The sequence below is a fragment of the Tepidibacter formicigenes DSM 15518 genome, assembly GCF_900142235.1.
Classification (GTDB): Bacteria; Bacillota; Clostridia; order Peptostreptococcales; family Peptostreptococcaceae; genus Tepidibacter; species Tepidibacter formicigenes.
In genome coordinates this window covers 1-57,671 of record NZ_FRAE01000013.1, presented here as the reverse complement: position 1 = coordinate 57,671, position 57,671 = coordinate 1, and the positions used below count along the sequence as shown (strand labels likewise).

Annotated in this window: 53 protein-coding genes and 1 riboswitch (1 of these 54 running past the window's edge); of the genes, 18 read left to right on the top strand and 35 right to left on the bottom strand. The window is 27.0% G+C overall.

Annotated features, from left to right (window positions below; genetic code table 11):
• Window positions 1-36 carry the 5' end (the start) of a YetF domain-containing protein gene (locus BUA77_RS04055; protein ID WP_072887552.1) on the bottom strand. 642 nt of this gene lie to the left of the window's left edge, so 36 of the gene's 678 nt are visible here — the first part of the coding sequence; its start codon is at window positions 34-36; its stop codon lies off the left edge, out of view.
• Window positions 37-163: 127 nt separating this feature from the next.
• On the opposite strand from BUA77_RS04055, the gene BUA77_RS13725 reads away from it, so the two are divergent.
• The 6 genes from BUA77_RS13725 to hfq all read left to right on the top strand — a co-directional run bounded on the left by BUA77_RS13725 (window position 164) and on the right by hfq (window position 7,764).
• Window positions 164-340 (top strand): hypothetical protein, encoded by a 177-nt coding sequence (locus BUA77_RS13725; RefSeq protein ID WP_159428943.1) that lies wholly within the window; start codon window positions 164-166, stop codon window positions 338-340.
• A 117-nt stretch (window positions 341-457) separates the two neighbouring features.
• Entirely contained in the window at window positions 458-1,891 is a 1,434-nt protein-coding gene (miaB, locus tag BUA77_RS04050) for a tRNA (N6-isopentenyl adenosine(37)-C2)-methylthiotransferase MiaB (protein WP_072887549.1), read from the top strand.
• Between the two features lie 47 nt (window positions 1,892-1,938).
• Window positions 1,939-4,605 (top strand): DNA mismatch repair protein MutS, encoded by a 2,667-nt coding sequence (gene mutS, locus BUA77_RS04045; RefSeq protein ID WP_084605483.1) that lies wholly within the window; start codon window positions 1,939-1,941, stop codon window positions 4,603-4,605.
• Window positions 4,602-6,494: a DNA mismatch repair endonuclease MutL gene (mutL, locus tag BUA77_RS04040; RefSeq protein WP_084605481.1), complete on the top strand. Its 1,893-nt coding sequence runs from the start codon at window positions 4,602-4,604 to the stop codon at window positions 6,492-6,494. The genes mutS and mutL overlap by 4 nt, the downstream gene beginning before the upstream one ends.
• Before the next feature lie 13 nt (window positions 6,495-6,507).
• A complete protein-coding gene (miaA, locus tag BUA77_RS04035; RefSeq protein WP_072887545.1) occupies window positions 6,508-7,452 on the top strand; it encodes a tRNA (adenosine(37)-N6)-dimethylallyltransferase MiaA in 945 nt (314 codons plus the stop codon).
• Between the two features lie 63 nt (window positions 7,453-7,515).
• Complete coding sequence (hfq, locus tag BUA77_RS04030; RefSeq protein WP_072887543.1) at window positions 7,516-7,764, top strand: RNA chaperone Hfq; 249 nt, start codon at window positions 7,516-7,518, stop codon at window positions 7,762-7,764.
• Window positions 7,765-7,937: 173 nt separating this feature from the next.
• Here hfq and BUA77_RS04025 read toward each other — a convergent pair whose 3' ends face one another.
• Window positions 7,938-8,969, bottom strand: a complete 1,032-nt coding sequence (locus tag BUA77_RS04025; protein WP_278280553.1) for a tyrosine-type recombinase/integrase — start codon at window positions 8,967-8,969, stop codon at window positions 7,938-7,940.
• A gap of 156 nt (window positions 8,970-9,125) precedes the next feature.
• Between BUA77_RS04025 and BUA77_RS04020 the strand changes: the two genes are divergently transcribed.
• Complete coding sequence (locus BUA77_RS04020; RefSeq protein ID WP_072887541.1) at window positions 9,126-10,430, top strand: methionine gamma-lyase family protein; 1,305 nt, start codon at window positions 9,126-9,128, stop codon at window positions 10,428-10,430.
• Window positions 10,431-10,760: 330 nt separating this feature from the next.
• The gene (locus tag BUA77_RS04015; RefSeq protein WP_143151292.1) at window positions 10,761-12,686 is read left to right on the top strand and encodes a type I glutamate--ammonia ligase; all 1,926 of its coding nucleotides are present in this window, start codon (window positions 10,761-10,763) and stop codon (window positions 12,684-12,686) included.
• A gap of 32 nt (window positions 12,687-12,718) precedes the next feature.
• Here BUA77_RS04015 and lexA read toward each other — a convergent pair whose 3' ends face one another.
• The gene (gene lexA, locus BUA77_RS04010) at window positions 12,719-13,342 is read right to left on the bottom strand and encodes a transcriptional repressor LexA (protein WP_072887539.1); all 624 of its coding nucleotides are present in this window, start codon (window positions 13,340-13,342) and stop codon (window positions 12,719-12,721) included.
• An 89-nt stretch (window positions 13,343-13,431) separates the two neighbouring features.
• The gene (locus tag BUA77_RS04005; RefSeq protein WP_072887537.1) at window positions 13,432-14,556 is read right to left on the bottom strand and encodes a tyrosine-type recombinase/integrase; all 1,125 of its coding nucleotides are present in this window, start codon (window positions 14,554-14,556) and stop codon (window positions 13,432-13,434) included.
• Window positions 14,557-14,817: 261 nt separating this feature from the next.
• Here BUA77_RS04005 and BUA77_RS04000 point away from each other — a divergent pair, with 261 nt between their 5' ends.
• Complete coding sequence (locus BUA77_RS04000) at window positions 14,818-15,027, top strand: hypothetical protein (protein ID WP_072887535.1); 210 nt, start codon at window positions 14,818-14,820, stop codon at window positions 15,025-15,027.
• 514 nt (window positions 15,028-15,541) lie between these two features.
• Here the strand turns inward: BUA77_RS04000 and thiE are convergent.
• From thiE to BUA77_RS03915, 17 genes are all read right to left on the bottom strand, one after another.
• Window positions 15,542-16,171, bottom strand: coding sequence for a thiamine phosphate synthase (gene thiE / locus BUA77_RS03995; RefSeq protein ID WP_072887533.1), 630 nt, complete (start codon window positions 16,169-16,171; stop codon window positions 15,542-15,544).
• Between the two features lie 21 nt (window positions 16,172-16,192).
• Window positions 16,193-16,984: a bifunctional hydroxymethylpyrimidine kinase/phosphomethylpyrimidine kinase gene (gene thiD, locus BUA77_RS03990; protein ID WP_072887531.1), complete on the bottom strand. Its 792-nt coding sequence runs from the start codon at window positions 16,982-16,984 to the stop codon at window positions 16,193-16,195.
• A gap of 96 nt (window positions 16,985-17,080) precedes the next feature.
• Window positions 17,081-17,181, bottom strand: a riboswitch (TPP riboswitch).
• Between the two features lie 59 nt (window positions 17,182-17,240).
• On the bottom strand, window positions 17,241-18,044 hold the full coding sequence (gene yidA, locus BUA77_RS03985; RefSeq protein WP_072887529.1) for a sugar-phosphatase: 804 nt from the start codon (window positions 18,042-18,044) through the stop codon (window positions 17,241-17,243).
• A gap of 146 nt (window positions 18,045-18,190) precedes the next feature.
• Window positions 18,191-19,102, bottom strand: a complete 912-nt coding sequence (locus tag BUA77_RS03980; RefSeq protein WP_072887528.1) for a S66 peptidase family protein — start codon at window positions 19,100-19,102, stop codon at window positions 18,191-18,193.
• 124 nt (window positions 19,103-19,226) lie between these two features.
• Complete coding sequence (deoD, locus tag BUA77_RS03975; RefSeq protein WP_072887526.1) at window positions 19,227-19,940, bottom strand: purine-nucleoside phosphorylase; 714 nt, start codon at window positions 19,938-19,940, stop codon at window positions 19,227-19,229.
• Window positions 19,941-20,437: 497 nt separating this feature from the next.
• On the bottom strand, window positions 20,438-21,886 hold the full coding sequence (locus BUA77_RS03970; protein ID WP_072887524.1) for an aminoacyl-histidine dipeptidase: 1,449 nt from the start codon (window positions 21,884-21,886) through the stop codon (window positions 20,438-20,440).
• A 14-nt stretch (window positions 21,887-21,900) separates the two neighbouring features.
• Entirely contained in the window at window positions 21,901-22,245 is a 345-nt protein-coding gene (locus tag BUA77_RS03965) for a hypothetical protein (protein ID WP_072887521.1), read from the bottom strand.
• A gap of 1 nt (window position 22,246) precedes the next feature.
• The gene (locus BUA77_RS03960) at window positions 22,247-22,606 is read right to left on the bottom strand and encodes a PqqD family protein (protein ID WP_072887519.1); all 360 of its coding nucleotides are present in this window, start codon (window positions 22,604-22,606) and stop codon (window positions 22,247-22,249) included.
• A gap of 67 nt (window positions 22,607-22,673) precedes the next feature.
• Window positions 22,674-24,602, bottom strand: coding sequence for an OPT family oligopeptide transporter (locus BUA77_RS03955; RefSeq protein WP_072887517.1), 1,929 nt, complete (start codon window positions 24,600-24,602; stop codon window positions 22,674-22,676).
• A 157-nt stretch (window positions 24,603-24,759) separates the two neighbouring features.
• Complete coding sequence (locus BUA77_RS03950; RefSeq protein WP_242939079.1) at window positions 24,760-25,407, bottom strand: response regulator; 648 nt, start codon at window positions 25,405-25,407, stop codon at window positions 24,760-24,762.
• Between the two features lie 41 nt (window positions 25,408-25,448).
• Window positions 25,449-26,828 (bottom strand): sensor histidine kinase, encoded by a 1,380-nt coding sequence (locus tag BUA77_RS03945; RefSeq protein ID WP_072887515.1) that lies wholly within the window; start codon window positions 26,826-26,828, stop codon window positions 25,449-25,451.
• Between the two features lie 14 nt (window positions 26,829-26,842).
• Entirely contained in the window at window positions 26,843-27,442 is a 600-nt protein-coding gene (locus BUA77_RS03940; RefSeq protein WP_072887513.1) for a DUF6305 family protein, read from the bottom strand.
• A gap of 14 nt (window positions 27,443-27,456) precedes the next feature.
• Entirely contained in the window at window positions 27,457-29,070 is a 1,614-nt protein-coding gene (locus tag BUA77_RS03935; protein ID WP_072887511.1) for an ABC transporter substrate-binding protein, read from the bottom strand.
• 267 nt (window positions 29,071-29,337) lie between these two features.
• Window positions 29,338-30,201 carry a DegV family protein gene (locus BUA77_RS03930; RefSeq protein WP_072887509.1) on the bottom strand — a complete coding sequence of 288 codons (864 nt, stop codon included), beginning with the start codon at window positions 30,199-30,201 and terminating at the stop codon, window positions 29,338-29,340.
• A gap of 273 nt (window positions 30,202-30,474) precedes the next feature.
• A complete protein-coding gene (locus tag BUA77_RS03925; protein WP_072887507.1) occupies window positions 30,475-31,188 on the bottom strand; it encodes a permease in 714 nt (237 codons plus the stop codon).
• On the bottom strand, window positions 31,185-31,664 hold the full coding sequence (locus BUA77_RS03920) for a permease (protein ID WP_072887505.1): 480 nt from the start codon (window positions 31,662-31,664) through the stop codon (window positions 31,185-31,187). Before BUA77_RS03920 ends, BUA77_RS03925 begins: the two co-directional genes overlap by 4 nt.
• A 187-nt stretch (window positions 31,665-31,851) precedes the next feature.
• Window positions 31,852-32,454 (bottom strand): DUF1836 domain-containing protein, encoded by a 603-nt coding sequence (locus BUA77_RS03915; RefSeq protein ID WP_072887503.1) that lies wholly within the window; start codon window positions 32,452-32,454, stop codon window positions 31,852-31,854.
• Window positions 32,455-32,739: 285 nt separating this feature from the next.
• Between BUA77_RS03915 and BUA77_RS03910 the strand changes: the two genes are divergently transcribed.
• The 4 genes from BUA77_RS03910 to BUA77_RS03895 are packed head-to-tail and all read left to right on the top strand — an operon-like array spanning window position 32,740 to window position 34,983.
• Window positions 32,740-33,060 (top strand): YbjQ family protein, encoded by a 321-nt coding sequence (locus BUA77_RS03910; RefSeq protein WP_072887501.1) that lies wholly within the window; start codon window positions 32,740-32,742, stop codon window positions 33,058-33,060.
• A 24-nt stretch (window positions 33,061-33,084) separates the two neighbouring features.
• Entirely contained in the window at window positions 33,085-33,744 is a 660-nt protein-coding gene (locus tag BUA77_RS03905) for a PspA/IM30 family protein (RefSeq protein WP_072887499.1), read from the top strand.
• A 12-nt stretch (window positions 33,745-33,756) separates the two neighbouring features.
• Window positions 33,757-34,419 carry a DUF1292 domain-containing protein gene (locus tag BUA77_RS03900; protein ID WP_072887497.1) on the top strand — a complete coding sequence of 221 codons (663 nt, stop codon included), beginning with the start codon at window positions 33,757-33,759 and terminating at the stop codon, window positions 34,417-34,419.
• Window positions 34,420-34,440: 21 nt separating this feature from the next.
• Window positions 34,441-34,983 (top strand): hypothetical protein, encoded by a 543-nt coding sequence (locus BUA77_RS03895; protein ID WP_072887495.1) that lies wholly within the window; start codon window positions 34,441-34,443, stop codon window positions 34,981-34,983.
• On the opposite strand, the gene BUA77_RS03890 is transcribed toward BUA77_RS03895, so the two are convergent.
• The 6 genes from BUA77_RS03890 to BUA77_RS03865 all read right to left on the bottom strand — a co-directional run bounded on the left by BUA77_RS03890 (window position 34,976) and on the right by BUA77_RS03865 (window position 41,512).
• A complete protein-coding gene (locus BUA77_RS03890) occupies window positions 34,976-36,688 on the bottom strand; it encodes an ABC transporter ATP-binding protein (protein ID WP_072887493.1) in 1,713 nt (570 codons plus the stop codon). The genes BUA77_RS03895 and BUA77_RS03890 overlap by 8 nt on opposite strands.
• A gap of 15 nt (window positions 36,689-36,703) precedes the next feature.
• Window positions 36,704-37,540 (bottom strand): ABC transporter permease, encoded by an 837-nt coding sequence (locus BUA77_RS03885; RefSeq protein WP_072887491.1) that lies wholly within the window; start codon window positions 37,538-37,540, stop codon window positions 36,704-36,706.
• Window position 37,541: 1 nt separating this feature from the next.
• On the bottom strand, window positions 37,542-38,519 hold the full coding sequence (locus BUA77_RS03880) for an ABC transporter permease (RefSeq protein WP_072887489.1): 978 nt from the start codon (window positions 38,517-38,519) through the stop codon (window positions 37,542-37,544).
• 7 nt (window positions 38,520-38,526) lie between these two features.
• Complete coding sequence (locus BUA77_RS03875; RefSeq protein WP_072887487.1) at window positions 38,527-40,107, bottom strand: ABC transporter substrate-binding protein; 1,581 nt, start codon at window positions 40,105-40,107, stop codon at window positions 38,527-38,529.
• Window positions 40,108-40,156: 49 nt separating this feature from the next.
• On the bottom strand, window positions 40,157-40,681 hold the full coding sequence (locus BUA77_RS03870; protein ID WP_072887485.1) for an FmdE family protein: 525 nt from the start codon (window positions 40,679-40,681) through the stop codon (window positions 40,157-40,159).
• Between the two features lie 177 nt (window positions 40,682-40,858).
• Window positions 40,859-41,512, bottom strand: coding sequence for an HD domain-containing protein (locus tag BUA77_RS03865; protein WP_072887483.1), 654 nt, complete (start codon window positions 41,510-41,512; stop codon window positions 40,859-40,861).
• A gap of 455 nt (window positions 41,513-41,967) precedes the next feature.
• Here BUA77_RS03865 and BUA77_RS03860 point away from each other — a divergent pair, with 455 nt between their 5' ends.
• The 3 genes from BUA77_RS03860 to BUA77_RS03850 all read left to right on the top strand — a co-directional run bounded on the left by BUA77_RS03860 (window position 41,968) and on the right by BUA77_RS03850 (window position 46,445).
• On the top strand, window positions 41,968-43,341 hold the full coding sequence (locus BUA77_RS03860) for a beta/alpha barrel domain-containing protein (RefSeq protein WP_072887481.1): 1,374 nt from the start codon (window positions 41,968-41,970) through the stop codon (window positions 43,339-43,341).
• A 17-nt stretch (window positions 43,342-43,358) separates the two neighbouring features.
• Window positions 43,359-45,284, top strand: a complete 1,926-nt coding sequence (locus BUA77_RS03855; RefSeq protein ID WP_072887479.1) for an aconitate hydratase — start codon at window positions 43,359-43,361, stop codon at window positions 45,282-45,284.
• A gap of 162 nt (window positions 45,285-45,446) precedes the next feature.
• On the top strand, window positions 45,447-46,445 hold the full coding sequence (locus BUA77_RS03850) for an isocitrate/isopropylmalate dehydrogenase family protein (protein ID WP_072887477.1): 999 nt from the start codon (window positions 45,447-45,449) through the stop codon (window positions 46,443-46,445).
• 217 nt (window positions 46,446-46,662) lie between these two features.
• Here BUA77_RS03850 and BUA77_RS03845 read toward each other — a convergent pair whose 3' ends face one another.
• The 6 genes from BUA77_RS03845 to yyaC all read right to left on the bottom strand — a co-directional run bounded on the left by BUA77_RS03845 (window position 46,663) and on the right by yyaC (window position 52,213).
• The gene (locus BUA77_RS03845) at window positions 46,663-47,796 is read right to left on the bottom strand and encodes a TolC family protein (RefSeq protein WP_072887475.1); all 1,134 of its coding nucleotides are present in this window, start codon (window positions 47,794-47,796) and stop codon (window positions 46,663-46,665) included.
• Window positions 47,797-47,812: 16 nt separating this feature from the next.
• Complete coding sequence (locus BUA77_RS03840) at window positions 47,813-49,012, bottom strand: ABC transporter permease (protein ID WP_084605477.1); 1,200 nt, start codon at window positions 49,010-49,012, stop codon at window positions 47,813-47,815.
• 23 nt (window positions 49,013-49,035) lie between these two features.
• On the bottom strand, window positions 49,036-49,722 hold the full coding sequence (locus BUA77_RS03835) for an ABC transporter ATP-binding protein (RefSeq protein ID WP_072887473.1): 687 nt from the start codon (window positions 49,720-49,722) through the stop codon (window positions 49,036-49,038).
• A gap of 17 nt (window positions 49,723-49,739) precedes the next feature.
• On the bottom strand, window positions 49,740-50,981 hold the full coding sequence (locus BUA77_RS03830; RefSeq protein ID WP_072887471.1) for an efflux RND transporter periplasmic adaptor subunit: 1,242 nt from the start codon (window positions 50,979-50,981) through the stop codon (window positions 49,740-49,742).
• Window positions 50,982-51,139: 158 nt separating this feature from the next.
• Entirely contained in the window at window positions 51,140-51,448 is a 309-nt protein-coding gene (locus BUA77_RS03825; RefSeq protein ID WP_072887468.1) for a hypothetical protein, read from the bottom strand.
• A gap of 150 nt (window positions 51,449-51,598) precedes the next feature.
• A complete protein-coding gene (gene yyaC / locus BUA77_RS03820; protein WP_072887466.1) occupies window positions 51,599-52,213 on the bottom strand; it encodes a spore protease YyaC in 615 nt (204 codons plus the stop codon).
• Window positions 52,214-52,357: 144 nt separating this feature from the next.
• Between yyaC and BUA77_RS03815 the strand changes: the two genes are divergently transcribed.
• A complete protein-coding gene (locus tag BUA77_RS03815) occupies window positions 52,358-53,281 on the top strand; it encodes a TIGR01212 family radical SAM protein (RefSeq protein ID WP_072887463.1) in 924 nt (307 codons plus the stop codon).
• A gap of 79 nt (window positions 53,282-53,360) precedes the next feature.
• Window positions 53,361-54,917 carry an ABC-F family ATP-binding cassette domain-containing protein gene (locus BUA77_RS03810; protein WP_072887461.1) on the top strand — a complete coding sequence of 519 codons (1,557 nt, stop codon included), beginning with the start codon at window positions 53,361-53,363 and terminating at the stop codon, window positions 54,915-54,917.
• A gap of 74 nt (window positions 54,918-54,991) precedes the next feature.
• Here the strand turns inward: BUA77_RS03810 and BUA77_RS03805 are convergent, their stop codons facing one another.
• Together BUA77_RS03805 and larE are read right to left on the bottom strand one after the other, a co-directional pair.
• On the bottom strand, window positions 54,992-56,134 hold the full coding sequence (locus tag BUA77_RS03805) for a THUMP domain-containing class I SAM-dependent RNA methyltransferase (protein WP_072887459.1): 1,143 nt from the start codon (window positions 56,132-56,134) through the stop codon (window positions 54,992-54,994).
• 82 nt (window positions 56,135-56,216) lie between these two features.
• Window positions 56,217-57,443 (bottom strand): ATP-dependent sacrificial sulfur transferase LarE, encoded by a 1,227-nt coding sequence (gene larE, locus BUA77_RS14355; RefSeq protein ID WP_084605473.1) that lies wholly within the window; start codon window positions 57,441-57,443, stop codon window positions 56,217-56,219.
• Between the last annotated feature and the right edge of the window lie 228 nt (window positions 57,444-57,671).

Genomic DNA, 57,671 nt, shown 5'->3' with positions numbered 1-57,671 from the left:
ATATAATATTAAAGTTCTTATTAATATAGTAATCATTTCGAATATCTCCTCGAAATATATATTTTGATAATTAAATTTTCTCCATATAATCTTTTTTTATTCTAAATTGCTATTTAAAAATAGTAGAATATATAAACTAAATATTTTTATTGAGGTGATATTAATGAGTAAAATTAATTTTACTTTACAAATTATAAATACGGCTTGTTCAATATGCTTATTATGGGGAGTATTATATATTTTATTTATGATATCTAATATATCTAAAAAAGTTGAGAAAATAGAAAAAAACATAAATAAAGCTAAAGAAAAAGAGAATATAAAATCAAAATTCAAGTAAGAAATGTAATTAAATTGAGAATAAATTTTAATATCTTCTTTTTTTAAAATAATTTTGGTATAATAAACTTTGAATCTAAAAAATAGATAGACAAAAGACGATTAAGGAGGAATTACGTTGGGTAAAAGAAAGCAAATACATGTTCCTATAGAGAAAATAAGAGAACAGGATAAATATATAGAAATGATAAAATGTCAAAATGATAGATATTTTGAAATGACTGGAAAGAGAAAAAAACATCTCACTGTAACCTATGGTTGTCAAATGAATGAGCATGACTCTGAAAAATTAGATGCTATGCTTTCGAAAATGGGTTATGAAAAAGCAAAGGATGCTGAAGAAGCAGACCTTATAATATATAATACTTGTGCAGTAAGAGAAAATGCTGAACTTAAAGTATATGGTAACTTAGGGCATCTAAAAACTATAAAACAAAAAAATCCAAATCTTATAATAGCGGTATGTGGTTGTATGATGCAACAACCTCATGTTGTAGAAGAAATAAAGAAAAAATACAATCATGTTAATTTAGTATTTGGAACACATAATTTATATAAATTTGGAGAACTTCTTTATGAATCTTTACAATCTGGTGAAATACTAATTGATGTTTGGGATGTAGATGGAGAAGTTGTAGAAGGACTAGAAAGTAATAGAAAGTATGAATTAAAAGCATTTGTTAATGTAGCGTATGGATGTAATAATTTTTGTACTTATTGTATAGTACCATATACAAGAGGAAGAGAAAGAAGTAGAAAACCAGAAGATATAATAAATGAAGTTAAAGATCTTGCTAAAAATGGCACTAAAGAAATAACTCTTCTTGGTCAAAATGTAAATTCTTATGGAAATACTTTTGATACAGATTATTCATTTTCAGACCTTTTAAGAGATTTAGATAAAATAGAAGGCATAGAAAGAATAAGATTTATGACTTCTCATCCTAAAGATTTATCTGATGATCTTATATATGCAATGAGAGATTGTAAAAAAGTATGTGAGTTTTTACATCTTCCTGTACAAGCTGGAAGTACTAAAGTTTTAAAAAAAATGAACAGAAAATATACTAAAGAAAGTTATCTTGATTTAGTAGAAAAAATAAAAAAAGAAATACCAGATATAGCTTTATCTACTGATATAATGATTGGTTTCCCAGGAGAAACTGAAGAAGACTTTTTAGATACATTAGATGTAGTTCAAAAAGTTAGATATGATTCTGCATTTACTTTTATATATTCTATAAGAAAAGGTACTCCTGCTGCTAAAATGGAAAATCAAATACCAGACGATATAAAACACGATAGATTTAATAGACTATTAGAGGTTGTAAATACTATAAGTAAAGAAAAGAATATGAGGTATAAAGATAAAGTAGTAGAAGTTTTAGTTGAAGGAGAAAGTAAAACAGATAGTACTAAACTTACAGGAAGAACAAGACAAAATAAACTAGTTAACTTTGAAGGAAGTAAGGATTTAATAGGAAAGCTTGTAGATGTAAAAATAACAGAAGTTAAAACTTTCTCCTTAAACGGAATAGTTGTTAATAAATAGCACTCAAATTTTGAGTGCTATTCTTCTAAAGATTGGGGGTTTTTAAAATGAAAAAATTAACACCAATGATGAAACAGTATTTCGAAATCAAAAAAAATTATGAAGATAGTATATTGTTTTTTAGGCTTGGTGATTTTTATGAAATGTTTTTTGAAGATGCAATTGTTGCATCAAGAGTTTTAGAAATTGCTTTAACTGGAAAAAATTGTGGTCTTGAAGAAAGAGCTCCAATGTGTGGAGTTCCATATCATTCTTCTAACTCCTATATTTCTAAGTTGATTGAAAATGGATATAAGGTTGCAATATGTGAACAAGTTGAAGATGCCTCAGCTTCAAAAGGGCTTGTAAAAAGAGACGTAGTAAGAATAATAAGTCCTGGAACTGTAATGGAAGAAAATTTACTTGATAATAAGAAAAATAATTATTTAATGTCGATTTATGTTGATAATAATAAAGTAGGTATTTCTTATGTAGATATAACAACAGGAGATTTTTATGCAACAAGTATAGAAGAAAACAATTTAGTGGAAGAAATAGCTAAAATTCAACCTAAAGAAATAATTTATAATGACAATAGTTTAAGTGAAAAGTTAGAAAAAATATCAATTTTAAATAATATATTTTTGAACAAAGAATCTAATTATTACTATTCTTTAGATGAAGATATATTATATAAATACTTTTCAAAAGAATATATTGAAAATTTAAGACTATCAGATATTTTAGAAGTTAAATATAGTTTAATAGGGCTTTTAAATTATATATTCAATACTCAAAAACAAATAACATCTAATTTAAATAATATAAGTATGTATAACTCCAAAGATTATATGTCTATTGATATGTTTACAAGAGTAAACTTAGAGCTTACTGAAACTTTGAGAAGTAAGCAAAAAAAAGGATCGCTTTTATATGTATTAGATAAAACTAATACTGCCATGGGGGGAAGGCTTCTTAGAAAATGGATTGAACAACCTTTAATAAATAAAGAAAAAATAGAAGAAAGACTTAATTTAATTGAAGAAATAAAAGATAATTTTACTCTTAGAGAAGATATATGTGAAGAACTAAAGAATATCTATGATATAGAAAGGCTTTGTGGAAAACTTGCATTTGAAAAAATAAATCCAAAAGAAATGGTTAGTTTAAAAGAATCTATAGAAAAAATACCTAATATAAAAAATATACTACTAAATTCTGACACAAAATATATAAAAAATTTAATAAATGGATTAGATGAATTAAAAGACATTTATTTACTAATAGATAATTCACTATTAGAAGAACCGTCTATTACATTAAAAGATGGAAATATAATTAAATCTAGTTTTGATGAAAGAATAAAAACTTTGAGAGAGTTATCTACAAATGGAACTTATTTAATAAAAAATATAGAAAATAGAGAAAAAGAAAGAACAGGTATTAAATCTTTAAAAATTGGATTTAATAAAGTCTTTGGATATTATATAGAAATAACAAAAGCAAATTTAAAACAATTTGAAATTCCAAATAATTATATAAGAAAACAAACATTAAGTAATGCGGAAAGATTTATAACTGATGAACTAAAAGAAATTGAAGAAAAAATATTAAATGCAGAAGAAAAAATTAAAGACTTAGAATATGAATTATTTGTAGATATTAGAAATAAAGTATATAAGAATATAGATAGAATTCAAAAAGTTGCAAAGACAATAGCTTATATAGATGTTTTAACTTCTCTTGCAAAAGTTGCATATGAAAATAATTATTGTAAGCCTAGTATAAATACATCTGGTGAACTTAATATAATTGATGGAAGACATCCTGTTGTTGAAAGTATAATAGGAGAAGAAAATTTTGTTCCAAATGATATTAAGCTTAATACAGGGGATTTTAAAATAGGAATAATAACAGGACCTAATATGGCAGGGAAATCTACTTATATGAGACAAGTTTCATTAATTAGTTTACTTGCACATATTGGATCCTTTGTTCCAGCTGAAAGTGCAGATATTCCTATAGTTGATAGAATATTTACAAGAGTTGGAGCTAGTGACGATTTATCACAAGGTCAAAGTACATTTATGGTTGAAATGACAGAAGTATCTCATATATTAAAAAATGCAACTAAAAATAGTTTAGTAATATTAGATGAAATAGGTAGAGGTACTAGTACTTTTGATGGATTAAGTCTTGCATGGGCTATTGTTGAATATATAAATGAAAAAATAGGCTGTAAAACTTTATTTGCAACTCACTATCATGAGCTTACTGAGCTTGAAGATAAATTTAAAGGAATTAAGAATTATTGTGTTGCTGTTGAAGAAAGAGGAGAAGATATTATATTTCTTAGAAAAATAATAAGAGGTGGAGCTGATCAAAGTTATGGAATACATGTAGCAAAACTTGCAGATTTACCTTTTGAAGTTATAAAGAGAGCAAATGAAATTCTAAAAGATTTAGAAAAAAATGACATAGTTAATAAAAACATTTGCTCTGAAGCTGCTATAACTTATCAATCTTCGAGCAATGAAAATAAAGAACTAAAACAAGAACTTGTAAAAGAAAAAAATGATTTAGATGAACAACTTTCTTTTTCGAATATTGAAAAAGAAAGTATATTAAAAGAAATTAAATTATTAAATATTATAAATATGACTCCTATTGAAGCTATGAATGCACTTTATAATATTCAAAATAAAGTAAAGTCAATTGGAGATGATGTACTTTGATTAAAAAAATAAATTTATTAGATGAATATACAATAAATAAAATTGCTGCAGGAGAGGTTGTTGAAAGACCTTCTTCTGTAGTAAAAGAACTTGTTGAAAATTCTATAGATGCAGGTTCTACTAAAATAACTATTGAGATACAAGATGGCGGAAAAAAATTCATGAGAATTACTGATAACGGCCATGGCATTCCTTCAGACCAAGTAGAAAAATCATTTTTAAGACATGCTACTAGCAAAATTTTAAAAATAGATGATCTATATTCATTAAATTCTTTAGGATTTAGAGGAGAAGCTTTAGCTAGTATTGCATCTGTATCTAAAATTGATTTAATAACTAGAACCGGTGATGAAAAAATAGGAACAAAACTTTCTTTGGAAGGAGGAAATATAATAAGTAAAGAACCTGTAGGAAGTGCAGTAGGTACTACTATTATAGTTAAAGACTTGTTCTTTAATACTCCTGCTAGAAAAAAGTTTCTTAAGTCTACAAACTCTGAAACAATAAGTATAACTGATGTAGTAAATAAACTTGCTATTGGAAATTATAATATCCAATTCAAATATATTAACAATAACAAAATTATGTTAACTACACCTGGAGATAATAATCTTCAAAATACTATAAGAAGTATATATGGAAAAGACATATATAATAATTTAATTCCTTTATCTATAAGGTCAAAAAATTTAAATCTTGATGGGTTTATAGGAAATAACAGTATATATAGAAATAATAAAACCCTTCAACATGTATATGTAAATGGAAGATATGTAAAAAGTAAATTAATATTAGGTGCTATATATGAAGCTTATAAAGGTATATTACCTATTAACAAACATGCTATATGTTTTTTAAGTTTAAAAATAGATCCTAAAAAAATAGATGTAAATATACACCCTACTAAACTTGAGATCAAATTTGAAGAGGATCAAAAACTATTTAACTATATTAAAGATGAAATTAATAAAGCTCTTTTAAGTTCTACTTTAATACCTAAATATGAAAGAACGTATTCAAGCTTAGAAAATAAAACTATAACAAGCAATATAATAAATGCAGATAATTTATTAAAAGATTTTAATATTGATGAAATAGGAAAAATTAATAATGAAAACTCTAAAATCACTGAAGAACAAATAAAAATAGATACTGTTAAAGAAAATGTTGAAACATATAAATCAACTGATTATATAAATAGATATGATACTAAAGGTATCTATAAAAAACGTATATTTGATAATGAAATCTCAAATAAAGATAGTGTTAGTAATATAAAAGAAAAAAATATAGAGGAAAAAGAAGTCAATAAAAAAATTCCTGATTTTAATATTATAGGAACATTATTTAATACGTATATAATTTGCCAAGAACGAGATTCTTTGTTTTTAATTGATCAACATGCAGCTCATGAAAGAATACTTTATGAAAAATACATGGAGAAATTTTATAATGAGACTATATCAAGTCAAATTCTTTTAGAGCCTATAATATTAGAATTATCAAATAAAGATATGTTAATTATAGAAGATAAATTATATATATTTAAAAAATTTGGTTTTGAAGTTGAATTGTTTGGTAATAATTCTATTGTAATAAGATCGGTTCCAAATATATTTGGAGTTCCTGAATCTGAAAAATTCATATTAGATATAATAGACAATATAGATGAATTATTTAGCAATTATGCTCTAAAAAAAGAAAGAATAGCATCTATAGCTTGTAAAAGTGCTATTAAGGCTCATAATAGTATAAAAGATATAGAAATTAATATACTTATAGCTGATTTAAAAAAATGTAATAATCCTTTTACTTGTCCTCATGGAAGACCTATAATTGTTGAAATGAAAAAATACGAAATAGAAAAAATGTTTAAAAGGATTATTTAGAAAGGGGAGAGATATGAGCAAAATACCTTTAATAATTATAGCGGGTCCTACTGCTGTTGGTAAAACTGACCTATCAATAGAAATAGCTAAAAGCCTTAATACTGATATAATTTCAGCAGATTCAATGCAAATATACAAATACATGGATATAGGAACTGCTAAAATTACAGAAGATGAAATGCAGGGTGTAAAACATTATTTGATTGATGAAGTTACTCCTGATACTGAATTTTCAGTAGCAGAGTTTCAAAGTAGAGCAAAGAAATATATAAATGAAATATATTCAAAAGGAAAAATCCCTTTAATAGCAGGGGGAACAGGTCTTTATATAAATTCTTTAATTTATGAAATGGATTTTACAGATTCTAAATCAAATTATGATTTAAGAGAGAAACTTCAAAAAGAAGCTGATGAATATGGAGTAAAACACCTTCATGAAAAGCTAAAAGAATTAGATTCTGATAGTGCATCAAGAATACATCCTAATAATGTGAAACGGGTTATACGAGCTCTTGAAGTTTGTTTAGACAGTAATGATAAAATAGGAGATTTTAAGAGAGATTTAAAATTAAATGAAAACTATCACCCAATATTTATTGTACTTAATAGAGATAGAAATATACTCTATGAAAGAATAAATAAAAGAGTAGACATTATGATAAGTTCAGGTCTTGTAGAAGAAGTAAAAAAACTTATGAATATGGGATACACGGAAGATATGACTTCTATGAAAGCTATTGGATATAAAGAAATAATAAAACATTTAAATGGAAAATATTCTTTAGATGAAGCTATATATATCATAAAAAGAGATAGTAGAAGATATGCAAAAAGACAGATAACTTGGTTTAAAAGATATGATATTGCTAAATGGTTTGATTTAGATGAATATAAAAACCTAAATGAAATAAAGTCATCAATTTTATCTTTTATAGAAGGAAATTTAAAAAGTTTATAGAATACTATATTTATAGAATATAGAACACTGAAATAAGACACAAAAGATATAGGAGGGGTACTTGTGAAAAACAATGCATTAAACCTACAAGATTTATTTTTAAATCAAGCAAGAAGAGAAAAAATAGGTATAACAATATTTTTGATGAATGGAGTTCAATTAAAAGGTCTGGTAAAAGGCTTTGATAGTTATATAATAATTCTTGAAAATGAAGGGAAGCAACAAATGATTTATAAACATGCTGTATCTACTATAATACCAAGTAAAAATATAAACTTAATTAATAACAACAACCAAGGTTCTAATAGATAATTAAGGAGTGCTATGCACTCCTTTTTATAATGAATAGGAAATTATAATCCTTTTGAATTGTGTATAAATATAAATTCCGTTATGAGTTTTAAGCAACGGAATTCGTTAGAATTCGTTGGCGTCATGAAATTTTAAAAAAGTCTACATTTAAAATCTTTAGAATAAAGACTTTTTTATATTACATTTTTTAAATCTAAATTATATTCTCTTAATGTATCTTTTAAATCTTCTATTTTTATATGTGTATATATTTGAGTTGTAGATATAGATGAATGACCTAAAAGTTCTTGAACCTTTCTTATGTCTGCACCATTTTTTATTAAGTGAGTAGCGAATGTATGTCTTAATTTATGAGGGGTTATATCTTTATTTATATTAATATTTTGAGAATATTTTTTCACAAGCATTTGAATTCCTCTAGTGGTTATTCTAAATTTTTTACTTGATATAAATAAAGCATTTGTTGATATATCTATTTTTGCTCTTTCATTATAATAATCATATAAATATTTTAAACTTCCTTCAAATAGTTCTTCTTTAAGTAATGGTATTTTTCTTTCTTTGTTTCCTTTTCCTATTATAGATAAAACTTCATGTTTTATAGCATAGTCTATATCTTCTAAATTAATACTAACAATTTCAGAGACTCTAAGTCCGCTATAAAGCATTAGAGAAAATATGCTCAAATCTCTAAGTTTATAAAACTTATTAGTTTTTTTGTTTTTTATATAATTAAAAAGTTCTTTTATCTCCTCTTTTTCTAGATAAACAGGAGTTATTTTTTTATTTTTAACTTTACTTTTAATTACTTCTTCTTTTCTTATTGGATTTTGTCTTTCTAAAATTATTCCCTGCTCTATTAAATATTTGAAGAATATATTAAGAACCATTTTTTTTCTCATAATAGATTTATGTGAATTCTTTTTTTCAGTTTCTAAATATGTATAAAAACGGGTAAGGTTTATAGGGCGAATATCGGCAAGATATTCAATGCCATTATAGTTTAACACTATATAATCAAAAAACGTCTTTAAATCGAAATAATAGGCTTCTATAGTGTTTATAGATTTTTGAGCAGAAATTAAGGCATCAATAAATACCTCAAGTCCTTCCTTAAACTCCATTGGATAGTTTTTAAAGTTACAAGGAAATAACTTTCTTCTAAGCTTTAAATTACTTACTAAATTTTCTATAGTATATTTCATAATATCTCCCCTTTATTTACTTAATAACTTCGCATAAGATATGTTATGCGAAGTTATATATAAAATTATATACCATATGACAAAAAAATTGAATATAATTTTTCTTTGTGGTAAAATCCTAATGTTGCAATAATACTTTTAAAGTGGGTGATATAAATGCTTAATGAAACAAAAGATATGCTTTTAAATTTTTATAATATTGATGATAAAATACTTAAATTATCTGAGAAGATAGAAAATGAAATTAAAGATCAGTTTAAAAAAATTGATGGAGTAAGAGAATACAATCAATATAAAGTCTTAAGAGCAATGCAAAAAGCAAAGCTGAGTGATACGCATTTTAACTGGACTACTGGATATGGATATAATGATATAGGAAGAGAAAAAGTAGAAGAAATATACTCTTATGTTTTTAATACAGAAGATTCAATAGTAAGACCTATTATAGTTAATGGTACTCATGCTTTATCTTTATGTATAAGTGGACTTGTAAGACCAGGAGATGAAATATTATCTGCTACTGGTAAACCATATGATACTTTAGAAGAGGTTATAGGAATTAGAGAATCAAAGGGCTCTTTAAAAGAATTTGGAGTTACATATAAACAGGTAGATTTTTTAGACAATGGAGACCCTGATTATGATAATATAAAAAATAGCATAAATGAAAAAACTAAACTTGTATTAATACAAAGATCTAAAGGATACAGCTGGAGGAAATCTTTAAGTATAAGTGATATAGAACATATAATAAAAACTGTAAAATCAGTAAGAGAAGATATAATAGTAATGGTAGATAACTGTTATGGTGAATTTTTAGAAACTAAAGAACCTACAGATGTTGGAGCAGATATTATGGCTGGTTCTTTAATCAAAAATCCAGGAGGAGGACTTGCTTTAACAGGAGGATATATAGTAGGGAAAAAAGAATTAGTAGAATTAATAGCTTTTAGACTTACTTCTCCTGGTATAGGAAAAGAATGTGGGCTTACTTTTGGAACAACAAGAACTGTACTTCAAGGACTATTTTTAGCTCCTTATATAGTTTCTCAGGCTTTAATGGGATCGATATTTTGTTCTAAACTATTTGAAAAATTAGGATATGAAGTTCTTCCAAAATATGATGATTTAAGAAGTGATATAATACAAAGTGTAAAATTAAAAAATGCTAATGAAGTAATATCCTTCTGTAGAGGTGTTCAATATGCTGCTCCTGTAGATTCATTTGTTAATCCTGAGCCATGGGCTATGCCTGGGTATGATAGTGATGTAATTATGGCGGCTGGAGCTTTTGTTCAAGGTTCTTCTATAGAGCTTAGTGCTGATGCTCCTATTAAACCTCCTTACGTTGTTTATTTTCAAGGGGGACTTACATATACACATTCTAAGTTTGGAGTTTTAAAGGCTTTATCACAAATGGTAAATGATAATAATTTTGATATTAACCAAATAATATTTTAGTATAATTAGTATGTATATTTTTTAGCGTTAGAGTATATAATGTACTCTAATGCTTTTTTATAATTAATAGGAAATTATAAGAAATTATAAAATGAAACTTTTTATTATAAATAATTCATAATTGAGAATATTATTTTTTTAATCTTTACAAATATCAAAATATATAATATAATTTCAATATTAATAAATGCAAATTTCTTAATTATATGTTGTTTTGGTTTTTAAAACGTACGAACATCATCGAATTATATACGGAAATAACGCTATAAAATTCGTAAAATTGTATTTTTTAAATTAATATTACATAAATCATATAAGGGAGGACATAACATGTTAAAAGAATTTAAAAAAGGTATTTTATCTAATCTTGTATACTTCATACCTAGAACTAAACATAATTCGGCTGAAATTAAACAAATTCTTACTTCTCATCCGGAAATTCAATTTGTATCATTAGTAGGTATAGATTTAAGAGGGAATGATACAGATGAAAAAATTCCTGTTAGTACTTTTTTAGATGATATAGATAAATTTCTTGAATATGGAATACAAACTGATGGTTCTAGTGTTGTTCTTCACAATATTGCTACACTAAATGATGCAAAAGTAGATATTGTTCCGGACAAAAATGTAAATTGGTTTATAGATTATAACTTTGAAAATTTAGATGATGAAACAGGTCTTCCTGTAGGAACTTTAAGAATACCATCTTTTTTAATTCATAATAATAAAATGGTATGCTCAAGATCAATACTTCAAAAGTCCATTAATAACTTTAAAAATAAAGTACTGAGCTTATTATCTAAAAATCCATATGCATTAAAATCTATAGGAATTGATAAATTTGAAGATATAGAAGAAATTCTTTTAACTTCAGCTACAGAACTTGAATTTTGGGTTAAAACTCCTGAAGATAAAGCAGATGAAGAGAAACTTTCTACATCTCAAAATTTAAAGGAACAATATTGGAAAAGAACTCAAGGAACAGTTAGAACAGCACTTGAAAGAACTATATGGCTTATGGATAAATACGGAGTTAATCCTGAAATGGGTCATAAAGAGGTTGGAGGTATTAGGTCTACTGTAGGTACTACTGGTAGATTAAATCATGTAATAGAACAGCTTGAAATAGACTGGAAGTATAGCAATAGTTTACAAGCAGCAGACAATGAGTTGATTGTAAGAAATCTTGTTACAGATGTGTTTCAAAGCCATGGCCTTGAAGTTTCTTTTCTAGCAAAACCAATTGAAGGAGTAGCAGGAAGTGGAGAACATACTCATTTAGGAGTAGCAGCTAAACTTAAAAATGGAAAAATAGTAAATTTATTTTCTCCAATTAATATGAAAAAAGAATATTTAAGTCCTATCGGTTTTGGGGCATTAATGGGAATACTTAATAACTATGAAGTAGTAAATCCTTTTGTAACATCTTCAAATGATGCGTTAAATAGATTAAAACCAGGTTTTGAAGCTCCAGTTTGTATAGTATCTTCTCTTGGGAAAAGTACAGAAAATCCTTCAAGAAACAGATCAATTTTAGTCGGACTAATAAGAGATATGGAAAATCCTTTAGCTACTAGATTTGAACTTAGAGCGCCAAATCCATTATCAAATACTTATTTAGTGCTAGCAGCGTCATATCAAACTATGCTTGATGGTATAACTTATTCTTTAGAAAACCAAAAATCATCTAAAGATTTAGAAATTGAATTTTCCAAAAAAGCTGGAGAAGAAAGTGAGTACTTAGAAGCTACTAGACAATATAGAAGTGAAGAAGATGTATTTGAATTTTATACAGAAGAAGAAAGAAATAAACTATTTGGTTTACCACCTAAAACAGTTTGGGATAATGCTAAAAATTTAGATTTATATGCTAATAAGAAAGAAGTATTAATACGAGGAGATGTATTTTCGTATGAAATTATAGGTTCATTTAAAGAATCTATAATAGATCAATGGTTAACAGAATTAAAAGATAGAATTTTAGGAGATAATATAAAAATAGTAAGATCTTGCAAAAAACTTCATCAATATGATGATGTATCTGATTTAGATGTTGTTACTTGGGAAAAAATACATCAACTAAAATGCTACTTGATGAAAGATAAAATGGATGAAAAATCTTTATTTACTAAAATAAGAGAAGGAATCGATAATAAGGATTATGATTTAGTATCTATTCTTCAAGTTGAAATGAAAGAAAAAATTAAAGAGCTAAAAGAATTATATTTAGTTTATAAAAGAAATTTATTTTAAATATAAAATAAGACATGGATAAAACCCATGTCTTATTTTATAACTCTAAAAACTCCTTTAACAGTTCCGAGTATTTTAACATCATCTAAATATATAGGTTCCATATAAGGATTTTCAGGTTGAAGTCTTATTTTATCTTTTTCTTTAAAAAATCTTTTAACAGTAGATTCGTTATCATCTGTCAAAACAACTACAATTTCCCCATTTCTTGCTACAGATTTCTTAGAAACAATGATATAATCTCCATCTAATATACCTGCACTAATCATGCTATCTCCTTTGACTTTTAACATAAAATTAATACCTCCCTCTATCAGATTGGAAGGTAATGGAATGAAATCTTCTATATTTTCCATAGCTAAAATAGGAGAACCAGCAGTAACACTTCCAACTAAAGGAACATCTATAGTTTCTTTTCTACTAAAAAAATTTTCATTATTAAAGTCTAAAATTTCAATAGCTCTTGGTTTAGTAGGATCTTTCCTTATATATCCTTTTTCTTCTAATTTATTTAGATGAGAGTGTACAGTAGATGTTGATTTCAAATTTACTGCGCTACATATCTCCCTAACTGAAGGTGGGTATCCTTTTTTATTTATTTGTAATTTAATAAAATTTAATATTTCTATTTGTTTTTCAGTTAAATTTGAATACACTTTAAAACTCCTCCCATCACTTAATTATAGTTACATTATATCACCAATACAAAAAAAATACAAACATTCGTTCTTTTTCGCATTAATCACTATTTTATTTCATCTTCTAACCATTCAAAATTTTTAACAATTTCTCTTTTAACATTTTTTTTATGAGCAGCATATAGTTGAGTAGTGGTTACATTATCATGGTCTAGTAAATTTTGAACATCATATATTGAAAAACCATATTGAATTAATGAAGTAGCTGATGTTGCTCTTAATTTATGAGGACTATAGCCATTTTCTCTTGAAGTTTGCATAGCTATTGAAGTATATTTTTTTACTAGTTCTCTTATAGCTCTTAAAGTCATTCTTTTATTTTGAATCGATAAAAATAAAGCATCTTTGTGTTCATCTGCTATTGATTCTGAATTTGATCTTTCAATATTTATATAATCCTTTATGACTAATTCACAAGTTTTATTAAGAGGCATTAAAACTTCTTTTCCTCTTTTTCTGAATATCTTAAATTCTCCTCGTGAAAAATTAAAAGAAGATATATTAAGCTCTCTAAGTTCACTAAGTCTTAATCCATATGTTACAAATAAAACTAGTATTGCTTTATCTCTAAGTTTTGTTTTTTTCCAATAAATTTTTTCTTTTTCAGTTAATCCCTGTCCAGTTTCTACTGCGTCTAACATTCTAGCTACTTCATCAACTTCTAATCTTTTTATAGCATCAGGCTGAGGTTTTGGAAGTTTTATTGGATTAAATCCATCTGTTATATTCTGATTTATTTGTTCATTCCTATATAAAAATTTAAATAGAGAAGATAGTGAGGATTTTTTTCTAGCTAAAGCTCTATTATTATTTTCAAATACTAATATATTATTTTCTGTTTTTTTATAATAGCGTGAACAATAATCTCCTAAAAATAAATTTACATCTCTTGCTTTTATATTATCAAATTCATCAACAGTTATGTCCTTTGGTATTTGTGCTTTTGTCAAGTCGGTTTCTGAGACTAGATATTTACAAAAAAATAAAATATCTTCCATATAGGCTAAGCGAGTAGAGTTAACAACAGCGTTTTTTAAATAAACAAAAAAATCTTTCATAAAATTAGGAAGTTCTTTTTCAATTTCAATACATCTTTCTATTAGATTATTTTCCTTTAAGACTATGTTATATGGTTTATCAGACTTATTATGTATTTTTAATTTTTTGTTCATTATAAAATAAAGCCTCCTTTATTTTTATGTCATATTCATATAATAGCAATTTTTCTATTTTAAAACAACTATCCTTAAATCACGAACATTATATTATGTTGTAAAATTATAAACTCGGGAAAAATTGATATAAATACGTACATTTATTTTTCGCACATTGATTTTGTTCGAATTTATAAAAATGTAAAATATTATATTTTTTTAATAATTTTTAGAAAAATGCAGAAGCTATATTAAAAAGATTTAGTGGAGGTAGTATTATTGATGTTTGAAAGCAAACAATTAAATCATATATTAAAAAGTTTAGATTATTCCATAAGTAGTCTTGAGAACGATTTGATAAAATATGAAGATTATTTTAGCAATGAAGAAATAATGCAAATATTAGATCAACTAAATGAATATAAAAATATTCATTTAAAGATTGAATGGCTAATAACAAATAAAGAATTACAACAATTTCTAGAATAATTTAAATAGAAATAGAATTTGTCAGATTTAAATAAATTAACACGATTCATGTATAATAAAAAAATTAGCAAAAACATTTTTATATATAATTATAAAATATTTAAGAATATATAAATTAAAGAAATATAAGTGAAATGAAGGTGTATGTAAGTGGAACTTATATTTCTTTAATTCAACTATTCCCTAAATATACATTTAAAGAATAGTTGAATTTTATTTTAAGAGGTATACTCTAATATCTTTTATGTTAGATTTATCTTATCAATTTTATATTTATTTAAAATTTAATTTAGGCTTATTAAGATTTTATATATAATCTGGATTTGAAATTTGTTTATTTGGATACTTATTGTATATATTAAATATCATTTTATACTATGAATATCTTAAAATCTTATCTTATCCATGGCTCTAAAATCCATCAATACATGCTTTCTAAAATCCATCAATACATGCTTTCTAAAATCCATCAATACATGCTTTTATAATAAAATAAATAAAGATTGCTATATCTTTAGCAACCTTTATTTATTATTTCATTTACCCACACTTTACTTTCGTTATATATATCATCAGCAGTTAATATAGCTGACACTACTGCATATCCATCTACATTACATTCTTTAAGCATATCTATATTATCTAATTTTAGTCCGCCTATTGCAACTATAGGTATATCTACACTTTTTTGTATATCCTTCAGTTTGTTTATGCTAACATGTTCTGCATCTAATTTTGTGTTTGTAGCAAATATTGCTCCTACTCCTAAGTAGTCAGCTCCATCATTTCTAGCCTTAACAGCTTCTTCTAAAGTTCTTGTAGATACTCCTAAAATCTTATTCTTTCCTATCAATCTTCTAACTTCAAATGCTGGTATATCTTTTTGTCCAACATGAACACCATCTGCATCAACAAGAAGAGCTATATCAACTCTATCATTTATTATAAATAACGCATTATATTTTTTAGTTAATTCTCTAAGCCTGTAAGCTTTTTCTAAAAACTCTTTTCCTAGACATTTTTTTTCTCTTAACTGCACTATAGTTACTCCACCTTTAAGTGCATCTTCTACACATTTATAAAAATCTCTTCCTTTTAATATATCTGAATCTGTTACTAAATAAAGTTTTAATTTATCCCTCATATGTCTTCCCCTTTTTATATATTAAAATGAGTAAAAATGATTTACAGGACCTACTCCTTTACCCATATCAAAACTATTTCTAATAGTTTCTGTTATGTATTTTTTACTTAAATCAATAGCCTTTTCTACACTATAGCCTAAAGCTAAGTGAGCAGTTATAGCTGATGATAATGTACATCCTGTTCCATGAGTATTTTTTTTATCTAATCTTTCTTGTTTATAAATTTCAAAAGTATCTTTGCCTATAAGTACATCTACTGCATCTCCTTTTAAGTGACCACCTTTCATAAGTACATATTTTAAACCAAGTTCCAATATTTTTTGACCTGCTATTTTCATATCATTTAAATTATCTATATGCATTCCAGTTATTTCTTCTGCCTCTAATGTATTAGGTGTTAGTATGTATGCCATTGGGATAAGATACTTAATTAAATTCATTTTAGCTTCTGGCTTTAGAAGTGAATATCCACTTTTAGATATCATAACTGGATCTACTACCAAATACTTAGGATTATATTTTTTAAGTGTATCTACTATTTCCTTTATTATTTGAGGACTAGATACCATACCTATTTTCACAGCTTTTGGAGGTATATCATCAAATATGACCTCTATTTGTTTTTTTATAATTTCGTTACTTAGTTCTTCTACTAAAAATACTCCTTGAGTATTTTGTGCTGTTATAGCAGTTATAACACTCATTCCATATGTTCCTAGTGCACTAAAAGTTTTTATATCTGCTTGTATTCCTGCTCCTCCAGATGAATCTGATCCTGCTATTGTTAATGTTGGTATTTTGTAATTTCTCATAGCTTCCCTCCTTGTTTTTAGAATAAAAAAAGCTATATTCCAGTATAGAATATAGCTTTTTGATACTATTTTGTAAATATAAAATGTAAGTATTTATTGTATTTAAATAAGCTTTCCTACGCTGGTATTATCCAGATCAGGTACAAGGGTTGATAGATAACTATCTCTCAGCCTATATGGCACCCCTAGCAAAATATTCTTTTTTTATTGCATAATTATAAGACATTTTCAATTAAAATTCAACCTAGAAAATATTTTATTTTAACATAAACTTATGAATTACATATGCTACACCATCATCTTCATTTGAAAGAGTAACATAATTTGCTACTTCCTTTACTTCATCAAAAGCATTACCCATGGCAACTCCTAATCCAGCATATTTAATCATATCAATATCATTGCCAGCATCTCCAACGCAAATAACTTCCTTTGGATCTAGACCTAATTCTTTTGCAATTGCATTAACTCCTACACCTTTATTTACAGACTTATCTAAAAACTCTAGGAAAAAAGGTGCACTTCTTACAATTGTGTATTTTTCTTTTATTTCTTTAGGAATCTTTTTAATTACTTTATCTATTAATTCAGGCTCATCAATAAACATAACCTTTACAATTGTTTCATCTTCACTAACAGATTCTACAGGAATTTCTTCAATAGGAATACTATTAAGGCTAGCTTCTACTTCTGTGTACTTGTTATTTTTAGGAGTAATTACGCTAGATTCTGTTAACGCGTGAATATTTACATTAAGTTTCTTACTTAAATCATAAAGTAATTTATAATCATTTAAATGTAATGTTGTCTTAGAAACTACTCTTCCACTCTTTGTATTTTGAACTAATGCACCATTAAAAGCTGCAACATAGTCTTCATCAGAAATTAAATTAAGTTCTTCTAAAAATTTTTTTACGCCTAAAAGAGGTCTACCTGTTGCAAGCACAACTTTTTTACCTATTTTTTTAGCCTTTTGAATAGCTTCATAATTTGCTTTAGAAATTTCTTTGTTTTCATTTAGTAAAGTTCCATCCATGTCTATTGCAATTAATTTATACATTTTATACCTCCTATTACTCTAGATACTCTATAATCTAACACACACTTACGATACTTTCAACAAAAACTGATTTTTTTAATTAATAAATTTCATATTACTTGTGAGTTTATTGCTTAAATTACAACACTATGAAGATAAGCTTAATTTTAACTCTTAATAATAATTTTTTGATTATCTGCATTAAGTTCACACATTATTCCTAAAGGTAATGTAACCATTGGATGGCAGTGACCAGATTTTAAATTATATATAGTGGGTTTATTAAAGGGTTTTATTCTATCTTCAATAACTTCCATTAATGTAAAACTTTCTTCTTCCGGATTGCACCCTGCAAAATCCCCTATAATAATTCCTATACATTCATTCAATTTACCTGATAAAGCAAGTTGTGTAAGCATTCGATCTATTCTAAATGGTCTTTCTCCTATATCTTCAATAAATAAGATTTTTCCCTTCGTATCAATTTCATATTTAGTTCCCATCATAGAACAAATAATAGATAAATTTCCTCCAACTATTTGCCCTAAAGCTTTTCCCTTTACTAATGTTTTTATTTTTATTCCTTTAGGATTTTTAACTTCCAAGTTGTTTTCTATATTTATAAATTTTAAAAATGACATTTTTGTGAATTCATCAAAGCTGTCTACCATATTAGATGATAGCATTGGACCATGATATGTAACTAAATCTGCTATTTGATTAAAAGCTATATGAAGTGCTGTAACATCACTATAACCTACAAATAACTTAGGATTTTTTTTTATAATTTCAAAATTAATCTTATCTAATATTCTTGAACATCCGTAACCACCTCTTATACATATAACAGCATCAACTTCATCATCAGCAAACATATTATTTACATCATTTGCTCTTAAATTATCCTCCCCTGATAAATATCCACCATATTTACTATAACAGCTTTCTCCCATCTTAACTTTAAATCCCATATTTTCTAAAACTTTTTTTGATTTATCCGCTCTTTTTTTTGATACAGGACTTGCAGGTGCAATAACACCTATAGTATCTCCTTTTATAAAATTTCTTGGTATAATCATAATTAACCTCCTAACTTACCTCATTTATGTTATTCTACTTTCTCTATTATATTTTTGTTACAATTAAAAAAGGCAGAGAAAAAATCTCTACCTTCAACATAACTCAATATTTATTATAATTTTATTACTCAGCTAGTTCTAAAGCAATTTTCATCATATTTGTAAATGATTTTTGTCTTTCTTCAGATGTAGTTAATTCATGAGTTACTAAATTATCTGAAACTGTTAATAAACAAGCTGCATTTTTTCCTAATACTTTTGCATTATGAAATAGTGCGAATGCTTCCATTTCTACTACAGTACATCCATGATTTTTATAAATATCCTTGTACTCCTCAAAGTTCTCACGATAGAATACATCAGACGAGTGAATTCTCTCTTTATGTATTTTAATTCCTAAATCATTTGCAATTTTCTCCAATTTATCATTTAGTTTAGAAGATGCAGCAATTACATCTTTATCATATCCACCTTGAACCTTGGCATATGTAGATTCACTCCAAGCTTCACTAGCTAATATTACATCATATAAATTTAAATCAGCAGTATAAGCTCCACATGAACCAATACGGATAATATTTTCTACTCCATAAAACTTGAATAATTCATATGAATAAATACCAATGCTAGGCATACCCATACCACTAGCCATTACAGAAATTCTACGTCCTTTATATGTACCTGTATATCCAAATATATTACGTACATTATTAAATTTTTCAACATTTTCTAGAAATGTATCAGCAATAAATTTTGCACGTAATGGATCTCCTGGCATTAATACTGTTTTTGCAATGATTTCTTGTTCTTTTACTTCAATATGCGCTGTTGGTATCATACTAAAACCTCCTTATAGTAATATATATTTAAAATATAAATTAACCTATAGAATTAATTACCACATAAATACTATACTAATATTATCTTACCCAAAATCATAACAAAATTACACAATAAAAAAAAGCTAAGCTTAATAACTATAGCCATTTATTTAACAAATTCAGATTTTAATTTCACAGTTCCGAAATTATCAATTTTTCAATTAATATCATAATCTCCATCAATCAAACGTATATTTTTTACTTTTGTACCTATTTTTTATCTTCACTCTTTTGGGTAATTCCCTATAGACTTATATACTATCATAGTATTCTCATATTAGCAAGATTAGCTTTTTTAAAGGTGGTGATAACGCTGAACGAAGAGCTGTAGGGAAACCTTCCACCACTACACCAAAAGGTAAATTTACCTTTTGGTGTAAGATGGCTTGGACTCAGTAAAATAAAGATGTTATTGAGCTTTCTAATTTAGTTTCAATTGGAACGGTTGTAAAAATCATTTAATTTGTTTTAATACTTCACATAAAAATTCATATACTCTTTTTGTTGAAGAAATACTTAAATGCTCATTTGGAGTATGCACATCATATATATTTGGTCCTAATGAAACCATATCAATATCTCCAACCTTTTCTTTTAATAATCCACACTCTAATCCTGCATGAATAGCATCTACTTTTATTTCTTTTCCATACATATCTTTATAAATTTTTGCCATAATATCTCTGATAGGAGAATTTACTTTATATTCCCATTCTGGATAATCTGATACTAACTCCATTTTAGCATCTACTAATTTACATATGTTTTGAATTCGATTGTTAATTTCATTTTTTAATGTTTTAACAGAGCTTCTTACAGCACTATTAAATGTAATTTCATTTTCTTCTGTCGTAAGAACACCAATATTATTAGAACTTTCAACTAATCCTTTTATACTTGCACTCATGGTTTGAACTCCAAAAGGAATTAATCTTAAAATAAAAATCAAGCTTTTTTTAGTTTGATAATTAATGATTTTTTCTTCTTCATCTGTTTTTTCAATGCTGATATTAATATTTGGATCAGATACTTCAAATTCTGATTTAAATATTTCTTCATACTCTTTTGCAATTTGTTCTACTTTTTCTTTATCATTTTTATCAATCATAAAAGTAACATAAGCCATTTTAGGTATGGCATTCATTTTTTCTCCACCTTGAATCTTTACAATATCTATCCCTATTTTAGAATCCATTTCTTCTAATACTCGCCCTAATAATTTAATAGCATTAGCTCTATTTTTGTTGATTTCCATTCCTGAATGTCCACCCAACAATCCTTTGATAGAAAGTGTATACGTTTCTTTATCTTGATTAGCTTTTTCCCATTTTATAGGTAAATGAACAATATTATTTACTCCTCCTGCACAAGAAGAAAGGAGCGTTCCTTCTTCCTCTGAATCAATATTAATTAAAATATCCCCGGATATATTTTCAGGTTTAAGATTTAGTACTCCATCCATTCCTGTTTCTTCTGCAACAGTAATTAATACATTAATAGCTGGATGCTCTAATTCATCTGATTCTAAAATTGCCATGGCCATGGCAACAGCGATTCCATTATCAGCACCCAAAGTTGTTCCTTTGGTTCTAATCATGTCTCCATCTACAAAAATAGGGATTGAATCTTTCTCAAAATCAAATTCTTCTTCTTTTGCACAAACCATGTCCATATGCCCTTGAAGAATAACAGTAGGCGCATTTTCATATCCCTTTGTTGCTGGTTTTTTTATAATTATATTTAGACATTCTTCTTGAATTACTTCTAACCCATGTTTTTTTGCAAATCTAACTAAATAATCACTAACACCTTTTTCATTACCTGAACCTCTTGGTATCTTTGTTAATTCTTCAAAATTTCTAAATACAGCTTCTGGTTTTAAATCTTTTAGTATATTACTCAATCAAAACAACCCCTTTATTTTAATTTATATTTTTTAGAACCCTTGTTAAACACTTCAACAATTAGCCCCTTGTTTATCATATCTACAACGAGATTTTTAATTAAAATTTTTGGTTCTGTAACCATTACTTTATTTTTACTCCAAAATAGAGATACTTTCGTTCCTTTAATAATACCTTCCATATCCTTTATAGTTAACTCTTTTCTTTTTTTTAACTCTGTTACTATTTTACCTTCAATCTTTTTATATAATTTATTTAATAATTCCTCATTTTTTCTCTGCTGCTTTATATATCCCCATGCTAATAAAAATGTAATTGTTATAGCAAATAAAAGTACTTTCAGTATGAAACTTATCAAATCAATCACTTACCTTTTCTAGTGTTATAAATTTATTATTTCTTAAAATATTAATATAAGTTCCTAATCTTTCATAAATCGGTTCTGCATTTTTGCCAAATTCATTTTTGAGTATATTTCCAATCTCTTCAATATTTCTTTCTCCGTCTATTGCTTTCCAAACACAACTTCCTTGTAAGTCTAAATCTATTTTCATAACTTTAGGAGTTTTAAAAAATACTCTAACGATTTTATCCAAAATACCTTCTCTTGGAATAATAATTTGAACAAGTCCTTGATCATTTAATTTCCATTTTTGATTTTTATTTTTAAAAGGAACTAATTCTAAAAAATTATCATTTTTTTTTATTTTTTTACTCATATTTTCACCTCTTTCTATTAATATGAGGAAAAGAGGATATTCAAAATATCCTCTTTATATTATGTAATTAATTTTTCTTTAATAAAGAATGTTTCATTAGCGTATAAGTTAAAAGTGCAAAGAATCCTAATGCTCCAATTTGTCCTAGGTCAAATCCAAGAGCGACTTTCAAATTAGCCACAGCAAATACTGCAAGTAATATACCAATTAATCCTTCTCCAGCAATTAGACCTGATGCATAAAGAATTCCAGAATCAATTTTATCTTTGATGTTCTTTGCTTCTTTATTGTCAGCAATGTTATCTTCTCCGCCTTCTTTTGCAAATTTCTTATCTAATATACCTCTAATTACTCCACCAACCATTATTGGTGTACTTAAATGGATTGGTAAGTATAGACCAATTGCAATTGGAAGAACTGGTAATCCTAATAATTCTATTGCAACACCAATTCCCATTCCTGTAAATACAAGAGACCATGGTAAGCTTCCACCCATAACACCTTCTATAACAAGTCTCATAAGAGTTGCTTGAGGCGCTGGAAGTTCAGCTGATCCAAATCCCCATGCTTTATTTAATAATGTTAAAACAAAACCTATTGCAAGGGCAGCAGCTACTGAACCTATTAATTCTCCATATTGTTGTTTTTGAGGTGTTGCCCCTACTAGGAAACCTGTTTTTAAATCTTGCGATGTGTCCCCTGCCATAGCAGCAATAATACAAATAACTGCACCAACAGTTAATGTAGCAATCATTCCAGTTTGTCCATCGTTTCCAGTTGCTTTAAATACGATAGCTGTAATAATTAATGTTGCAATTGTCATTCCTGAAACTGGATTAGATGAACTACCAACAAGTCCCACAATTCTTGATGACACTGTTGCAAAGAAAAATCCAAATATTGCAATTAATAAAGCACCAGAGAATCCTACTGGTATAATTGGAAGCATCATCATTGTTAAAACAACAACTAATACTCCTATTAAAACAAATTTCATTGGCATATCTCTTTCAGTTCTTTTGTTTGTACCATTATTTTCGCCACCACCTGAATAATCCTTCATAGCATCTTTAAACGTTTGAACAATCAGTGGTAAAGATTTGATTAAGCTGAATACACCTCCAAAAGCAACAGCTCCAGCACCAACATATCTTATATAATAATTCCAAATACCCCAATATCCTAATTCCTTAATTGGAACTGATGCAGGATACATTATTATATCTCCCATACTACCAATGTTAGCAATTAGTGGAATCAACCCAAACCATCCAATAACAGCACCAGCTAACATATACGCTGAAATTGTAGGTCCGATAATAAATCCTACCCCTAAAAGTGCTGGTAAAACGTCTGCCCCAATAGCAGCTCCATTATAACCTGGAATAGGTGTTTCAATTTCACTTGGGAATAATTTTAATCCATCCGCTATAAATTTATATACTGCACCAATTCCTAAACCTGTGAAACATGCTTTTGCTTTATCTCCACCTTCTTCTCCAGCAAGTAATACTTCAGCACAAGCTGTACCCTCTGGATATGGAAGTACTCCATGTTCTTTTACAATTAATGCTTTTCTTAGAGGAACCATGAAAAGTACTCCAAGAACACCTCCACATAAAGCTATTGTAGTAATTGTTAATAAACTTGGTGCTCCAAGATTCCATTCTTTACTCCAAATATAAAGTGCAGGTAATGTAAATATTGCACCTGCTGCTAGAGACTCCCCAGCTGATCCAATTGTTTGAACCATATTATTTTCTAATATTGATTCTTTTTTAAGAATTCCTCTTATAATACCCATTGAAATTACTGCTGCAGGAATAGATGCACTAATTGTCATTCCTACCTTTAATCCTAGGTATGCATTCGCTGCACCAAATACTACCGCTAATAGAATACCTAAAAATAATGATGTTAAAGTGAATTCTGGTAAAATCTTATCTGCAGAAATAAAAGGCTTAAATTCCTTATCTGCAATACTTTCCTTTGCCATAAAACAACCTCCTTATTATTAATATATGATTCCTTATATATTATTATATATCGACATAAACATAATTGTTTTTTTATCACTTTTTTCTCTGAAAGAAATTTCAGAATAGTTATAATCTCTAAAAAAAAGCGCCTATTTTAGACGCCATTGCTTTTAATTAAATAATTCGATATTTATTTTTAGGTCTTCCGATTTGACCATAAATAGGAATAAGTTCCAGTTTTTCTTGTTCCATAAGATATTGTACATAGCGATGCACTGTTTGATAAGCGAGGTTCATGCCAATTGTAATCTCTTCTATTGTAACACCATCCTCTTGCTTTGAAAGAAAATCACATATCAAGCTTAAAGTAGCAGGGCTAATACCTTTTTCCACAAACACATTAGCTTGATCATCAATATTTTTCTTAGTAACTTCATGAATTTTTATATTAACATTAATTCTAGATATTAAATCAGGTGCTTTAATAGGTTTAATCGCAAAATCTGTAGCACCAACCTCAATAAATCGATCAGAAATTTCTTGTCTTTCATCAACAGTTAAAACCAAAATAGATATAGCAGGATCAAGTGCTCTAATTTTTTTAACAGTGTTCAGACCGTCCCAATCTGACATATGATAATCTACAATTACAAGCTGTGGCCTATACTGTTTGCAAAGCTCATATCCTTTTCGTCCACTAGTCGCCGTTAGTGCCTCATACCCCCCAAAACTACATATTTCTTTAATAGTATAAAGAATATCTTCTTCATCATCAATAATCACAATTTTTATGTTATTTCTGATATTTTCATTCTTTTTCAAGATATTAACTCCTTTCTCCATTTTTCTTCTTAAAACAATCTTCAACTCTTCATTGTATCAATATTATTAGCCTTTGGAAAATAGACTATTACAACAGTTCCAATCTCTGGTGTACTTTCAATATTTATCGTTCCATTATTGTCTTCAATAATTTGTTTTGCAAAAGGTAACCCTAATCCGGATGTTTTAGAAGTAGAATAGCCTATTTCCCATATATTTTCAAGTTCTGAAGGATGTATTCCTATACCATTATCTGAAATAACAATCCTTACACCATCTTCTACCATTCTTACCTTAATGCGTATGTGTTTAAAAGCATGTCTACAAGAAACAACCATAGCATTCTCTAGAATATTTATCAATGCTCTAACCACCCTAACCTTATTGACATACAATTCTGGCAAATCATTACCTAAATCAATATCAACTTTCAAAGTTTCATCTTCAATAGGAATCTGAGCTTGAATGTATTGAATCAGTTCCTCTACTTTTAACCTTTGACGAGAGGTACCATATAAAAAACTAGAAATCATTTCACTCATTTTACTAATAGCACTTTCGATTCTATCACTATAATCCATTAACTTGTCCGTAGTTGGATATAATGCAATTAAAGAATTTAATCCCCTAATTGTCACTAGAGGCGTTTTTAAGTCATGAGCTAGCGCATTAATTTCTTGATAAATTCGATTTTCCATGGCTTTAGATTTAATAATTTGAATATCTCTTTCCTTTTTATAATTTTCCTCAAGGATTAATATATTTTGCGCATAACTCATAAATAACGAAGCCGTAATAGATGCTGAAAATGTAAAAGGTAAAAAGAAAGAAAAACCCATAAAATTTAAAACAGATTCTGCTTTAAGATATGTTCCTGCAACTTTTATACTTATTGGTATATCACTTTGCCCAATTTGATAAAATGAAAAAATAGGCATAACATTAAGCCACTGAAATGCAAAAAATACTTGAATTGATACAATGGTAATTTGAATAAAAGGAAAAAATGAACAATTTCGTTCTTTCAATAATATGAACGTTGCAAGAAAGCCCATAAATGTTGTTACAGGCTCCCAAGGTATAATAAATAAAAAAGCTGCAATTCGATTAAGTATAAAAAACATAAGCAAAATCAAAACATCTATTCTAATAGATGGAAGCTGATATTTCTTTTTTAATATAGAAAAAAAACTAATTGTTCCTAGAAAAAAAAGTGTATTTTGAATTGAAAAGAGAATACTACTATAAGCCGAAGCTAGAATAAGATGTCCACTATCTCCAGTATATATAGCTTCTCTAATTTTCACAATAACATTAAACCAAAGGGTTTGAGTAAAAAATGAGAATAAAAAACCTAAAAAAATCAAAATCAATGTACTAACATAAACCTTATTGTCTTTAAATGATAATTTCATTTTCATAATCTCACCCTTTCTTATCTAAACGCTGAGGCGAAGGGTTCCGATAAACCTGTTACATCTTCAACCAGCGTAAGTTTAAAATTATAAAGCTTAGCTAGGTTTAGCAAATACTGATTATTATTATTATTTTTTGTGCTAATTACATAATTTGCATATTTACACGTTAAATTCAATAGTTTATCTGTTTTTTTGTTTGCTTCTTTTCTATTACCAATAAAAACAGTTATAATTGTAATTTTCTTCTTTCTAAGAATTTTAATTAGATTCTTAATACGTTTTACTTCTTGATTATAACCTAAATCGTGTAAATTTTCACCAATTGGACTATATCCTACTACAAATACAACTGTATTAATACCTTCAAGATCCACTTCTCTCGCTTGAGGCATAAAAAAATTATGAATCATCAGTTTATTGGCAATATCCTTCACAATATAAGTATCTGTACTTTGCCCAGCAGAAGTAATTAAAACCTTACCTTTTGCTATAGGTCTTGGCAGAGAAGGTAGAACATTTCTATCATCTCTTAATTGAATTTTACAGCTGTTAAAAAATGAAGCTACAACAAGCAAAATTGAAATAAATACTATAAATCTTAATATATTTGTTTTCACAATTAACCTCCAAACTATCTCTTAGATATTAAATCAACATCTTCTAAAGTTTCTTTTCCTGTAAGATGAGGTACATAACCTTTAACTTTATTTGAAACTCCAATAATTGGCATAGTATGTACAAGTGGTATTGCAGGGGTATTTTCATTAACAATTTCCTGTAATTTACGATAAAGATTCTTTCGGAATTCCTTGTCTGTAGCTTGACGAGCTTGTTTTAGTAATATATCCACCTCTTTATTATTGTAAAAAGAATAATTACTTGTAAGTTCTGTTCTTCGATTATCTGAAGCAAAAAAAGTATAAAGGAAATTATCCGGATCAATATGGTCTCCAGTCCAACCTGTTAGTATTAAAGTATGCTCTCCTTCTTTAATTTTTTCAATGTATTCATCCCATGAATATTTGATTATTTCTACTCTAATATCTGCTTTTGCAAGACTCTCTTTTATAAATTCAGCAAGAAGCATTGGATTAGGAAAGTACGCTCTAGGAGTATCCATCACCCAAAGGGTAGTATTAAACCCTTTAGAGTATCCTGCGTGTATAAGTAATTTTTTTGCTTTTTTAGGGTTATATTCTAAAGATTTAATATTTTCATGATATCCCCAAAGCATTGGAGGAACAAAAGAATTAGCAGGTCTTGCTAAATCATTAAAAACTTCTTTAACCATACGATCTTTATCAATTAAATGCCCAATAGCCATTCGAACTTCTTTATTATCAAAAGGTTCCTTTTGGTTATTCATTGCTAAGTATCCAATATTGAAGAAAGGTCTTAAATATACATCTATATTTTGATTTTTTTCTATCCGCTCTACATCTTTCGCTGTTAAATTATCTGCAATGTGTATTTTTCCTTCTTCAAGTAATTTCAAACGTTCTTCATTGGACTCTATTACACGAAAAACTACTTCGTCTATCTTCGGATCATTTCCCCAATAATTATTGTTTTTTGTCAAAACAATTTCTTTACCTGCTCTCCATGACTTAAATTCAAAAGGTCCTGTTCCTATAGGATGCTGCCTAAAATTCTCATTATACTTCATTATTGCATCTGGACTTGCAATACCAAATACAGGCATAGTAAGTGTACTTAAAAAAGGTGCATAAGGCTCATTGAGTACAATCTCTAATGAGTATTTAGAAACTGCTGTTACACTTTTTACTATTCCTGGAAATCCTCCGAAATTATAACTCCAATAACTAAAATAACCTGTATGGTAAGGATTATCCGAATTCATCCATCTTTCAAAATTAAACTGCACAGCATGAGCATCAAAATCTGTACCATCGTGAAATTTAACATTTTTTCTTAGTTTGAATACCCATGTGAGACCATCCTCGCTAGTTTTCCAACTTTCTGCAAGAGAAGGAATAATCTTACCTCCCTTTTTTTCATATTTTACTAAATTATCATATAAATTTACGGTTACTTTAAAAGACTCTATCTCTGTTGTTATTGCTGGGTCAAGGCTAATCGAATCGTTAGCTCTTGCAATAATCAATTTTTTATTTTTTTTTGAACTTAAAACTTTTTTACTTACTAATTTCCATCCATTCATTGAAGTTATAATAATTAACATTAAAATCCCAATAAATACAACATACCTATTACCTTTTTTCATCTTAATTCCTCCTTACTATATATAATAAAAAATAAATACAAATATCAAAGGTTATATCTTCATTCTATTAAATTTTAATCAGTATTGACAAGATGTTTTCAAATTAGTTGTTTTATAAAAAATAATATATCCAAAAATATAATGCCTTAGTAACTAATCTTACTTTAAATTCAATAAATAAGATTAATACTAAGGCATTATACACTCTACAATTTTAATTAGATTTAATACTTGACTAGAATTTATATTTCATGTGGCTTTTTATAACTATTTTTCAATAAAAAACATTGAAATAGCACCTAACCCAACATGAGCTCCAACTGCAACACCCATTTGCATAATAAATATGTTACCTTTAAAATCTGTTTCTTCAATAATTTTATTCTTTAAATTTTCTGCAATTTCTTTATCTGAAGTATAACCAATTATTACAAAATCTGTAATATCCCATCTGTTTCTATTTATAAATTCACGAATATAATATTTAAGTACTTTTTTTCGTCCTCTCTCTTTAGCAACAATTGATCCTTTTCCTTTTTTCATAGTCATTATAGGCTTAAGTTTTAAAATTTTTCCTATAAACCCACTAGCGTTTGTAAGTCTGCCGCTTTTAATTAGATGATCTAAATCATCTACAGAAAGAAAATGCTTTACATTTGTTTTATATCTCTCATTAAACTCTATTAACTCTTCAAAAGTAGCTCCTTTTTCTCTTAATCGAGCACTTTTCAAAACGAGCCACCCACTACCATGACTCATACATTTTGAATCTACAACATGAATTTTAATAGTTGATCTGGAATTTTCTTCATAGAAATACTCTTTAGCTATAATAGCAGATTGATAAACACCGCTTGTTCCACTTGACATACAAATACATAATATCTGTTTATATCCTTCTTTAATAGATTGATTTATTATATTTAAATATTCAGTTGGACTTGGCATTGCAGTAGTTGGTTCTTTATCTAAATCTTTAACTATATTATAGAAATCATCAGGTTTAATATCTATTCTATCTCTATATACATTACCTTTAATATTGATAGTTAAAGGAGCTAAACTTATATCATATTGTTCAATAAACTCCCGAGATAAGTCACATGTTGAGTCAGCTATAATCTTTATCATATAAAACCTCCAATAATTGATTCCGTAAATATTCTTATTTTAAAATAACATTAATTATCATAGATAGGTAAAAAGAATGGTTCTAAGAATTTTACAGTTTATATCTTACCTTATAATATACTCATATTATACTTTAGAACAACAGGCTAATTCAACATTTTTCGACTCTCTTTGTATATTTAACAAATGATTAAATATAAACTTTTACATGAACATTATATATTGATAGTCTAGAAAGGAGTATGCAGTCTCAAGAGTACTTACCTTCAGGTATTATATAATAGCATTTACTGGGCAAGTATTTTTAGCTTCTTCTATTTCTTTTTTCCACTCATTAAAGTTACATTCTTGATTTACTATTGCTTTTCTATCTTTAATTTGAAAAACCGCTGGACAGATTTTTGTACAAACACCACATCCAACACATATAGGACTTATACTAGGAATATCAGATGTTTCTTTTAATTCTACAGCAATTACATCTTCTTTTTTTAGTAATTTATCCATTAAATAAGCCATTCCAATAATAGCTGCAATAGTAAAAATCCATCGCACAATCATATACTTAGTTCCCATGAACTTTATTTCATTTATCAACATTGGAACTTTAATAACAGCCCATGAGCTTAAGATAATAATAATATTTTTAATACTTGCCCCCTTATTTAAAAGCATTCTACAAACTGGAAATGCAGCATAAATAGGTCCTGCCGATAAAGATCCAATAGTAAATGATATTATAGTTCCTTTAAGCCCTGATCCATTTCCAAAATTTTTTATAATCAATTCTGTAGGAATCCAAGTTTGAATCAAAGAAGTAAGCACAAATACTGCTGGCAGTATTTCAATCATTTCTATGAAATAATAAGTACTATCTTTGACTGCTTTAATACCTAATGATTTATTGTAGGTAAATAAAATAATATATCCTAAAAGGCTAAGTACTAGTATTTTATTATTTTTAATGAATTTTTTTATGCTATTCATAGAATAACCCCCATTCCTAATGCAATCAAAATTGCTGTTATAAAGCTAATAATATTTCTCCATGTGGCAAATTTTTTTCCAAATATATCTTTCTCAATAGGAAATGTAATAAATCCAACCATTGTCAATGTTGTCAGAAAAGCTGTTAGCACTAGAATATTAGCTCCACTATCTTTGAGTGAACCTATAAGAGGAAATGCAACAAATGCTGGAATAAGAGTAATTGTTCCTATAGTAGCAGCTCCGACAGTAGTTAAAATTAGATTTTCTCCACCTAAAACCAAACGAATTTTATCTGGTGGAATAAGCGCCAAAATTAGTCCAATGAGTAATAAAATACCTATAATATCAGAAATCATCCCTCCCATCATTCCTCTCGCTTTTCCAATAGATTGAATTGTTTTATTCTTATCTTTTTTTAAGGAAATTCCAAGTGCAATAATGGTGCTTAAAATCAATAATACAGTTGAAATCATAGTTATTCCTCCTTACATTTTTCTATATTAAAAATAATATATATATCAAGTTCTTTAATATAAGTATATAATAAAATAAAAAAGCATTCCGTAATAAATGTTACGAAATGCTAAATTTTTTCATTTTCACGTTAATCTTTATCAAAATATAGCAAATATGTCTATATATCAAATACTTCTAAATAATCTATTTACCATAATCTGTATTTTTAAAATAAGTATCAATAATTTTTTCTGCTAATCTTTTTTGAGCATTAGCCTGAGCGACCAACATTATAACTATTAAAAATAACTGGGCTAAATTTTGACTTTCACTGTCTAAATTATCAACTTTTTCTTTTATGGAATGTATATTTCTAGAAATAGAATCTTCAAAATCATCAATTTCATTGTCTTTAAGTTCTAAAAAAATAGAGTAAATGTCATTTAAAGATATGACATCATCTTCTGTATCTGTCATATCTTTTAAAATCGGATTAAATAATTCTTTAATATCGTCTAATGTTAATATTTGTTTTAAATAATACACCAAAATCATTAATATAATATGTTGTTTAGTATATTTTTTATTTTTGGGAGGCATTAAAAGACCTTGTTTTGTATAATTGTTAATCATTGTTTTAGTTAGAATTTTATCATCCTCATGTCTTTTTAAATTTCCTAGTTTTTCATCTATAAAATTAGTTACTTGATCCATATATAATTTTAAATCAGGAATATCCGATAAAAGAACTTTATCGTCTAAACACAAACCTTTTATCAATTTAATTAACTCATTTTCATTTATCATAAATATCACCTCACTTATATAATATAGTATTTAAAACCATATATCAATATATACATAACTTATAACATAATATTTTTAGAAAATTTAAGAAAATCAAAGTATTAATAAGATAATCTTTTATAATTATAAAAATTGGTCGATAATATTAAAAAATAGAACTTTGCATAATTTCAACTATATATTATTATATAAACATACGGATAAGTAGTTTTCAAAACTACTTATCAAAATTTTAAAAATCACATTTTGTAATAATTAAATTTCAAAATAAAAGGAGTGTATTAAATGATAATTACTACAACTAACAATATCGAAGGAAAAAAAATTAAGGAATATAAAGGAGTAGTATTTGGTGAAATTATAACAGGAGTAAATATAGTTAAAGATTTTATGGCAGGAATTAGAGATATATTTGGTGGAAGATCTCAATCTTACGAAAATGAACTTATAAAAGCTAGAGAAGAAGCTATAGAAGAAATGAAAATAAAAGCTAGAAATTTAGGAGCAGATGCTATAATAGGAATTGATGTTGATTACGAAGTTTTAGGTCAAAGTGGAAGCATTATGATGGTTACAGTTTCTGGAACTGCTGTCGTATTTGAATAAAATTAATAAGTTGGAGGGATAAAAATGGGAATTTTTAAAAGGATAAGTAATATAATAAGAGGAAAAGCTAATTCAGCACTTGACAATATAGAAAATCCGATTGAACTTTTAGATTTAAAAATTAGAGAAATGGAAGAAAGTTTAAACAAAGCAAAACTTTCTTCTGCTGAGGTTATAGGAAATTGTCATACTATAAAAAAACAATTAGAACAGGTACAAAAAGAAGTTCGAGATTATGATGAAAAAATTAAACTAGCTTTAAGTAAAAACAATGAAGAATTAGCTAAAAAAGCTTTACAAAGAAAATTAGATTTAGAGAAAAAATATGAAAGTTTAAAAAAATCTTATGAAGAATCTAGAGCTAAAGCTGATGAATTAAAGAAAAAATTAATAAGTTTAGAAGAAGAAATAATAAAAACTAGACAGTATAGAGATGAAGTAGCTGCCAGACTTAATAGTGCTGAAGCTTCTAAGAAAGTAAATGAAATACTATCAAATATAGATGCAGGTCATAATAGTATAAATATAGATGATATAGAAAGAAAAATTCAAAGTAAAGAAGCTTTAGCTGAAGGTATTGCTGAGCTAAAAGATAATTCAATGTCACTGGATAAGGAATTTGAAAAATTAGAAAGTGAAATAGATTTAGATGCAGAACTTCAAAAATATAAAAATCAATCATAATAGGTGATTAAAATGGATAATATAGAAAATTTTTTAAAAGAAGAGCAAGATAAATACGAAAAAATATACATAGACATAAATTATGCAATAGATAATATATCAGATTTTATATCAAAAGAAAATATTTCTAAGAGAAAATACGTATCAAAACTTAGTGTTATTAAAGATTATTTAGATTTGATAAAAAATACAAATGATAAATTAAACAAAAAGAGCATATTCAAATTATTTAATAATAAAGATAAATATAAAAATGATTTAATCAAATATAAAATTGAGCATGATAGAGATTTTAAGCAGTTAAACAACTGCTTAAAATGCTCATGCTTAAATTGTGTGAAAGAATGTAATTTTGACACGTGTTTAGGATGTAGATTTGATTCTAAAATAGTATATTGTGATCATGAAAAAATAAATGTAACTGCTCATCATAACTTTATATTAGATTTAATTAATAATAACACAGGGGAAAAAGATAAATACGAAGTATTAGCTACTATACAAGATATAAGCAAAGACAAAAGGTATATAGTAATTAGAAATATTAATGATTTTAATGAAAAATATATTTTATATTATTATCCAGGAATTATAGAAGATAGTTACGGAGAAATTATAGATGTTGAAGAGTTTGATTATATTGCACAAATATTTAGTTCTTGTAATTTAGAATAAAAATTCAGGGGTTGAAATTTAATGAGCAAAAATTTTAAAAAATGTTTTTTAATGATTTTTTTTATATTGGCATTTTTATTTTCAAATGTAATAATTGGTAGTATTGTGTATTTTAATAATAATCAAAGTAATATAGGTATAGTATATGCAAAATCCAATAGTTTTTCCAAACCAAAAACTAGTAGTTTTTCAGGTGTTAAAAAAACTACTAGTTCTAGTTCTTGGAATAAGACAAGTAAATCGACAAGTAGCGGGTTAAAATCAGGTAATTTTTCTAATTCTAATAATAGTAAATCAACAAATGGTAAAATGAAAACAGGAAGCTTTTCTAATTCTAAAAAAAATAACAATACAAATACTATATACCCACAAGATAATCATGGTGATATTAAAAATGCAGATAAAACTGTTAAAATAAATATTCCTTATGTACATACAAATTACAGAAATAGCAGTCATTTTAGTATGTCAAGACTCGGTTTTTTTGAAATGTTTATGTATTCATTTTTAACTATAATAATAATTGTGTTTATAATTGTTATTTTTAAATATTATATTAGATAGTTTCAAACAATCCTTCTTTTAATAAGGTTTTAGTAAAATTACATTTAGGGTTGTTAAATATGTCTGTACTTATTCCATTTTCTATAATTTCTCCATCATTCATTATAAAAATTCTATTTGCTATTTTTCTAGCAATAGTTAAATCATGAGTTATATATATCATTGAAAATCCATTTTTATTTTGAAGTTCTTTTAATAATCTCAGTATATTAGCTTTTGTTGAAGGATCTAGCATAGAACTTATTTCATCAGCAATTAAAACTTTTGGTTCCATTATTAAACTTCTAGCAATGGCAATTCTCTGCCTTTGTCCTCCACTTAGAGTATATATTTTTTTATTTATGAATTCATTATCAGTAGGAAGTTGAACATTTTTTAGTGCTTTTATTACGCTGTCTTTTCTTTTTTCTTCTTTTTCTATTTTCAGTATATCTAGAGGTTCTTTTATTGCATTTTCAACAGTAAAATTTTCATTTATAGAAGAAAAAGGGTCTTGAAATACCATTTGAATGCCCTTTTTCTGTCTTATTGTTTCATATTTGTTTATTTTGTTTCCTTCAAATAATACAATTCCGCTGTCTTGTTTTAAATAACCTGAAATAATATTTGCAAGAGTAGTTTTGCCTGAACCAGATTGTCCTATTAATGCAATTATTTCTCCAGATTTAAGATCAATATTGCAATTTTTACATGCTTTTATTAATTTATTTTTTAGTTTATAAGTTTTGTTTATATTTTTAGCTTCAAGTACAGTAACTATCCCTCCTCGATTACATGCTACTTTTCTTTCTAATGATACGTATTCTAAAATCGGAATATTATTAAAACATTTATCTATAGATTGATTACATCTTTCATAAAAAACACAACCGTTATTTTTTTTATTTTTTATATTTGATGGTATTCCCCATAAATCATGATATGGATTTACTTCAGGAGATGAATTTATAAGTCCTCTTGTATATGGATGCATAGGATTTTTAATAACTTCTTTTGTTAATCCTTCCTCTAATATGTATCCTTTATAGAGAACTTCTATATTTAAAGTAATTTTAATTATTGTAGAGATTTCATGAGATATTATTATCATAGAAAATTTATTTTTACTTTGTATGTTTTTTAATAAATTTATAATTTGATTTCTAGATATTGGATCAAGTGCACAAGTTGGTTCATCTAATATTAAAAGCTCTGGGTCACAAGCGATAGCCATGGCTATTAAAACTTTTTGCCTCATACCTCCTGAAAGCTCATGAGGATACCTGTTAATCCATATTTCATCGAGCCCAACCATATTTAAAAGTGATTGTATTTTATTTTTTATTTTTTCTTTAGAAAAATTAGTATGTTCTTTTAATGTTTCTTCAATTTGTTCTTTAATAGTAAGTACTGGATTTAAAACTTCTAATCTGTTTTGGAATACAATAGCAATTTTATTCCATCTATATTTGTTTTTTTCTTTTTCTGAAAGTTTTGTAATATCTATACCATTGTAAATTATTTCTCCACTTATTTTTGCCTTATTGTCGAGTAAAGATGTTATAGCCATGGCTATTGAACTTTTACCACTTCCAGATTCTCCTATAATACCTAATGTTTCCCCTTTATTAATATTAAAAGAAATTCCTTTTACAGCTTCCACTGTATTATCTTTTGAATTATATGTAATTTTAAGATTTTTAATTTCAAGCAATGTATTTTTCATATTCATACCTCTTTTTTATAATTTATAATTAAATTTATTTTCAAATTCTCTGCCGATAAAAGCTATAGAAATAACTATGATGAGAATAGCTATAAGAGGAGAAAGTACCCACCACTTCCAATAAGGGGTAAAATATATTCCTGTAAAATTTAAAGCATAATGAAGAATAAGTCCCCAACTTTTTGAAGTAGGATCTCCTAATCCTAAAAAAGAAAGAGATGCTTCGGCAATTATAGCTTTACTGACAAGTCTAATAAAACTTACCATAATTATAGGATAGATTTGAGGTAGGAAATGATTTATAGTAATATAAAAAAATCCACCTCCATACCCTCTTACTACTTTTATATAATTTTCTTCTTTTATGGATAAAATTTTAGAGCGTATTATTCTAGCAAGTGAAGTCCATGAAAAAACACTTAAAACAAGAATTATATTTTTTATACTAGGACCAAAAAAAGCTCCAAGAACAATCATAGTAGGAAGATCTGGCAAAGTTATCATCATATCTGTAAATCTCATTAAAAAATTATCTATCCATCCTCCTAAATATCCTGATAAAATACCAATAATGCTTCCTATTAATATCGATAAAAAAGCTGTACCCAATCCTATAATTATACTCATTCTTACTCCGTAACATAATTGAGAATACAAATCAATTCCTATATCATCAGTTCCCAATATGTGGTTTTTAGATGGAGGTTCTAAAGAATTACCTGAAGGTAAAATATGTGAAGTTTTTAATAAATAAGGAGAAAATATAGCTATAAAAATAATGACTATAAAAATCAAAATGGAAATTTTTCCAATTATTGAGAATCCTTTTATAAAATTCAATATTTTTTTCATATTACTTCAACCTCGGATCTAATTTTTTGTATATTAAATCTGCAAATAAATTCATTGTAAGTACCATTATAGCAAGTAACAAAAATATACCTTGTATTAATGGATAATCTCTGTAAAATACAGCATTTTTCATAAGCATACCAATTCCGGGATAATTAAATACATTTTCTATTAAAATAGACCCTCCAATTACATATCCAAAATTTAAAAATATTTTTGTAATTACAGGAAGTATTGCATTTTTTAGAGCATGTGAAAATATAATTCTTTTTTTATTAAGTCCTTTAGCTTTTGCTGTAATCATATAATCTTTTTCTAAAACAGATATCATACTGTTTCTTGAAAGAAGATAAAATCCTCCTATATTTGTAAAACTTAAAGTTATTATTGGGAGTATTGCATGATATCCTAAGTCAAATATATATTCATAAATAGAATTGTAATTTGCAAAAGCACTTATTCCTCCAGATAAAGGAAATATTTTCAAATAAGCTGAAAAGTAAAATAAAAACAATACCCCTATTAAAAATGATGGAATTTCAGAAAAAATAACAAATAAAAAATAAAAAATTTTATCAATTATTTTATTTCTATAATAAGCTGAAATGCATCCCCAAAACATTCCTAAAATAGCACTTATTATAGTAGAAATTAATACTAGAGATATTGTCCATAAAATTCTATTCATTATTATACTTAAAACTTCTTGGTTTAAAATTATACTGTATCCTAAATAACCTTTAAATATATTTTTTAAATAGTTTATATATTGAACGCTTATAGGCTTGTCAAGTCCATAATAAGCTTTATATTTTTGAATTTGTTCATCTGAAAAGGTAACTAAATCACTATTACTCTCACTTGAAAGAAATGTAAAAGGATCCCCAGGCATCAACCTGGGAATAAAAAAATTTAGTGTGCTTATAAATATAAAAGCAATACAATATTGTGAAAATTTTTGAAGTATCTTTTTTTTCATAGTATTCCTACTTTCTTTCTAAATAAGATAATTTACAATGTTCTGCATAGTGATGATCGTATCTATACATCCAACCGTTGTATTTTGAAGGTCTATATAGAAAATTTTCTATTGTATTATATACAGGAATTTGAGGCACTTCTTTTGAAATAAGTTCTTGAAGTTTGAATATTATTTCCTTTCTTTTTTGAGGATTTAATTCATACATTTGTTTTTTAGCTAATTTATTTATTTCTTCATTGTAATATCCTGGTATACATCCTGATGCAGGACTTTTATTTCCTTTAGTATTTGAAGCATAAAATTCTCTTAATGAATCGGGGTCTCTTCCCCATCCTCCATGGCCAATTATAGCAAGTTCAAAATCATAATTTTTAACTAGACTATCTCTAGTTTTCATATCAACACTTTTAATGTTAATATTAATCCCTACTTTTTGAAGAGTTAATTTCATTAATTCTGCCATTTTAACTTCTTTATTCGAATTTCCTATAAGGAGTTCAAATGTATATTTTTTACCTTTAATAAAATTTTTAGCTTTGCTACTATCTAAACTGTATTTTTCAACTTTATCATTATACCATCTATGTCCTTTAGGTATATAGCCCATACTTGCAACTATTCCTGAACCTCTTCCTACTTTTTGAAGAATTTCTTCTCTATCTATTCCATAAGCAAAAGCTTTTCTGAGATTTACATCTTTAAGTTCAGGTCTTTTATTCATATTAAAAATAAGTCTATATCCCCAAAAAGGTTTATTTTTACTTATTTTAAATTCATCATTATTTTCATATCTTGAAATTATATCAGGAGACACTGAAATTAAATCTATTTCACCTTTTTCAAAAGCAAGTACAGGATCACTTACAGGAATCCACTCAATAGCACTTACCTTTTGTTTAGGTCCCCAATAATCTTTAAAAGCTTCTAATTTATATGTTCCTTGTTCACTATTATATGATATGAATTTATATGGTCCACATCCTATAATAGATTTGTTAGAATTAAATTTTTGAGGATCATCAACTTTTTCCCATATATGCTTAGGAATAATTCTCATTTTTCCTATTCTATCTAAATATGTAGCATTAGAACTATTAACATAAATTTTTACTTCATTTTCATTTAAAATTTCAACATTTTCTATTATGTATTTTCCATCTATTAAAAGACTATTCCAAACAGGAGAATGATTTTTATAGTAATCAAATGTAAATTTAACATCTTCTGCGTTAAATTTTTTTCCATCATGCCATTTTACATTATCTCTTAAAGTAAATATATATTCTTTTCCGTTATTTTCAATTTTCCAGTCTTTTGCGAGCCATGGTATAATACCTTTCTCATCTTTTTCTAAAAGACTGTCAAATATAAGTTCCATTTTAAACCCGCCAGGACCTCTTGGGTAATGTTTATAAGGATTTGGATATCCCCAATCTCCACCTGCAAGTCTAATAACTAAATTTTTATTAGCATCTTCATTTGATGAGTTTGTATCTATAGATTTAGTATCACAACCTACTGTTAATAAACAAATTATTAGTACCAAAAATGTAATTATAGAAAACTTTTTTAAAACGTTTATCATAAATGATTTATTCCCCCCTTTTTAATTAACTTTCCAACATGTCCAATTCCTACCATATCCTTGAATAATCATCAAAACAGTCAATACATACTTTTTTTCCATTCATTAATCGAATTTTATGCTCTGATGCAGTTTCGTTACAAATTTCACATATTATACCGTTAAATATTCTCGCTTTATCTGGCAAATCAAATTTAGGAGTTTTAAATTCAAATAAATCAACTGCATTAGAATTTAATATATAATTTTGTCTTTCTTCTCTACTCATTTCATCTTTAAAAGATTTTAATATTAATCTAATTTTTTCGCCAGTTTGTCTGTTGAAAAAAGTATATGCATGTTTTCCTGTATTTTTATATATAAGATTACCTTTTCCAAAAGTACATCCTGTTAATATTTGAATAGCATCAACTCCACATGCATCATTTTCTGTAACACACACTATTTCTTCATCAGTTGAAAATTTAATATTCATTTTTTCCATTACAGCTTCACAAGCTTTAAATCCTATTGCAAGACCAGGACATTCATGTCCATGAAATTCAATGCATTTTTTCCATTGTTTTTGATTCATATTATTCACCCCTATTATTAATATTTAAAAACAAAAAAACCACAAAAGTAATTTAATCGCTTCAACGATTAAATTAACCTTCATGGTTAATCTGTTAATATTTATACATCTATAGTTAATCTCAAGTAAAATACTACATCAGTTAACATGTTTTGTCAATATCATAATTGGCTTATGCTAATTTATTTTATTATTTTTCTTTTGTTCTAAATGCTGTTTACATTTTTTTATGAAATGCTGAATATTTTTTTCTTCTTCTTTAAATTTCTCTTCAGTCATTCCTCCTCTTCCAAATCTATCGCATGTAGAGAGTAATGCTATTTCATCTACAGAAGTTTGAGACGCCATATTATCTATTTCTGCAAATGGTAGATTTTTGACAACGAATAATATCTGCATATGCCATCTTACAAGGACTGATACTTTATTAATAAATTCTTCATCATCTGTGAATTCTTTTAAAAAATCTACAGCTAACTTTGCTCCTATTTTATCATGATTATATGAAGTTATTCTTTCTTTTCTAATTTTAGTTGTAGGAGCTTTTCCTAAATCATGAAGAAGTGCTGCCCACATAAATACTTTAGGATTTTCACTTAAATGCTTTTTTTGAGCTGCATTATCTATTACAAGCATTGTATGCTTCCATACACTACCTTCAGGATGATGTTTAGGTGATTGAGGTGTATTTATTAAATCACCTAACAACGTTAATGGATATTCTTTGTTAAATATACCTTTTTCAGCAATTTCTTCAAAATATTGCGAAGGCTTTTCATCTTCCATTAAATGTTTTTCAAATTCTTGAAAAATATCGCTATTATTTCCCATAAATATTCCTCCTAGATAATATTTTAAATTTATTATTTCATTTAACCTAAATAATATTGCAATTATTTAACATTTTATATAGCTTGAATATAATAAATAATGAAATATGAAAAATTTTGATTTTACATTGCATCATTCGATTTATTTTGAGTATTTTTTAAGATTTTTGAGTATTTTTTTGAATATTAGAAAGGGTGTTGTTTTATGTATTGCAAGTTTTGTATATAAAAATTTCATTTTAGATTGTTTTTTTTAATTTGCTATGTTAAAATACTTTTAAAGTTTAATGATTACACAAAACATACGTATGTGTTTATTTTAGGACTATTTTTTTGTATTTAATTCATATTTTTCAATTTTATAAATATGTTGTTTTTTGTTCATTGAATAATTTATCAAATGAAAAATAATTTAAATAACCTTTCAATTTTCGTATTGTTATAGGAGGTTTTATTATGAATAAAAATTTATCAAAAAAATCAAATTTATATAATTTAATGGATTGTACAAAACCTAATTATTTTAAAGAGATATTTCCTTACTCAGAAATTCCAAAAGTAACTTTTAATAACATAAATTATCCAATGAATATTCCTGAGGATATATGGATAACTGATACTACTTTTAGAGATGGTCAACAATCTTTATCTTCTTTTACAGTAGAGCAGATTACTACTTTATATGACTATCTTCATAAGTTGGATAACAAATCTGGAATTATTAGACAAACAGAGTTTTTCTTATACTCTAAAAAAGATCAAATGGCTGTATCTAAATGTATGGAAAAAGGATATAAATTTCCTCAAATAACTTCTTGGATAAGAGCTAAAAAAGAAGATTTAAATTTAGTAAAAGAAATGGGAATAAAAGAAACAGGAATGCTTATGTCTTGTTCAGACTATCATATATTTAAAAAATTAAAAGTGACAAGAGCTAAAGCTATACAAATGTATTTAGATATAGCTGAAAAGGCACTTGAAAATGATATAATACCTAGATGTCATCTAGAAGATATAACAAGAGCTGATTTTTATGGTTTTGTAGTTCCACTTGTAAATAAACTTATGGAACTTTCATCAAAACATAATATGAAAGTAAAGATCAGGGCATGTGATACATTAGGTCTTGGAATTTCATATTCAGGAGTAGAACTTCCAAGAAGTATCCCCGCAATAATGTATGGTCTTAAAAATGAATGCGGTGTTCCTTCAGAATGGATTGAGTGGCATGGTCATAATGATTTTTACTCAGTTGTTACAAATTCAGTATCAGCATGGGTGTATGGAGCTTCTTCTATTAATACTACCTTATTTGGTATTGGTGAAAGAACCGGAAATTGTCCACTAGAGGCTATGCTTATTGAATATGCTCAAATAAAAGGAAATTTAAGAAATGTTGATTTAAGAGTATTACCTGAAATAGCTAAATATTTTCAAAAAGAAACAAATTATAAAATCCACCCTCAAACTCCTTTTGTAGGAAGTGAATTCAATGTAACAAAAGCAGGAATACATGCTGATGGAATATTAAAAGATGTTGAAATATACAATGCATTTGATACAGATAAAATATTAAATAGACCTATAGTAGTAGCTGTAAATCAATATTCTGGTCTTGCAGGTATTGCAGCTTGGATAAACACCTATTTTGAATTAGAAGAAGTTAACAAAATATCTAAAAATGATTCTAGAATAAATCCTATAAAAAAATGGATTGATGAACAATATTTAAGAGGAAGAACTACTGTGATTTCTAATGATGAGCTTAAAAAGATTGTTTTTACTTATTTTCCGGATATTATGAAGACAAACGAATCAAAAGCAATTTAAAAAGGAGGACATATTAAATGAATCTTACTGTCACTGAAAAAATAATAAAAAATCATTTAGTTAATGGAAATCTTTCAAGAGGAAACGAAATAGGTATAAAAATAGATCAAACTCTAACTCAAGATTCCACTGGAACCATGGCATATTTACAACTTGAAGCTATTGGCATAGATAAAGTCAAAACCAAAAAATCTGTAGCTTATATAGATCATAATATGCTTCAATCTGGGCCCGAAAATGCTGATGACCATTTATATATACAAACAATTGCTAAAAAATATGGAATTTATTTTTCAAAACCTGGTAATGGTATATGCCATCAAGTTCATCTAGAAAGAGTTGCAGTTCCAGGTCAAACTCTACTAGGGTCAGACAGCCACACTCCTACTGCAGGAGGAATAGGAATGCTTGCAATAGGTGCTGGAGGGCTTGATGTAGCAGTTGCCATGGCAGGAGGAGAATACTACATTACAATGCCTAAAATAGTTAAAGTTGAGTTGAAAGGAAAGTTGAAATTTGGAGTATCAGCAAAAGATATAATCCTAGAAGTTTTAAGAATATGTACAGTTAAAGGTGGAGTAAATAAAATATTTGAATACTGTGGTGATGGACTTAAAAATCTTACCGTTCCAGAAAGAGCAACAATTACTAATATGGGTGCTGAACTTGGCGCAACTACATCAATATTTCCATCTGATGAACTTACTTATGAATTTTTAAAAGCACAAGGAAGAGAAAAAGACTTTATAGAAATAAAAGCAGATGAAAATGCTTCTTATGATGAAGAAATTACAATATATCTTGATAATCTAGAACCTTTAGTTGCATGTCCTAATAGTCCTGATAATGTTGTACCTGTAACAGAGGTTAAAAATATAAAAGTAAATCAAGTTGCAATAGGTAGCTGTACTAATTCATCGTATATGGATTTGATGAAGGTTTCTAAAATCTTAGAAGGAAAAACTATAGCAGAGCATGTATCATTAGTTATCTCCCCTGGTTCAAAGCAAGTGTTAAATATGCTAGCTGAAAATGGAGCATTAGCAAAACTTGTAGCTTCAGGAGCAAGAATATTAGAATCTGCTTGCGGCCCTTGTATAGGTATGGGGCAAGCCCCTAATACAAACGGAGTATCCCTTAGAACTTTTAACAGAAACTTTAAAGGAAGATGTGGTACAGCATTAGCAGATGTTTATCTTGTTAGTCCTGAAATTGCAGCTATATCTGCAATAAATGGATATATATGTGATCCTAGAGACTATATTGATGAATTTAATATTGAGATGCCAGATAAATTTTTAGTTAACGATAATTTAATTATGTTACCTTCCGAAAAAGGTAAAGAAGTTAAAATTGTTAGAGGTCCAAATATTAAACCATTCCCTCAAACAAAACCTTTAAATAATAAAATAAAAGGTCATGCATTAATAAAAGTAGATGACAATATAACTACAGACCATATAATGCCTTCACATGCAAAACTTCTTCCATTTAGATCTAATATACCTTATTTATCTAATTACTGTTTAACTCCTTGTGATGAAAAGTTCCCTGAAAGAGCTAAAAAACTTGGTGGAGGAATAATAATAGGTGGAGTAAATTACGGTCAAGGATCAAGTCGTGAACATGCAGCATTAGTTCCTTTATACCTTGGAATAAAAGCTGTTATAGCTAAGTCTTTTGCAAGAATACACAAGCAAAATTTAATAAACAACGGAATACTTCCTTTAAGATTTAAAAATGCTGATGATTACGAAGATATAGACTTAATGGATGAACTTTTAATAAATGATATTTTAGATAAATTAAATCAAAATATATTAACTATAAAAAATACAACTAAAAATAAAGAATACGAGCTTATTTTAGATGCATCCGAAAGACAGAAGAAAATGCTTATAGCTGGTGGTCTTTTAAATTTAATAAAAAAGTCTTTATTCTAAAGATTTTACAATGTAGACTTTTTTAAAATTTCATGGCGCCAACGAATTCTAACGAATTCCGTTGCTTAAAACTCATAACGGAATTTATATTTATCCACAATTTAAATAGGAATATAATTTCCTATTCGTTATAAAAAACAATCAAAAGGAGGAACAATAAACATGGCTAAAACAGTAACACTAATTCATGGGGATGGAATTGGACCTGAAGTAATAAGTGTCGCTAAAAAAATAATTGATGCAAGTGGTGCTAATATTGAGTGGGAAGAGGTAAATGCAGGAGAATCTGTTTTAGATAAGTATAAAACTCCCCTACCTGATTATGTTATAGAAAGTATAAAGAAAAACAAAGTTGCTCTAAAGGGACCTATAACAACACCTGTTGGTGGTGGTTTTAGAAGTGTAAATGTTGCACTTAGACAAACACTTAATCTTTATGCCAATGTTAGACCTATAAAATCATACGAAGGAATTTATTGTCTTCATAAAAATGTTGATTTTATAATTGTAAGAGAAAATACAGAAGGATTATATGCGGGTATTGAGCACATGGTAGGAGACGATGCAGCTGAGAGTATAAAAGTAATAACAAAAAAAGCATCTAATAAAATAGTAAAATTTGCATTTGAACTAGCTAAAAAAGATACTAGAAAAAAGGTTACAGCAGTACACAAGGCAAATATCATGAAACTTTCAGATGGTCTATTTCTAAGATGCTTCAAAAATATAGCAAATGAATATAATAATATCATTTCTGAAGATGTAATAGTAGATGCTATGAGTATGAAATTAGTTCAAACTCCTCAAAATTATGATGTTATAGTTGCTCCAAATTTATACGGAGATATATTATCCGATATGGCTGCTGGACTTGTAGGAGGCCTAGGACTTGCTCCTGGTGCAAATATAGGAGATGAAATTGCTGTATTTGAACCAGTTCACGGAACTGCTCCCGATATAGCTGGTAAAAATTTGGCTAATCCTATTTCAGCAATACTATCAAGTATAATGATGCTTAAACATATAGATGAATATGAAGCAGCTTTAAAAATCGAAAATGCTATATCTAAAGTTTTTAAAAAAAATAGCAAATTAACTAAAGATCTTGGTGGAAATCTAGGAACAAAAGAATTTGCACAAGAAATTATTAAAAATATTTAATAAAAATATTAAATATTTTAGAATACATCTTAAAAAAAAGGTTAATATAATAATATAACAAGAAAGCAATAATTATTTTATATAAGTCGAAAACTTCATATAGAAAATAGTTTTATATAAGTTTTTTTAAGATCATGTACATGGTCAAGATAATTGTTGCTTTCTTGTTTCACATAAAGAAAGCTTAGAAGTCATTCGATTTCTAAGCTTTTTTACTTTAATCACCAAAAGTATAACTAAGAATATATTTTTTTAAAAGTCTCTCATATTCAAAAGTATTACTTATATATTCTAACTCTTTTTTCAAAATTTCTATTTTTGAATTTTCTAATTCTATTTTGCTAATTCTTCCATAATTATAAAAAATATTTTTCTTTTCTAAATCTTTTTTCATCATATCTAAAGAAGCTTTAATATTATCATTTTTTAATTTAGAAAGAAGAAGTTCTGAATATGCACTTTCTATTTCTTTTTTTATTTCATTTTTCTTATCTTCATATTTTTCTTTTGCATCATTTAATGCTCTTTCTTTTTCCTTGTATTTATATGTATTAGAAGGATATTTTATGCTTATGTTTTCAATGTCCATTTTTGAAAATTCTATATTATCTTTTAATGATAATATATCATGTCTACTTTCAAGAGCTTTCTTAAAAGCTTCCTCTTGATTTAAAACTATATCTAAAGAAAAAGTATTAATTGTATCCTCAGAAAGAATTGGTCTTTCTTCTAAATACACTCCTCTTAGAAGATTTAACTTTATATATGAATTTTCTAATTCCTGCTTAGTAGTATTTAAATTTAATACAAGATTATTATAATCATTTTCAGCTTTTTCAAACTCATTCAACGATATTTTTCCAAGTCTATTTTTAACTTTTTTTATGTCTAAAAGATTTTTCTGATATTCAATGTTTTCTTTTTCAATTTCCAATTCCTTTTGTTTTAATAAAACATTTTGATAAGCTAAAAGCACATCTAATTTTATTTGCTCCTCATCTTTTTTCAATTTTATTTTACTGCTTTTAATTCTCATATCAACTTCTTTAGTTTTATCCCCTGACTTGTATTTATAATCTTCTAAGGATGCATCATAATCATCTTTATCCATATAGTTTTTAACTCTTTTTTCTTGCCTACGAATTTGAGAATAATCATCTTCAAGTGATTTCAAATTTCTCATATCTTCTTTTAATACACTTGAATTTTCAATAGCTTCCTTTTGAGCTTGTTCTAAAGAAAGAAATTCAAGTTCTTTCTCTTGAGCAAATGATTCAAAAGACATTATAGAGCTAAAAAGTGTGAATACTAACAATATAAGAAATAATATAATTCTGTGAATCTTTTTCAAGTTAACCTCGCCTCCTCTATTCATATCTAAGGGCTTCAATCGGATCAAGTTTAGCAGCTTTATTAGCTGGATATATACCAAAGAATACTCCAACAACAGCTGAAAAAGAAACTGCTATCATTATAACTCCAATAGGAATTTTGGGACTTACTTTTAAAAACAATGCTACTGCATTTGATATTCCAAGTCCTAAAGAAGTTCCAATAAGGCCACCTACAGCAGATATTATCATAGATTCTACTAAAAATTGAAGTAATATGTCTTTTCTTTTAGCGCCAAGAGCTTTTCTTATTCCTATTTCTCTCGTTCTCTCAGTAACAGAAACCAACATTATATTCATAACACCTATTCCACCAACTAGTAATGATATAGCAGCAATTGCTCCTACTCCTAAAGATATTTTGCTTAAAACAGCATCAACCATATTCTGTTGCCCTTTAGCTGACTCTATTCTATAAATATTTTTCTTACCTTTTATTCTAGATATGAATTTTGAAATTTTATTACAAATTTCTTCAACATCATATCCTTCTGATATTTGTACTTCCATTGAATCATATAAATTATCATAATCTATAATACTTATAGGTGAATATATTGCAGTTTTATCACTTTTATCAAATCTATCAAAAATTGAAGGTGGATCTTCATATACTCCAATTACAACATAACTTTGTCCTAAATCCGAGTTTTCTATTTTTATAGTTTCTCCTACAATATCTGTTCTTTTAAATAATTTTTGAGCAAGCTTCTTGTTTATTACTACTACATTTCTTCTTCCTTTAATATCTGATTCATTTAAAAATCTACCTTTTATTACATTTATTTTTCCTATGTTTTTATATTCTTCATTAACTCCTTTTATATATACATTACCAAAATTTTTATTCTTTTTAGCCTTTCCTGATCCTCCCCAAATTTCTGGAGATAAATACTCTATTTCTTTAAAAAAAGCTTTTTTTATTTTTCTTATATCACTCTCATTCAAAAAATCAGACTGCCTTATATCATCATTCCACATTAAATAAATAACTACCCTTCTAGTACCGAAACCTTCAAATTCTTTTCCTATACTAGCTTTTCCTATTTCTCCTAATGTCATTATAGTTATAACAGAGCTAATTCCTATTATTATCCCAAGCATTGTTAAAAAAGATCTCATTTTATTTGCTCTTAGACTGGAAATAGCTAGCTTAAAGTTTTCTATAAAAAACAATTCAAATCCTCCAATCTAAAAAACTATAATCGATTTTTAACTAATTCATCACTTATTAAATTACCATCTTTAAATGTTACTATTCTTTTGCAGTGCTGAGCAATATCTGGTTCATGAGTTACAATTATTATTGTTACTCCTTCATCATTTAACTTTTTAAAAATCTCCATTACTTCTTCCCCAGATTTTGAATCAAGGTTTCCCGTTGGTTCATCAGCAAGTATTAAAGGAGGCTCATTAGCTAACGCTCTAGCTATAGCAACTCTTTGTCTTTGCCCTCCAGACATTTCATTAGGCATATGATATATCCTGTCTTTTAGTCCAACTTTTTCTAAAAGTTCCATGGCTTTTTCCCTTCTATCACTTTGAGTTTTTCTAGCGTATAAAAGAGGTAGCTCTACATTTTTTAGAGCAGTTGTTCTTGGTATAAGATTAAAGGATTGAAATACAAATCCTATTTTTAAATTTCTTATTTGAGAAAGTTCCTCTTCATTTCTTTCTTGAATAGGTATTCCATCTAAAAGATACTCTCCAGAAGTTAATCTATCAAGACACCCTAAAATATTCATAAAAGTAGATTTTCCAGAACCAGAAGAACCCATTATAGCTACAAATTCTCCTTCTTCTATTTTAAGAGAAATATCTTTTAAAGCTGGCACCTTTATATCTCCATTTTGATATACTTTTTGAAGATTCTTAACCTCTATCATATATATTTTCCTCCTAACTATTCCATAATGTTTATCTTCATGCCATCAGAAAAAGTTTCGTTAGGATTAAGCGCAACTTTGTCACCAGGCTTTATATCTTTTGAAATTACTTGAACAACTAAATCACTTTGAATTCCAATTTCTATAGGTACTTCCTTTAACACTCCATTTTTTACCAAGAATACACAATTAGTCTTATCTGGTTTTTCATATATAGCTTCATAAGGAACTGTTAAAGCCCCTTCTTGTTTTTGGGTTTCTATATTTGATTCAATTACAAGTCCTGGTCTTAATCCCTTAACATCTCCAACTAAATCTACTTCTACTGGAATTACTATTTGTTTTCCTGAAGCAGAACCTTCCTTTATTCTTGCTGTAGGATAAATATTAGTTATTTTACCTTTAAAAACTTTATCATTAAGAGATTCTGTAGTCAAATTAACATCTTGTCCTATATGTAATTTGTTTATATCAAATTCATTTATATCAAATGTTGCCTTTAACTTTGTTAAATCCTCTATGACAAATAACCCTCCAGCTCCTTTAGGAATTGATCCTATTTTTGCATCAATAGCCGTAACAGTTCCATCTATTGGACTTATAATTGTTGATTTACTTAAATCATCTATTTTTTGTTTTAAATTCAATCTTTTAAGCTCCAATGATTTTGCATCTGAATCATTATTTTTTTCTCTTATAGCTTTATTTAAATCTGCTTTTATTTTATCAAGATTGTTTTGAGCTTTTTTATATGTATTATAATCAGAATCAAGTTCATCCTTACTGATACTTCCTAATTCATAAAGTTCTTTTGAACTTTCATATTTGTTTTTAGCAGTTTCAAAATCCATAGTTTGATTTTCTACATCTTTTTGAAGAGACAATATATGCTCTTCACTATTTTTCTCTTTATACTGTGCTTCTTGAATCTCAAGTTCAAGTTTTGCAGATTCAATATCCTGATTTAACTCTTTCATATCAAATGTTGCTAGTTTATCTCCTTTTTTTACTTTATCTCCTACTTTTACAAATATCTCATTTACTCTATATGAAAGATCTGAAGATATTTCTGATTTTGATTTACTTTCTAATTTTCCTTTAACTAATATGTTAGAACTTATGTCTTGTTTTTGTACCTCTGCGGTTGTAACTATTCTATCTTTCTTAGATGATTTTACACCTGTACTAATATATACTCCTCCTAAAATAAGTATTGCTAAAATGGATGTTGTAATGATTAGCAGTTTCTTTTTTCTCAAAATGAGCACCTCCTATGTTTATTAATTCACTTGGAATAAATTGTAATCATTTCATATAAAACTATTATATCATGTGAACATTTAAATTTATCTTAACTCATTCTTAAATTTATCTTAAAATTTTAAAAGAATAAAGCCAGCATAAAGCTATGCTGACTTTATTCTTCATTATTATTTTCTTCTAATAATTCAAGTTTTCCTATATTTTGATTATTTCTATGTTCTTTAATTCTATTTTTTTTCTTTTTAATAGGTTTAGTATTTACATTTTTAATTTCCTCTAATTCTGTATCCATTTCATTAAGTACTTCTATTTGTCTATCTCTTTCATTATTACTATTTTCTTTGTTTGAACAGTTTTTACATTTTGGTTTTTTTTGTTTTATTTTTTTATGTTCTTTTGTTTGTTTTTTTGGACTTTCACTATTTTTATGTTTTTTCTTTTTAAATAATCTTAATAGGCTCATAATTGACCTCCTTTATTATATTTATGAGTACATTTTATTTTATGTTTTTATTGTTTATAGTGTTACATTTTTTTATTTTAGTTTTATTTTCTACTAGGAAATAAAAAGAAAAAAAGATTTACAAATTTGTAAATCTTTTTTTCTTTTTATTTAAATTTTTAAATATCTTATATCTGCTTCCCTATATTCTTCATTTATATATTCTTTACTTTTTATATCTTTTATTGTTTTCCATAAAGCATATTCAATTCCTCTAGATATATCATCAGCCATTTTCATTACTACTTGCAGTCTTGTATTTTGAAGAATCATAAATTCCATAAATCCTGCTAAGTTTACTATTCCTAATATATTTATATCTCCTATAGGTGGAAGATTTTTATTTACTCCAGCTCCTGGCTTTAACGGTCCATTAGACACCTTTATGCACCCTACTCTATTAATATCCCCTAAACATGCATCTATTGCAATAATAAATGGTTTTTTATAAGAATTATTTATTAATTTTATTGTTTCTTCTAAATTTTTTGCATGAACAGGTTCATCTAAGGTTCCATGAAGATAAACATTGCTATATCCTTTTATTCTTCTTTCTAATTTATGTCCTGTTAGAGGACCTAAAGAATCTCCAGTACATCTATCTGTACCTATACATAAAATTATAATTTCTTCATAATTTGATGTGTAATGTTCACTTATATATTTCTCTAATATCTGACCAAAATATACGCTTGAATTATTATTATTTATGTTAACTTCATTCATTCTTATTCACCTGCCTTCAAGTTTGTACAATACAATCTTTCCCCTCATTTAATAAAAAAATTCATAAACATAAAACTTGTCTTAATTTAATATTTCAAGTAAAATAAATACTACAAATCATTAAAAGGATGTGAATAAGATAAATTGCGCTGGTTAGACAAAAGATATCATTCTCTAAATTATGAACTAAGAAAAACATTTGGTGAGAAAATATTTAAATTATCTCTTGATGGAGGATTTACTTGTCCTAATAGAGATGGGAAAATAGGGTTTAAAGGATGTATATTCTGTAGTGATAAAGGTTCTGGAGAATATGCATCAGATAAAAACCTTTCTATTAAAGATCAAATTGAGAGTCAAATAAATCTTTTAAAAGATAAATGGAGCCATGGCAAATATATAGCCTATTTTCAAAACTTCACAAACACATATGCTCCAGTTGATATTTTGAGAAAAAAATATGAAGATGCTATTTCTTGTAAAAATGTAGTTGGTCTTGCAATAGCTACAAGAGCTGATTGTTTAGATGATAATGTTATAGATTTACTAGAAGAACTTAGTAAAAAAACTTATCTCTGGGTTGAAATTGGAATTCAAACTATACATGATAAAAGCGGAAAATTTCTTAGAAGAGGATATAATTTTTCTTTATTTGAAGAGAAAGTTAAAAAACTAAGAGAAAAAAATATAAATATTATAACTCATTTAATAATAGGTATACCTAATGAAACAAAGAAAATGATATTTGAATCTATAGATAAAATTTCTAAAATGGATATTCAAGGGGTAAAGCTTCACCTTCTTCACATTATTAAAGGAACTGACCTTGAAAAATATTATCTAGAAAGTAAATTTAAATTATTAGAAAAAGAAGAATATATACACTTAATATGTGATATTTTAGAGAGATTAAATCCAAATATAGTAATTCACAGAATGACAGGTGATGGGTCAAAAGATACTCTCCTTGAGCCATGGTGGAGTCTTGATAAAAGAAGTGTCTTAAATGCTATAGATAAAGAATTAAAAAAAAGGAACTCTTATCAAGGAAAATATTTCAAAAGTTGAAATCAAATTTTAATAAAGCCATGGCTTCTCTTTATTTGTTTGACTTTTTAAAACTTAGCTAAAAGAAGGAGATAATAAAATGAGTATATTAACAGTTAAAAATTTAAGTCACGGATTTGGCGATAGAGCAATATTTAATGATATTTCTTTTAGAATACTTCCAGGAGAGCATATAGGACTTATAGGTGCTAATGGTGAAGGAAAATCTACTTTTATGAATATAATTACTAGTAAAATTGAACCCGATGAGGGAACTATTGAATGGGCAAAGCGTGTTCGTGTTGGATATTTAGATCAGCATACTTATTTAGAAAAAGGAAGAACTATAAGAGATATATTAAAAGATGCATTCAAATATTTATTTGATCTTGAAAGCGAAATGAATGAACTATATTTAAAAATGGGAGATGTTTCACCTGAAGAACTAGAAGAAATGCTTGAAAATGTAGGAACTATTCAAGACATACTAACTAATAATGATTTTTACGTAATAGATGCTAAAGTAGACGAAGTAGCAAGAGGACTTGGACTTACTGATATTGGTCTTGATAAAGATGTAAATGATTTAAGTGGTGGTCAAAGAGCTAAGGTTTTACTTGGTAAACTTTTACTAGAAAAACCAGATATCTTACTTTTAGATGAACCTACTAATCATCTTGATGAACAGCATATAGAATGGTTAAAGAGATTTTTACAAAAATATGACAATGCATTTGTTCTAATATCTCATGATATTCCATTTTTAAATAGTGTTATAAACCTTATATACCATATGGAAAATCAAGAACTTAATCGTTATGTTGGAGATTATGATAATTTCATGCAAATATACGAAGCTAAAAAACGTCAGCTTGAAGCTGAATATAAAAGACAACAACAGGAAATAGCTGCTCTTGAAGATTTTGTTGCTAGAAATAAAGCTAGAATATCAACAAGAAATATGGCTATGTCAAGACAAAAGAAATTAGATAAAATGGAAAGAATAGAACTTCCACAAGAACGTATAAAACCAGAGTTTAATTTTAAACAAGCTAAAACTTCAGGTAGATTAATATTTGAAACTAAAGATTTAGTTATAGGATATGATAATCCTTTAACTAAGCCTCTTAATATTAGAATGGAAAGAGGAGAGAAAATAGCATTAGTTGGTGCTAATGGTATAGGTAAAACAACTTTACTTAAGAGTATTTTAGGATTAATAAAACCTTTATCTGGTAATGTTGAGCTTGGTTATGAGCAAAGTATAGGGTATTTTGAACAAGAAATAAAAGATTATAACAACAATACTTGTATAGAAGAGATATGGAATGAATTCCCTGGATTTACTCAGTATGAAGTTCGTGCAGCTCTTGCTAAATGTGGTCTTACTACTAAACATATAGAAAGCAAAGTAAAAGTTTTAAGTGGTGGAGAACAAGCTAAAGTAAGACTTTGCAAACTAATAAATAGAGAAACTAATATTCTTTTATTAGACGAACCAACTAATCACTTAGATGTTGATGCAAAAGAAGAACTTAAAAGAGCCTTAAGAAACTACAAAGGAAGTATTCTTTTAATATGCCATGAGCCTGAATTTTATAGAGATGTTGTAACTAATGTTTGGAACTGTGAAGATTGGACAACTAAAATAGTTTAGCATTAAAAATCCTACATATAAAATATTAATATGTAGGATTTTTTTAGAATTCTAATAAAAGGTAGCAAAATTTGCTACCTTTTTTGTGGTTTCGGACCAAAATATTGATATAAATCAGTTCTTAACATACCGTTATATAATTTTCTTTTTTTATCAGCTTTTTTTCCAAAAGCTTCTTCAAATTTATCATAAGAAGTTATTATGTAAAAAGACCATGTATCTAATTTTTTAAATGTTGTTGCCATATCTTCATAAAGTTTTCTTACTTTTTCTTTATCTTCAAGCCTTTCTCCATAAGGTGGATTTGTAATTATAAATCCATATGTATCTTCACTTTTTAGATTTCTTGCATCTTGTCTTTTAAAATGAATGTACTCATCCACATCAGCAAGCTTAGCATTTTCTTTAGCAATTTCAATAACTTTTTCATCTATATCATATCCATATATCTTAAAATCAGTGTCATTCTTCATAAGATTGAATGCTTGCTTTCTAGCATCCCACCAAAGTTTTTTAGATAACATACTCCAATTTTCTGAAATAAATTCTCTATTAAGTCCCGGTGCCATATTAAGCCCTATCATTGCTGCTTCTATAAGTAGGGTTCCTGAACCACAAAAAGGATCTATTAAAGGTCTACCTACTTTCCATGGTGTTAAGTAAACAAGTGCAGCAGCAAGAGTTTCTCTTATAGGTGCTTTACTAGCAACTTCTCTATATCCTCTTTTATGAAGAGCATTTCCACTTGTATCTATAGATATTGTAACTTTATCTTTATTTATAAATACATGAATAGGATATTTTTCATTGCTATCTTCTGAAAACCAGCTTACATTATATTCTTCTTTCAAACTTTCAACTACTGCTTTTTTTACAATAGACTGAATATCTGGTATACTATATAACTTTGATTTTATAGAAGAAGCCTTTGCTACAGGAAAAACTGCATCTTCTGAAATATATTTATGCCATGGAAGCTTTTTTGTATTTTCAAATAATTCCTCAAAACTTGTTGCTTTAAATTCTCCAATTTTAAGAAGTACTCTCTCAGCAGTTCTTAACCAAATATTAGATACGCAAATTCCATATTCATCAGCTTTAAAAAAAACTCTTCCATCCTCTACTCTTTCAATTTCATAACCTAGATTTTCTATTTCTCTTTTAAGTACTTTTTCAATTCCAAAAAAACATGGAGCTATTAAACTTACATTATTCATCACTAACCTCCTACTATGTCAAATATCTCAATATAATTGCACACTTATTTTATCATATAACACTTAAAGTATATACTTTAATCTACAAAATCTCATTCATACTACCAGTTCTATAACCAGAAAGATCAAGTGTAACATAGGTAAATCCTATTTCTTTGAATTTTTGTGTTACTTTTTCTATTAAATTAAAATCAAAAAACTTTTTAATTTCATCTTTTGGTATTTCAATTCTTGCAATTTCACCATGATGCCTTACTCTCATTTGTTTAAAACCAAGACTTAAAAGAAATTCTTCGCCAAATTCAATCATCTTTAATTTTTCTTTTGTTATTTTATTGTTATAGGGTATCCTTGATGCAAGGCATGCAAAAGATGGCTTGTCCCAAGTTGACATATTCATTTCTTTAGAAAGCTGTCTAATTTCATTTTTTGTAAGTCCTGCTTCTTTTAATGGGCTTATTACATTAAGTTCTTTTAGAGCCCTCATTCCTGGTCTAAAATCTTTTAAATCGTCTATATTACTTCCATCTACAATACATTTTATATTATGATTATCTGCTATTTCTTTTATTTTATTAAATATTTCTTTTTTACAGTAATAACATCTATCCGGTGTATTTTCTATAAATTCTTTTATTTTTATATCATCAATCGGAAGAATTATATGCTTTACTCCTATTTCATTTGCATATCCTTTTGATTCATCTAACTCTCTTTTAGTATGTATAAATGCATTAACAGTTATAGCTATTACTTTATCCTCTAAAACTTCTTTAGCAATCTTTAAAAGAAAAGTACTATCAACTCCACCAGAGAATGCCACTGCAACACTTTCCATATCTTTTAATATACTTTTAAGTTTTTCTAATTTTCCTTGTGTTTTAGATATATTTTCTTGATAGTTAGATATATTTTTTTCATCAATAGCTTTATTTACTAGATAATCTGCTTTTTTATTCAAAGCCCTTTTTATATGTATAATTTCAAATAATTCTATTTTTTCTATAAGATCTTTTGCTTTTTTATGAAGAACTTTTAGATTTTCATTTTTTACTTTGTACTCTCCTTGTATTTGCTTTACAATAAGCTGACTATCTAAATGAGCTTTTATTTTTGTATAACCTAAGTTTATACACTCTTCTAAACCTTTTATAAAAGCTTTGTACTCTGCTACATTATTTGTTTCAACTCCTATATACTCTCCTAATTCTTTTATTGTATTACCCTTATTATCCATTATTACAACACCAATTCCTGCATCTCCTGGATTATTTCTTGATCCTCCATCTGTATAAAGCATAACCTCCATAGTTTTACCTCCTAAATTACTTCATTAGAACAAAATATCACTTCGTGATACTCTCAGATGAGTAGCAGAGCTACTCATCTGTATTTTTTGAAACTAATTCACCATTACATTTTGGACATATAAGTATAGGCATTTTTACTTCAAAATTCTCAATATCACAACCAGAAGCAAAAAAGTCATCTTCAATAAATTCATCAATAATAAACCTAGGTACATCTTCTTCAAATC

Excerpts from the sequence above, each read along its gene's own strand:
- thiE (WP_072887533.1), bottom strand. The coding sequence starts at position 16,171 with ATGAGGGATAAATTAAAACTTTATTTAGTAACAGATTCAGATATATTA.
- BUA77_RS03895 (WP_072887495.1), top strand. The coding sequence starts at position 34,441 with ATGAGCAAAAATTTTAAAAAATGTTTTTTAATGATTTTTTTTATATTG.
- mutS (WP_084605483.1), top strand. The coding sequence starts at position 1,939 with ATGAAAAAATTAACACCAATGATGAAACAGTATTTCGAAATCAAAAAA.
- BUA77_RS03915 (WP_072887503.1), bottom strand. The coding sequence starts at position 32,454 with ATGATAAATGAAAATGAGTTAATTAAATTGATAAAAGGTTTGTGTTTA.
- thiD (WP_072887531.1), bottom strand. The coding sequence starts at position 16,984 with ATGAGAAATTACAAAATACCAACATTAACAATAGCAGGATCAGATTCA.
- yidA (WP_072887529.1), bottom strand. The coding sequence starts at position 18,044 with ATGTATAAATTAATTGCAATAGACATGGATGGAACTTTACTAAATGAA.
- yyaC (WP_072887466.1), bottom strand. The coding sequence starts at position 52,213 with ATGAATGAAGTTAACATAAATAATAATAATTCAAGCGTATATTTTGGT.
- BUA77_RS03880 (WP_072887489.1), bottom strand. The coding sequence starts at position 38,519 with ATGAAAAAAAAGATACTTCAAAAATTTTCACAATATTGTATTGCTTTT.
- BUA77_RS03835 (WP_072887473.1), bottom strand. The coding sequence starts at position 49,722 with ATGATAGAGGTTAAGAATCTTCAAAAAGTATATCAAAATGGAGATATA.
- BUA77_RS03850 (WP_072887477.1), top strand. The coding sequence starts at position 45,447 with ATGGCTAAAACAGTAACACTAATTCATGGGGATGGAATTGGACCTGAA.
- BUA77_RS03930 (WP_072887509.1), bottom strand. The coding sequence starts at position 30,201 with ATGATAAAGATTATAGCTGACTCAACATGTGACTTATCTCGGGAGTTT.
- BUA77_RS03810 (WP_072887461.1), top strand. The coding sequence starts at position 53,361 with ATGAGTATATTAACAGTTAAAAATTTAAGTCACGGATTTGGCGATAGA.
- BUA77_RS03905 (WP_072887499.1), top strand. The coding sequence starts at position 33,085 with ATGGGAATTTTTAAAAGGATAAGTAATATAATAAGAGGAAAAGCTAAT.
- BUA77_RS03945 (WP_072887515.1), bottom strand. The coding sequence starts at position 26,828 with ATGAAAATGAAATTATCATTTAAAGACAATAAGGTTTATGTTAGTACA.
- miaA (WP_072887545.1), top strand. The coding sequence starts at position 6,508 with ATGAGCAAAATACCTTTAATAATTATAGCGGGTCCTACTGCTGTTGGT.
- BUA77_RS03825 (WP_072887468.1), bottom strand. The coding sequence starts at position 51,448 with ATGAGCCTATTAAGATTATTTAAAAAGAAAAAACATAAAAATAGTGAA.
- BUA77_RS03910 (WP_072887501.1), top strand. The coding sequence starts at position 32,740 with ATGATAATTACTACAACTAACAATATCGAAGGAAAAAAAATTAAGGAA.
- BUA77_RS13725 (WP_159428943.1), top strand. The coding sequence starts at position 164 with ATGAGTAAAATTAATTTTACTTTACAAATTATAAATACGGCTTGTTCA.
- BUA77_RS03935 (WP_072887511.1), bottom strand. The coding sequence starts at position 29,070 with ATGAAAAAAGGTAATAGGTATGTTGTATTTATTGGGATTTTAATGTTA.
- BUA77_RS03925 (WP_072887507.1), bottom strand. The coding sequence starts at position 31,188 with ATGAATAGCATAAAAAAATTCATTAAAAATAATAAAATACTAGTACTT.
- BUA77_RS03860 (WP_072887481.1), top strand. The coding sequence starts at position 41,968 with ATGAATAAAAATTTATCAAAAAAATCAAATTTATATAATTTAATGGAT.
- BUA77_RS04015 (WP_143151292.1), top strand. The coding sequence starts at position 10,761 with ATGTTAAAAGAATTTAAAAAAGGTATTTTATCTAATCTTGTATACTTC.
- deoD (WP_072887526.1), bottom strand. The coding sequence starts at position 19,940 with ATGATACCAACAGCGCATATTGAAGTAAAAGAACAAGAAATCATTGCA.
- BUA77_RS04020 (WP_072887541.1), top strand. The coding sequence starts at position 9,126 with ATGCTTAATGAAACAAAAGATATGCTTTTAAATTTTTATAATATTGAT.
- BUA77_RS03960 (WP_072887519.1), bottom strand. The coding sequence starts at position 22,606 with ATGAGTAAAAAAATAAAAAAAAATGATAATTTTTTAGAATTAGTTCCT.
- BUA77_RS03855 (WP_072887479.1), top strand. The coding sequence starts at position 43,359 with ATGAATCTTACTGTCACTGAAAAAATAATAAAAAATCATTTAGTTAAT.
- BUA77_RS03920 (WP_072887505.1), bottom strand. The coding sequence starts at position 31,664 with ATGATTTCAACTGTATTATTGATTTTAAGCACCATTATTGCACTTGGA.
- larE (WP_084605473.1), bottom strand. The coding sequence starts at position 57,443 with ATGGAGGTTATGCTTTATACAGATGGAGGATCAAGAAATAATCCAGGA.
- BUA77_RS03955 (WP_072887517.1), bottom strand. The coding sequence starts at position 24,602 with ATGGCAAAGGAAAGTATTGCAGATAAGGAATTTAAGCCTTTTATTTCT.
- BUA77_RS03980 (WP_072887528.1), bottom strand. The coding sequence starts at position 19,102 with ATGATTATACCAAGAAATTTTATAAAAGGAGATACTATAGGTGTTATT.
- BUA77_RS03875 (WP_072887487.1), bottom strand. The coding sequence starts at position 40,107 with ATGATAAACGTTTTAAAAAAGTTTTCTATAATTACATTTTTGGTACTA.
- BUA77_RS04025 (WP_278280553.1), bottom strand. The coding sequence starts at position 8,969 with ATGAAATATACTATAGAAAATTTAGTAAGTAATTTAAAGCTTAGAAGA.
- BUA77_RS03865 (WP_072887483.1), bottom strand. The coding sequence starts at position 41,512 with ATGGGAAATAATAGCGATATTTTTCAAGAATTTGAAAAACATTTAATG.
- BUA77_RS03900 (WP_072887497.1), top strand. The coding sequence starts at position 33,757 with ATGGATAATATAGAAAATTTTTTAAAAGAAGAGCAAGATAAATACGAA.
- BUA77_RS03885 (WP_072887491.1), bottom strand. The coding sequence starts at position 37,540 with ATGAAAAAAATATTGAATTTTATAAAAGGATTCTCAATAATTGGAAAA.
- BUA77_RS04005 (WP_072887537.1), bottom strand. The coding sequence starts at position 14,556 with ATGAACAAAAAATTAAAAATACATAATAAGTCTGATAAACCATATAAC.
- BUA77_RS03890 (WP_072887493.1), bottom strand. The coding sequence starts at position 36,688 with ATGAAAAATACATTGCTTGAAATTAAAAATCTTAAAATTACATATAAT.
- BUA77_RS03805 (WP_072887459.1), bottom strand. The coding sequence starts at position 56,134 with ATGAATAATGTAAGTTTAATAGCTCCATGTTTTTTTGGAATTGAAAAA.
- BUA77_RS03870 (WP_072887485.1), bottom strand. The coding sequence starts at position 40,681 with ATGAATCAAAAACAATGGAAAAAATGCATTGAATTTCATGGACATGAA.